This is a genomic window from Actinoplanes rectilineatus (assembly GCF_000962825.1).
In the GTDB taxonomy this organism is placed as follows: Bacteria; Actinomycetota; Actinomycetes; order Mycobacteriales; family Micromonosporaceae; genus Actinoplanes; species Actinoplanes rectilineatus.
The window spans coordinates 1-57,671 of the sequence record NZ_JZKF01000026.1 but is presented as its reverse complement, the minus strand read 5'-3'; the positions used below and the strand labels follow the sequence as shown (position 1 = coordinate 57,671).

51 protein-coding genes (1 of these 51 running past the window's edge) are annotated in these 57,671 nt (G+C 71.8%); 29 read left to right on the top strand and 22 right to left on the bottom strand.

Translation table 11 applies throughout. The features are described 5' to 3' along the window. On the bottom strand, window positions 1-1,312 hold the start of the coding sequence (locus tag WH85_RS47155) for a type I polyketide synthase (RefSeq protein WP_052720578.1). 6,293 nt of this gene lie to the left of the window's left edge; 1,312 of the gene's 7,605 nt are visible here — the first part of the coding sequence; its start codon is at window positions 1,310-1,312; its stop codon lies off the left edge, out of view. A gap of 11 nt (window positions 1,313-1,323) precedes the next feature. Next, on the bottom strand, window positions 1,324-5,541 hold the full coding sequence (locus WH85_RS20775) for a non-ribosomal peptide synthetase (RefSeq protein WP_045743586.1): 4,218 nt from the start codon (window positions 5,539-5,541) through the stop codon (window positions 1,324-1,326). A 438-nt stretch (window positions 5,542-5,979) separates the two neighbouring features. Between WH85_RS20775 and WH85_RS20770 the strand changes: the two genes are divergently transcribed. The 4 genes from WH85_RS20770 to WH85_RS20755 are packed head-to-tail and all read left to right on the top strand — an operon-like array spanning window position 5,980 to window position 11,049. After that, window positions 5,980-8,244 (top strand): peptidase domain-containing ABC transporter, encoded by a 2,265-nt coding sequence (locus tag WH85_RS20770; protein ID WP_052720577.1) that lies wholly within the window; start codon window positions 5,980-5,982, stop codon window positions 8,242-8,244. Continuing rightward, window positions 8,232-9,479, top strand: coding sequence for a condensation domain-containing protein (locus tag WH85_RS20765; protein ID WP_045743585.1), 1,248 nt, complete (start codon window positions 8,232-8,234; stop codon window positions 9,477-9,479). The genes WH85_RS20770 and WH85_RS20765 overlap by 13 nt, the downstream gene beginning before the upstream one ends. Further along, window positions 9,479-9,694, top strand: a complete 216-nt coding sequence (locus WH85_RS20760; protein ID WP_045743584.1) for an acyl carrier protein — start codon at window positions 9,479-9,481, stop codon at window positions 9,692-9,694. The genes WH85_RS20765 and WH85_RS20760 overlap by 1 nt, the downstream gene beginning before the upstream one ends. Beyond that, window positions 9,691-11,049: a class I adenylate-forming enzyme family protein gene (locus WH85_RS20755; protein WP_045743583.1), complete on the top strand. Its 1,359-nt coding sequence runs from the start codon at window positions 9,691-9,693 to the stop codon at window positions 11,047-11,049. The genes WH85_RS20760 and WH85_RS20755 overlap by 4 nt, the downstream gene beginning before the upstream one ends. Before the next feature lie 43 nt (window positions 11,050-11,092). On the opposite strand, the gene WH85_RS20750 is transcribed toward WH85_RS20755, so the two are convergent. The 4 genes from WH85_RS20750 to WH85_RS20735 form a co-directional block, all read right to left on the bottom strand. Beyond that, the gene (locus WH85_RS20750; protein WP_083449135.1) at window positions 11,093-11,416 is read right to left on the bottom strand and encodes a helix-turn-helix domain-containing protein; all 324 of its coding nucleotides are present in this window, start codon (window positions 11,414-11,416) and stop codon (window positions 11,093-11,095) included. A gap of 300 nt (window positions 11,417-11,716) precedes the next feature. Further along, window positions 11,717-13,813: an iron ABC transporter permease gene (locus WH85_RS20745; RefSeq protein ID WP_045743582.1), complete on the bottom strand. Its 2,097-nt coding sequence runs from the start codon at window positions 13,811-13,813 to the stop codon at window positions 11,717-11,719. A 2-nt stretch (window positions 13,814-13,815) separates the two neighbouring features. Next, on the bottom strand, window positions 13,816-14,820 hold the full coding sequence (locus tag WH85_RS20740) for an ABC transporter substrate-binding protein (RefSeq protein WP_045743581.1): 1,005 nt from the start codon (window positions 14,818-14,820) through the stop codon (window positions 13,816-13,818). Window positions 14,821-14,850: 30 nt separating this feature from the next. After that, window positions 14,851-15,705, bottom strand: coding sequence for an ABC transporter ATP-binding protein (locus WH85_RS20735; RefSeq protein WP_045743580.1), 855 nt, complete (start codon window positions 15,703-15,705; stop codon window positions 14,851-14,853). Window positions 15,706-15,981: 276 nt separating this feature from the next. Between WH85_RS20735 and WH85_RS50590 the strand changes: the two genes are divergently transcribed. The 8 genes from WH85_RS50590 (at window position 15,982) to WH85_RS20700 (ending at window position 26,817) form a co-directional block, all read left to right on the top strand. Next, window positions 15,982-16,512 carry a hypothetical protein gene (locus tag WH85_RS50590; protein ID WP_169792471.1) on the top strand — a complete coding sequence of 177 codons (531 nt, stop codon included), beginning with the start codon at window positions 15,982-15,984 and terminating at the stop codon, window positions 16,510-16,512. A 369-nt stretch (window positions 16,513-16,881) separates the two neighbouring features. After that, window positions 16,882-17,178, top strand: a complete 297-nt coding sequence (locus WH85_RS20725; protein ID WP_045743579.1) for a hypothetical protein — start codon at window positions 16,882-16,884, stop codon at window positions 17,176-17,178. A gap of 324 nt (window positions 17,179-17,502) precedes the next feature. Beyond that, window positions 17,503-18,672 carry an MFS transporter gene (locus WH85_RS20720; RefSeq protein WP_211275406.1) on the top strand — a complete coding sequence of 390 codons (1,170 nt, stop codon included), beginning with the start codon at window positions 17,503-17,505 and terminating at the stop codon, window positions 18,670-18,672. Between the two features lie 114 nt (window positions 18,673-18,786). Next, entirely contained in the window at window positions 18,787-20,019 is a 1,233-nt protein-coding gene (gene fabV, locus WH85_RS20715) for an enoyl-[acyl-carrier-protein] reductase FabV (RefSeq protein WP_083449134.1), read from the top strand. Next, entirely contained in the window at window positions 20,004-20,150 is a 147-nt protein-coding gene (locus tag WH85_RS50585; protein WP_157411119.1) for a hypothetical protein, read from the top strand. The genes fabV and WH85_RS50585 overlap by 16 nt, the downstream gene beginning before the upstream one ends. A 638-nt stretch (window positions 20,151-20,788) precedes the next feature. Then, on the top strand, window positions 20,789-21,319 hold the full coding sequence (locus WH85_RS20710; RefSeq protein ID WP_045743640.1) for a transglycosylase SLT domain-containing protein: 531 nt from the start codon (window positions 20,789-20,791) through the stop codon (window positions 21,317-21,319). A 56-nt stretch (window positions 21,320-21,375) separates the two neighbouring features. Continuing rightward, on the top strand, window positions 21,376-22,122 hold the full coding sequence (locus WH85_RS20705) for a L,D-transpeptidase family protein (protein WP_245674028.1): 747 nt from the start codon (window positions 21,376-21,378) through the stop codon (window positions 22,120-22,122). Window positions 22,123-22,167: 45 nt separating this feature from the next. After that, window positions 22,168-26,817: a diguanylate cyclase gene (locus WH85_RS20700; RefSeq protein ID WP_169792472.1), complete on the top strand. Its 4,650-nt coding sequence runs from the start codon at window positions 22,168-22,170 to the stop codon at window positions 26,815-26,817. A 120-nt stretch (window positions 26,818-26,937) separates the two neighbouring features. Here WH85_RS20700 and WH85_RS20695 read toward each other — a convergent pair whose 3' ends face one another. Continuing rightward, window positions 26,938-27,549, bottom strand: a complete 612-nt coding sequence (locus WH85_RS20695; RefSeq protein WP_045743578.1) for a TetR/AcrR family transcriptional regulator — start codon at window positions 27,547-27,549, stop codon at window positions 26,938-26,940. Between the two features lie 66 nt (window positions 27,550-27,615). On the opposite strand from WH85_RS20695, the gene WH85_RS20690 reads away from it, so the two are divergent. Continuing rightward, complete coding sequence (locus WH85_RS20690) at window positions 27,616-29,709, top strand: 2Fe-2S iron-sulfur cluster-binding protein (RefSeq protein WP_045743577.1); 2,094 nt, start codon at window positions 27,616-27,618, stop codon at window positions 29,707-29,709. On the opposite strand, the gene WH85_RS20685 is transcribed toward WH85_RS20690, so the two are convergent. Continuing rightward, complete coding sequence (locus WH85_RS20685) at window positions 29,631-30,173, bottom strand: Pycsar system effector family protein (RefSeq protein WP_157411118.1); 543 nt, start codon at window positions 30,171-30,173, stop codon at window positions 29,631-29,633. The genes WH85_RS20690 and WH85_RS20685 overlap by 79 nt on opposite strands. A gap of 101 nt (window positions 30,174-30,274) precedes the next feature. Between WH85_RS20685 and WH85_RS20680 the strand changes: the two genes are divergently transcribed. Further along, window positions 30,275-31,102, top strand: coding sequence for an SCO6745 family protein (locus WH85_RS20680; protein WP_045743575.1), 828 nt, complete (start codon window positions 30,275-30,277; stop codon window positions 31,100-31,102). Window positions 31,103-31,107: 5 nt separating this feature from the next. Here WH85_RS20680 and WH85_RS20675 read toward each other — a convergent pair whose 3' ends face one another. Both WH85_RS20675 and WH85_RS20670 read right to left on the bottom strand, forming a co-directional pair. Continuing rightward, entirely contained in the window at window positions 31,108-31,638 is a 531-nt protein-coding gene (locus tag WH85_RS20675; RefSeq protein ID WP_045743574.1) for a hypothetical protein, read from the bottom strand. Window positions 31,639-31,663: 25 nt separating this feature from the next. Continuing rightward, the gene (locus tag WH85_RS20670) at window positions 31,664-32,353 is read right to left on the bottom strand and encodes an NADPH-dependent F420 reductase (RefSeq protein ID WP_425394657.1); all 690 of its coding nucleotides are present in this window, start codon (window positions 32,351-32,353) and stop codon (window positions 31,664-31,666) included. A gap of 35 nt (window positions 32,354-32,388) precedes the next feature. Between WH85_RS20670 and WH85_RS20665 the strand changes: the two genes are divergently transcribed. Continuing rightward, the gene (locus tag WH85_RS20665) at window positions 32,389-32,751 is read left to right on the top strand and encodes a winged helix-turn-helix transcriptional regulator (RefSeq protein WP_045743572.1); all 363 of its coding nucleotides are present in this window, start codon (window positions 32,389-32,391) and stop codon (window positions 32,749-32,751) included. 480 nt (window positions 32,752-33,231) lie between these two features. Next, on the top strand, window positions 33,232-33,540 hold the full coding sequence (locus WH85_RS20660; protein WP_045743571.1) for a cold-shock protein: 309 nt from the start codon (window positions 33,232-33,234) through the stop codon (window positions 33,538-33,540). Here the strand turns inward: WH85_RS20660 and WH85_RS20655 are convergent, their stop codons facing one another. Both WH85_RS20655 and WH85_RS47145 read right to left on the bottom strand, forming a co-directional pair. Beyond that, window positions 33,541-33,957 (bottom strand): cytidine deaminase, encoded by a 417-nt coding sequence (locus tag WH85_RS20655; protein ID WP_245674027.1) that lies wholly within the window; start codon window positions 33,955-33,957, stop codon window positions 33,541-33,543. Between the two features lie 174 nt (window positions 33,958-34,131). Next, a complete protein-coding gene (locus WH85_RS47145) occupies window positions 34,132-35,769 on the bottom strand; it encodes a serine/threonine protein kinase (protein WP_245674026.1) in 1,638 nt (545 codons plus the stop codon). A 211-nt stretch (window positions 35,770-35,980) separates the two neighbouring features. On the opposite strand from WH85_RS47145, the gene WH85_RS20645 reads away from it, so the two are divergent. After that, complete coding sequence (locus WH85_RS20645) at window positions 35,981-36,643, top strand: lytic polysaccharide monooxygenase auxiliary activity family 9 protein (RefSeq protein WP_245674025.1); 663 nt, start codon at window positions 35,981-35,983, stop codon at window positions 36,641-36,643. A 73-nt stretch (window positions 36,644-36,716) separates the two neighbouring features. Continuing rightward, the gene (locus tag WH85_RS20640; RefSeq protein WP_045743569.1) at window positions 36,717-37,238 is read left to right on the top strand and encodes a hypothetical protein; all 522 of its coding nucleotides are present in this window, start codon (window positions 36,717-36,719) and stop codon (window positions 37,236-37,238) included. Window positions 37,239-37,248: 10 nt separating this feature from the next. On the opposite strand, the gene WH85_RS20635 is transcribed toward WH85_RS20640, so the two are convergent. Next, window positions 37,249-37,710: an SRPBCC domain-containing protein gene (locus WH85_RS20635; protein ID WP_045743568.1), complete on the bottom strand. Its 462-nt coding sequence runs from the start codon at window positions 37,708-37,710 to the stop codon at window positions 37,249-37,251. A gap of 100 nt (window positions 37,711-37,810) precedes the next feature. Here WH85_RS20635 and WH85_RS20630 point away from each other — a divergent pair, with 100 nt between their 5' ends. The 4 genes from WH85_RS20630 to WH85_RS20615 all read left to right on the top strand — a co-directional run bounded on the left by WH85_RS20630 (window position 37,811) and on the right by WH85_RS20615 (window position 40,643). After that, complete coding sequence (locus WH85_RS20630) at window positions 37,811-38,191, top strand: VOC family protein (protein WP_045743567.1); 381 nt, start codon at window positions 37,811-37,813, stop codon at window positions 38,189-38,191. A 58-nt stretch (window positions 38,192-38,249) separates the two neighbouring features. Then, window positions 38,250-38,966 carry a hypothetical protein gene (locus tag WH85_RS20625; protein ID WP_045743566.1) on the top strand — a complete coding sequence of 239 codons (717 nt, stop codon included), beginning with the start codon at window positions 38,250-38,252 and terminating at the stop codon, window positions 38,964-38,966. Between the two features lie 209 nt (window positions 38,967-39,175). After that, window positions 39,176-39,604 (top strand): DNA-binding protein, encoded by a 429-nt coding sequence (locus tag WH85_RS20620; RefSeq protein WP_245674024.1) that lies wholly within the window; start codon window positions 39,176-39,178, stop codon window positions 39,602-39,604. Between the two features lie 322 nt (window positions 39,605-39,926). Next, a complete protein-coding gene (locus WH85_RS20615; RefSeq protein ID WP_045743564.1) occupies window positions 39,927-40,643 on the top strand; it encodes a tyrosine-protein phosphatase in 717 nt (238 codons plus the stop codon). A gap of 45 nt (window positions 40,644-40,688) precedes the next feature. On the opposite strand, the gene WH85_RS20610 is transcribed toward WH85_RS20615, so the two are convergent. Both WH85_RS20610 and WH85_RS20605 read right to left on the bottom strand, forming a co-directional pair. Then, a complete protein-coding gene (locus WH85_RS20610; protein ID WP_045743563.1) occupies window positions 40,689-42,152 on the bottom strand; it encodes a SulP family inorganic anion transporter in 1,464 nt (487 codons plus the stop codon). Between the two features lie 115 nt (window positions 42,153-42,267). Next, window positions 42,268-42,621, bottom strand: coding sequence for a hypothetical protein (locus tag WH85_RS20605; RefSeq protein ID WP_045743562.1), 354 nt, complete (start codon window positions 42,619-42,621; stop codon window positions 42,268-42,270). A 251-nt stretch (window positions 42,622-42,872) separates the two neighbouring features. Here WH85_RS20605 and WH85_RS20600 point away from each other — a divergent pair, with 251 nt between their 5' ends. Further along, complete coding sequence (locus WH85_RS20600) at window positions 42,873-43,247, top strand: oxidoreductase (protein ID WP_211275405.1); 375 nt, start codon at window positions 42,873-42,875, stop codon at window positions 43,245-43,247. A gap of 10 nt (window positions 43,248-43,257) precedes the next feature. Here WH85_RS20600 and WH85_RS20595 read toward each other — a convergent pair whose 3' ends face one another. After that, entirely contained in the window at window positions 43,258-44,772 is a 1,515-nt protein-coding gene (locus tag WH85_RS20595) for an FAD-dependent oxidoreductase (protein WP_045743560.1), read from the bottom strand. A gap of 79 nt (window positions 44,773-44,851) precedes the next feature. Here WH85_RS20595 and WH85_RS20590 point away from each other — a divergent pair, with 79 nt between their 5' ends. Then, window positions 44,852-45,448: a TetR/AcrR family transcriptional regulator gene (locus WH85_RS20590; RefSeq protein ID WP_157411117.1), complete on the top strand. Its 597-nt coding sequence runs from the start codon at window positions 44,852-44,854 to the stop codon at window positions 45,446-45,448. Between the two features lie 202 nt (window positions 45,449-45,650). Here WH85_RS20590 and WH85_RS20585 read toward each other — a convergent pair whose 3' ends face one another. Genes WH85_RS20585 through WH85_RS20580 form a run of 3 tightly spaced genes read right to left on the bottom strand, consistent with a single transcriptional unit; the run spans window position 45,651 to window position 47,862 of the window. Further along, complete coding sequence (locus WH85_RS20585) at window positions 45,651-46,733, bottom strand: alanine racemase (protein WP_245674023.1); 1,083 nt, start codon at window positions 46,731-46,733, stop codon at window positions 45,651-45,653. 49 nt (window positions 46,734-46,782) lie between these two features. Next, a complete protein-coding gene (locus tag WH85_RS50580) occupies window positions 46,783-46,920 on the bottom strand; it encodes a hypothetical protein (protein WP_157411116.1) in 138 nt (45 codons plus the stop codon). 57 nt (window positions 46,921-46,977) lie between these two features. Next, the gene (locus WH85_RS20580; RefSeq protein WP_045743634.1) at window positions 46,978-47,862 is read right to left on the bottom strand and encodes an oxidoreductase; all 885 of its coding nucleotides are present in this window, start codon (window positions 47,860-47,862) and stop codon (window positions 46,978-46,980) included. Window positions 47,863-47,910: 48 nt separating this feature from the next. Here WH85_RS20580 and WH85_RS48890 point away from each other — a divergent pair, with 48 nt between their 5' ends. Next, on the top strand, window positions 47,911-48,798 hold the full coding sequence (locus WH85_RS48890) for a DUF2199 domain-containing protein (RefSeq protein WP_083449132.1): 888 nt from the start codon (window positions 47,911-47,913) through the stop codon (window positions 48,796-48,798). A gap of 19 nt (window positions 48,799-48,817) precedes the next feature. After that, complete coding sequence (locus WH85_RS20570; RefSeq protein WP_045743558.1) at window positions 48,818-49,735, top strand: alpha/beta fold hydrolase; 918 nt, start codon at window positions 48,818-48,820, stop codon at window positions 49,733-49,735. Here the strand turns inward: WH85_RS20570 and WH85_RS20565 are convergent. Continuing rightward, a complete protein-coding gene (locus WH85_RS20565) occupies window positions 49,679-50,245 on the bottom strand; it encodes a GNAT family N-acetyltransferase (protein WP_045743557.1) in 567 nt (188 codons plus the stop codon). The two genes, WH85_RS20570 and WH85_RS20565, sit on opposite strands and share 57 nt — an antisense overlap. A gap of 89 nt (window positions 50,246-50,334) precedes the next feature. Between WH85_RS20565 and WH85_RS20560 the strand changes: the two genes are divergently transcribed. Continuing rightward, window positions 50,335-51,747: a family 43 glycosylhydrolase gene (locus WH85_RS20560; protein WP_045743632.1), complete on the top strand. Its 1,413-nt coding sequence runs from the start codon at window positions 50,335-50,337 to the stop codon at window positions 51,745-51,747. Window positions 51,748-51,794: 47 nt separating this feature from the next. On the opposite strand, the gene WH85_RS47140 is transcribed toward WH85_RS20560, so the two are convergent. After that, a complete protein-coding gene (locus tag WH85_RS47140) occupies window positions 51,795-53,954 on the bottom strand; it encodes an amidase domain-containing protein (protein WP_157411114.1) in 2,160 nt (719 codons plus the stop codon). A 440-nt stretch (window positions 53,955-54,394) separates the two neighbouring features. On the opposite strand from WH85_RS47140, the gene WH85_RS20550 reads away from it, so the two are divergent. After that, window positions 54,395-55,429 (top strand): hypothetical protein, encoded by a 1,035-nt coding sequence (locus tag WH85_RS20550; protein ID WP_045743556.1) that lies wholly within the window; start codon window positions 54,395-54,397, stop codon window positions 55,427-55,429. A 345-nt stretch (window positions 55,430-55,774) separates the two neighbouring features. On the opposite strand, the gene WH85_RS20545 is transcribed toward WH85_RS20550, so the two are convergent. Beyond that, window positions 55,775-56,452, bottom strand: a complete 678-nt coding sequence (locus WH85_RS20545; protein ID WP_045743630.1) for a TetR/AcrR family transcriptional regulator — start codon at window positions 56,450-56,452, stop codon at window positions 55,775-55,777. A 104-nt stretch (window positions 56,453-56,556) separates the two neighbouring features. Here WH85_RS20545 and WH85_RS20540 point away from each other — a divergent pair, with 104 nt between their 5' ends. Beyond that, window positions 56,557-57,375: an SDR family oxidoreductase gene (locus WH85_RS20540; RefSeq protein ID WP_045743555.1), complete on the top strand. Its 819-nt coding sequence runs from the start codon at window positions 56,557-56,559 to the stop codon at window positions 57,373-57,375. Window positions 57,376-57,671 lie beyond the last annotated feature (296 nt).

Here is a 57,671-nt window from a genome sequence, read left to right as displayed (position 1 = left end):
TGCGGCGGACCGCGGCGCCGGCGGTGTCCGCGAGATCCGTCCGCAGCGCGGTCATCAGCCGTCCGTCGAGGACACCGTGGCTGCCCGCGGCCCGGGCGCGCAGTCCGGGGGTGCTCCACCACAGCTCGGCCGGCCCGCATCCGGAGCCCTCCGCCACCACCTGCAGGGCGGTCGCCACCGCGTGGCCGGGGTGCCATCCGTGCCCGGTGATCGCGGCGAGCAGCTCCGGTTCCAGGGTGAGTGCCGTGCCGCGGGGGCCGCCGGCCCGGAACTCCGCGCGTTCCGGGAGACCGGCGGTGAGCGTACGCAGGCTGGTGAGCAGCCCGGCGAGGGCACGGCGTTCACCCGGTGCGACGGCGCGGCGCGCGTCGCGTACCCCCGCCGCCTCGGTCCCGGTCAGCGAGCGCAACCGGTCCCCGGTCTCCGGAAGGCGGCCCGGTGGCCGCACGGTCCCGGTCAGGGCGGTGAGCGGCCGCAGGACCACCGACACGTCCCGGTCGGCGGTGGCGACGATCAACCGGTCGCCGTCGGCCGCCCGCACCGTTCCGGGCGCGGCCACCGACGGCGTGTCCGTGACGCGCGGATCCGCCACGGCGAACAGCTGCCCGCCGGTGGTGAGGGCCATCGGGGCGGCAACCGGGTTGAGTGTCGGACCGAAGGTCAGCGACCGGACGAACCGGTCGACGGTCGCGGCGTCGCGGGTCCAGTCGACGACACCACCCCCGGCCGGGCGCTCCTGCAGGCTGGTGAACGTCCGGGCGGTCAGGTCCTGGGGCCGGGGGCGGACGGTGCCGTCCACCAGCCGGCCGGTGAGCTCGGCGAACGAGGCGACCGAGGCCTCGAAGCAGCGGGTGTTCAGCGTGAACGCGGTGTCGTCGCCCGTGACCGGCACGGGGTGCTGCACGAGCACGTCACCGGCGTCCAGCCGACCGGCCAGGTCGTGCCAGGTCACGCCGTGCGTCGCGGCGCCGGCGGCGATCGACCAGGTGGTGGTGTGATAGCCGGCGTACGCCGGGAGCAGCGAGTCGTGATAGTTGATCGCCATCGTGGTGGTGGCCGCGCGGACCTGCCGGGGGATCATCCGGAAGTTGACGATGTTGAACAGGTAGTCGTGCCGGGGCGCCCCGGTGCCCGCCCGGTAGTCGCGCCACCGGGTGACCGGCAGGCCGCGGGCCGACGCCCACTCGTGCAGTGCCGGGTCCTCGGTGAGCAGACCGGTCAGAGTGTGGCCGTGGTCCAGCAGGTGTTCGGCGCAGGCGCGGGCGAGCGGGCCGTTCCCGGCGAGGTACGCGGTGAAGGTACGGGGTTCCATGGTGGTGCCCTTCAGCTCATCGAGCGCAGGTGACGGGCGAACGCGTCGCCGAGGGCCCGGGCGTCCGGCTCGCGGTGCAGGTGGTGGCTGTAGCGCAGGGTGACCGTGAGACGGCCGTCGCGCACGTACGCGATGACCTGGAACGCCTCACCGCGTGCCTCGTCCGGGCTGAACCGGCCGTCCGGGATCTCGCCGCCGCCGTCGAGAGCGCCGAGGTAGTTGACGCTGATCCCGGGTGCGGGCAGCGCGTGCATCCGGCGGCGGGCGTCCGGCGCGGCGAGGTGCCGCAGCATGCCCCAGCCGTACCCGTGGCCCGGCACGTCCCGCAGTCGTTCGTGGACCGTGTCGAGCAGCGCCGCCCGGGTGCGGGCACGGGTCGGCAGGACCACCGGGTGGTCGATGGACAGCCAGCCGACGGTGCCGTGCAGATCCGTGCCGTGCAGATCCGTGCCGTGCTGCGGTCCGTGCCCCGGCAGCCCGTGCCGGCCGTGGTCCAGCAGCCGGACCGCGACGGCGGGCAGCGAACTCCACTCGTGGTACGCCGCGGCGAACGCGGTGAGCAGCAGTTCCCGGCTGGGCCGGACGTGCTCCGCGTTCAGGACGTACTCCAGGGTCCGGGCCGACGAGGCCAGGTTCGGCCCGCGCGGGGCGTCCGCCGGCACCGGTGGCACGTCCGGCAGGCCCAGTGACTCCCAGAACTCCACGCCGCCGGTCACCGCGGCATCCCCGGCTGCTGCGGCGACCTGACGGGCCCAGGCACTGACCGGGGCGCCCGCCGGCGTGGGGCCGTCGGTGGTCTCGCGCTGCAGCGACCGGAACGACCAGGCGTCCATCACCAGGTGGTGGGCCAGCAGCAGGACGCGGGCCGGTGCGCCGCCCGGCGGCCGGAGGATCACCGCCTTGGCGAGCGGTCCGGTGGTGATGTCGAGCGTGCGCTGCTGCCGGCGGATCTCGTCGGTGAGCGTCGTGGTGACGGCCACGGTCGCGACCTCCACCCGGGGGTGGTCGCCCATCGACTGCCGCCAGGAGCCGTGCGCAAGGTGGAAGGACAGGCGCAGCGCGTCGTGGCGTGCGGCGGCGGCGAGGAACGCGTCCGCGACGGCGTCCGGGTCGTCCACGGTGTGCAGACTCGCCAGGTTCGCCCAGTTCTGGTCGGGCCGGGGACGGGCGAAGAAGTCGTGCTGCATCGGCAGCAGCGGCACGTCCTGCCCGGCGGCGGCCGGTGCCGTCGGGGCGGCGGACGGGCTGATCACCAGGTCGGCGAGGGGGACACCGCGCAGCAGGTCGGCGGCGGACACCGTGATGCCCTCGGCGCGGGCCTGGGCCACCGCGCGGATGGCGGAGAGCGAGTCACCGCCCAATCCGGGGAAGGTGGCCCGCGGGTCGATGCCGGGCACGTTCAGCACCGCACTCCAGATCCGGGCCAGCGGGCCGGTGGCGACCGGTCCGCTGGGTTCGGCGCGGGCCACGGGCGCGGTGAGGCGCCGGCGGTCCACCTTGCCGTTGGGGGTGAGCGGCAGCGCGTCCAGCACGGTCACGGTGGCGGGCACCATCACGGCGGGCAGCCGCTCCCGGAGGAAGGGGAGCAGGTCCGCGGGGGTGCCGGTGACGAACGCGGCCAGCCGGGTGCCGGCCACGGTCACCGCCGCCGCGGTGACCTGCGGGTGTGCCGCCAGCGCCGCCTCGACCTCGCCCAGCTCGATCCGGTGGCCGCGCAGTTTCACCTGGTCGTCCGAGCGGCCGTGGAAGCGGAACAGGCCGTCGCCGCCGAGCGAGACCACGTCGCCGGTGCGGTACAGGCGGACCCCGGGAAGGTCGGCGGACCAGCCGGTGACGAAGCGTTCCGCGGTCAGCTCGGGCCGGTCCAGGTAGCCGGTGGCCAGCTGGACACCGCCGAGGCAGAGTTCGCCGCGCACCCCCGGCGGCACCAGTCGTCCCGCGCTGTCCAGCACGTACGCGGCACAGCCGGGCAGTGGCCGCCCGATCAGCGCGGCGTCGTCGACGGCCTCGATCCGGCGGGCGTTCGACCAGACGGTGGCCTCGGTCGGACCGTACACGTTGTAGATCTCGCCGCCGACGGCGTCGCGGAGATCGCGGACCAGGTCGGGGCGTACCGGTTCGCCGCCGAGCAGGAAGTGCTTGAGCCCGCGCAGGCGCTCGCGCCAGGCGGGGTCGGCGGCGATCGAGGTGGCCAGGCTCGGCGTGCACTGGAAGTGGGTGACCGGACGATCGCCGGCCGTCGTCCCGTCGACGCCCGGCGTGTGCGGGGAACCCAGCCGGACCTGGGCGCCGGCCGACAGCGGCCAGAAGAGTTCGAGCAGCGCGATGTCGAACGAGATGCTGGTGACCGCGTGGAAGACGTCCTCCGGCCCGCACCCGATCAGGGTGCCGAAGGCCCGGACCACGTTGACGGCCGCGCGGTGCGGGATCACCACCCCCTTGGGGCGGCCGGTCGACCCGGACGTGTAGATCACGTATGCCGGATCGTCCGGCCCGGTGCCGGGATCCGGGACGTCCGCCGGCCCCGTCGTGTCGAGGTCCACGGTCCACAGCGGCACGTCCGGCCAGTCCACCGGCGTGTCCGCGAGGATCACGGCCGGGCGGCAGTCCTCGACCATCAGGCGCAGCCGGTCGGCCGGGTAGGCGGGGTCCAGCGGGACGTACGCGGCCCCGGCCTTCAGCACGCCGAGCAGCGCCACCACCATCTCCGGGGAGCGGCCCATCGCCACCCCGACCAGGCGACCGCGGCCGATCCCGGCGGCGGCCAGGCGGGCGGCCAGCGCGGAGGCCGCCGTGTCCACGTCGGTCAGCGACAGCCGCCGTCCGCCGCCGATCAGGGCGACGCCGTCACCGGCCACGGCTGCCCGGTGTTCCACCAGCGCGTGCAGCAGGCCGCCGCCGGCAGCGGCCGGGACCTCGGTGCCGATGAGGCGCCGGTCGGCGGCGCTGAGCGGCGACAGCTCACCGACCGCCCGCTTCGGGTCGTCGAGGGCCCGCGCGGCCAGCACCTCGACGGCGGAGAGCAGCCGCCGCACGTCACCGGCGCCCACCGCGCGGCCGTCGCGTTCGACCTGCCCGGCCAGCCGGGGCTCGGTGGCCTCCACCGCCAGGGTCAGGTCGAACTCGGCGGGCCGCGGCGGTCCCGGGATGCGGCGGGCGGTGACACCCGGCAGGTCCAGGGCGCCCGGCGGCACGTTCTGGAAGGCCAGCAGGACGCTGAACAGCGGCGTCCCGGCCCGGTCGCGTGGCGTGGCGGACGCGGCCACCACCCGGTCCCCCTCCAGCGGGCTGTGCTCCAGCGCGTCGAAGTGGGCGTCCTCGACCGCCTCGGCCAGCTCGCCGAACGACATGTCGTCGCGGACGTCGACGGCCAGCGCCAGGGTGTTCAGGAACAGCCCGATGGTGTGTTCTGCCTCGGGCCCGCGGTCCGCCACCGGATAGCCGAGAACGACCCGCCGGGCACCGTGCAGGCGGGACAGGGCGAGTGTGACCAGGGCGGCCACCACCACGAACCGGGTGGTGTCGAGGAGCTCCGCCAGCCGGGTCACCGCCTCCGTGGCCTCGGTGCCGAGGGCGAACGGCGTGGCGGGCAGCCGGGCCGGGGCGGTGTGCGCGCCGTCGAAGGCGAACGCGGCGTCGCGGCCGGACAGCAGGGTTCCGGCCCAGTAGCGTGCGTTGGCGTCCCGGACGGCCGGGTCCGGCTCGCCGGTGTGCCGCCGGGAGGGGACCGGCGGCGGCAGCGCCCTGGTACCGCCGCCGGTAGCCGATCGGTACGCGCCGGACAGCTCCGCCAGGAGCACCCCGACGGACCATCCGTCGAACACCAGGTGGTGCACGAGGATCAGCAGGACCGCGCGGTCCGGGCCCTCGAGGCGGACGTGGGCGCGCAGCAGCGGCGGCCGTCCGAGGTCGAAGGGCGCGGCGGACACCCGTTGCATCCAGCCGTCGTGGTCCTCGCCGTCGTGTGCCTCGTCGATCGTCACCGGGCAGGGCACCGGTGGCCGTACCTCCCGGACCGGCCCGCCGGCGGTGAGCCGGAATCCGGTGCGCAGCGCCTCGTTCCGGGCGATCACCGCGTCGAGGGCGATCCGCAGCGCGGCCGGGTCCAGCGGGCCGGTCAGCCGGTGCGCCACCGAGAGCATGTACGCGCACGGGTCCTCGTGCGTCTGGCTGTGCAGCCAGACCGTCCGCTGTTCCGCGGAGAGCGGGAAGGTCCCGGTGCCCGTCATTTCCCTCTCCTTACGTGCGTGAATGTCTCGGGTGAACATGAGCGAACGTAACGAGGAAATGGCGCGGGTGGAACGGTATTGCGTGAAAGGGAAATGCTGAACCGCGCAAAACCGCAGGTGAGGGCATCGCGATTGCGGGAAACGGAAGCGTTCATTGACGCCGGTGCACCGTTCGGAATACGTTTTTGGGGCACCGGAGAACGGAGCCGCAACACAGAGGATCCGGTGCGTCAATGCGGTTCCGGCACACCACTTGAGGAGTGGAAATGAACGAGCTCGACATCACCAACCTGTCCGACGAGCAGCTCGACGACATCGTCGGCGGCGCCGGCACCGTCACCCCCGACGGCTGCCCGGCTTCCTGATCCCCGCCGATAGGTGCCCCGGGAGCCGCGTGCTCCCGGGGCACCTAGGCGCCCCGTGCGAGAGGGATACCTGATGGCCCCGAGAACCCGGTTCCGCGAACGCGCGGTCGAACACCATCGCAACACCGACGGCCTGGGCGCGGTCTTCGGGCACGAGCCCGAGGAACCGGCGGCGCCCGAGACCCGGAGACGGTTCCGGCTGCTGCGCCGCGCCGGTCCGCGGGTGCCGGTGTGCCTGCAGACCCAGATCAGCGACTGCGGCCCGGCCTGCGTCGTGATGACGCTGCGCTTGCACGGGATCGAGGTCACCCTCGACGAGATCCGCTCCCGGGTCGACCCCGGCCGCAGCGGCTCCTCGGCCCGCGCGCTGCTCGACCTGCTGCGCGGGCACGGCCTCACCGCGCGGGGCGTCCGCACCGACCTGGCGGGACTCGCCCGCCTGTCTCCGGGCGCGATCCTGTTCTGGAACTTCAACCACTTCGTGGTGCTGGAACGGATGTCCGACGGCTGGGCCGACATCGTGGACCCGGCGTTCGGGCGGCGCCGGATCACCGCTGCCACTCTCTCCGAGTCGTTCACCGGGGTCGCCCTCGAGGTCGAGGCGCCGCTGCACGGGACCCGCGCGGCGAAGGCCTCCGGCGACACCCCCGCACCCTGGTCGCGCCTGCGCGCCGTACTGCCTCCGCGCGGGGAGCTGACCGGTCTGCTCGGGCTCTCCACCCTGCTGATGAGCCTGGAACTCGCCCTGCCGCTGGGCACCGCGAGTCTGGTGCAGACGGTCCTGCCCGCCGGAGACGGGGTGACCCTGGCCGGCGCCGCGATCGCCGCCGTCGGCGTGACCGTGCTGTTCGTCGTGCTCCAGCTGACTCGGGCGTTGCTGATGGCCCGCCGTCAGGCGATCGCCGACAAGAAACTCACCTGGGGCACGGCGGCGCACCTGGTCGCCCTGCCCTACCCCTGGTTCGTCACCCGGCAGGCCGGCGACCTGGCCATGCGCGTCCGCACCAGCAGCACCCTCAACCAGGTGCTGAGCCTCACCACGATCGGATCGGCGCTGGACAGTGTGCTGATCGTCGCGTACCTGCTCGCCCTGATCGTCATCGACCCGGCGCTCGCCGCCGTCGTCGTCACACTGATCGCCGTCCAGGTCGGCGTGCTCGGCCTGACCTGGCGGCAGCAGACCGCGCTCAGCCAGGAGGTCCTGGAACGGCAGACCCGCACCCAGGACGAGCTGATGGAGTTGCTGACCAGCATCGGCACCCTGAAGGCCGCGGGCGTCGAGGGCCTGGCCGCCGAACGCTGGTCGCACACCCTGGCCCGCGAGGTGAACAAGCGCCTGCACGCGCGCCGCCGCCTGTCGGTGATGACCTCGCTCAGCCGCGGCGTCCAGTTCAGCGCGCCACTGCTCGTGCTGCTGGCCGGTGGCGCGCGGGTGCTGGCCGGGGACACCGGCCTCGGCGGGGCTCTCGCGTTCGCCACCCTGACCATCGCCCTGTTCGTGCCGCTCGGCCGGGTCTTCGACGGCGCCACCCAGCTCGCCGCGGTCCGCCCGGCGCTGGTCAAACTGGACGACGTGCTGCGGACCGGGCCGGAGCCGCGCGGCCTGCTGGCCGGCACCGGTGTCGCCGAGCCGGGCCGGATCACCGCCGAGGACCTGTCCTTCCGCTACCCGGGCGCCACCGCCGACGCGCTCACCGGCGTCGACCTGGCCGTCGAACCGGGACAGTTCGTCGCCGTGATCGGGCGGTCCGGATCCGGAAAATCCACCCTCGGCCTGCTCCTCGCCGGTCTCCAGCCGCCGACCGGTGGCCGGATCACGGTGGACGGTCACGACCTCGCCACCCTGGACGGGCCCACCTACCGGCGGCAGATCGGCTACGTCAACCAGGACGCCCAGCTGTTCAGCGGCACCATCCGGGAGAACATCGGCTTCGGCGTCGACGGATTCGGTCACCCCGATCTGGTACGCCACGCCGAACTCGCCCGGGTGCACCAGGAGATCCTCGCCCTGCCGATGGGGTACGACACCATCGTCGGGCCGCACGGGCACGGCCTGTCCGGCGGTCAGCGCCAGCGGGTCGTCCTCGCCCGGACGCTGGCCCGCGAGCCCCGGCTGATCATCTTCGACGAGGCCACCAGCGCGCTCGACCCGGCACTGGAACGCGAGATCTTCCAGGGGCTGCTACGGGCCGGCATCACCGTGGTCGTCATCGCCCACCGGCTCACCGTCCTCGACGACGCCGACCGGGTCGTCGTCATGCGCGGCGGCCGGGTCGTGGAGGCCGGCGACCCGGCGAGCCTGCATGCCGACGGTACGGAGTTCGCATGCCTGACCTGACGATCCCGTTGACGTACGAGCAGGAGTGGTACGCCCGCGGGCAGCGCACCGGCACCGGGACCGGCCACCACATCCGGATCTCGTTCCGGATCGAGGGCGACCTCGACGTGGACGCGCTGGAACACTCCGCGGCCGGTTTCGTGACCCGCCACGACGCGCTGCGGATGCGGGTCGGCGCCACCGGCCAGCACGTCGAACCCGCAGCCGTGGACCGTCCGCTCCTCGTACGGCAGCGGGTGAAGGCCCGGTCGGCGGAGCAGTTCGACGCGTACGCCGGGCTGATCGCCGCCCGCGACTTCGTGGCACCGTGGGAGCCGGGCACCCCGCCGTACACGATCCGGCTGTTCAGCCGCGACGACGGGCATCACGCGCTGCTCGCCACGTTCCCGAGCCTGGTCTTCGACGGCCGGGCCCACGACCTGTTCGCGAGTCAGCTGTGGGACGGGTACGCGGGGGTTCCCGACCTGCCGGGCTCCTCGTTCGCCGAGGCGGCCGCCCAGCAGCGGCGGCCCCTCACCGACACGCAGCGGGACCGCATCCTGCGCAGCTGGCGGACCCGTCTCACCGCCGCGGCCGCGGCGGCGCTCACCCCGGTGGACGGCCCGCTCGACCGGGCCGTGCTCGGACTGGAACTGCACGGCGACCGGGTCACCGCGCTGCGCCGCGAGTGCGACCGCTGGGGCTGCACGCTGGTGCACCGGCTGCTGGGCGCCTTCGCCACCGCCCTGACCGCGTGCACCCCGCGGGCCGACCCGGTGCTGTGGACCACCATCGACGGCCGCGCCCACACCCAGCGCGACGTCGTCGGCATGTTCACCAGCCTGGTCCCGGTGCCGGTCCGCACCACCGGCGCCACCGTGCGGGAGACCGTCGACGACGTGCGGGCCCAGCTGCTCGAGGCGCTGCGGTACTCGCGGATCACCGCGGCCCAGCGCAGCGCGGTGATGCGCGAGACCGGCGTCACCCCCGGCGCCCCGGTGGACGTCTACGTCAACATCCGGCAGTTCGCGGCCGGCCGGCACCGGGCCACCCGCGAACGGCACGGCCTGCGGGTCACCACCGACGCGTTCGCGATGCGCGGCATCACCCGGAGCAACTCGGCCGCGCTGCAACTGCGCGTCGACGAGTACCGCGACCACGTCTTCCTCACCCTCGTCAACGACGGCCGCCGGGCACCCCTGAGCCAGGCGGCGGCCGTACTCGACCATCTCGACCGTTCCCTGATCGGAGTGTGATGTCAGAATCCCGTCTCACCCAGGTGCTGCAAGCGGCCGGCGAGGTGTTCGGCGGGCCGGTCACCGCCGACGACAACTTCTTCGACCTGGGTGGTGACTCCGTCGCCGCGGTGGAGTTCGCGACCCTGCTGGAGGACGCGCGCGGCGACGAGGTCGACCCGGAACTCGTGATGGCCGCCCGGTCCCTGGCCGCGCTCGCCCGGAGCCTGCCGTGACCGGCGCCCGCCCCTACGTCTGGAGTTCCTGGGCGAGCGCCGCCGCCCAGCCGGACCGGATCGCCGTGATCGCCGGCGACGAACGGTCCACCTTCGCCGAGCTGACCACCCGGGCCGACGCGATCGCCGCCGGCCTGCAGGACCGGGGCGTCCCCGAGGGGGCCGTCCTGCTCTGCGACCTGGACACCGGACCGGACTTCTTCGCGGTGGCGCTGGCCGCGCTGCGCTACGGCTACGGCCTCTTCCCGGTCACCCGGTCCCGGCTCGCGACACCGGGCGGCGCGGCCATGGCACATCAGGCCTCGTCGGGGTACGGGATAACCGACGGCGCCCGCCGCCACCCCACCGGCGGACCGACCTGGTTCGACCACCACGAACTCGCCGCCGCGGGCGGTTCACCCGCCCCCGCAGCCCGCGCCGGTCACCTGGTCTTCAGCACGTCCGGCACCACCGGCGAACCCCAGGCCGTCGCCCGGGCCCGCCCGCGCCGACCGTACCGCGGCGTCGCCGTCCAGGAGCGTTACGGCGCCGGCCTTCATCGCGGGCCGTTCGTGATGGCCAACCCCACCTACCACCTGGGCACCCTGGGCCCGGCGCTGTACGCCCTGGACGCCGGCAGTGCCGTGGTCGTGCAACGGTCCTGGTCGCCGGGGGAGTTCGCCGAGCTGGCCGACCGGCACGCCGCGGACAGCGCGATGCTCAGCCCGGACCGGCTGCTCGACGTCGCCGAGTCGGGGATCGCCCCGCGCCGCCGCCTGGCGGTGGTCTTCCACGGTGGTGCGGCGTGCCCGCCCCGGGTGAAACGGGCCGCGCTCGACCTACTCGGCCCGGTGCTGCACGAGTACTACGGCACGTCGCACAGCACGATGACCGAGATCGGCGCCGCGGAGTGGATGCGGCGTCCCGGGTCGGTCGGGCGCCCGCTTCCGGGCGTACAGCTGACGATCGTGCGGGACGGCCGGGAGTTGCCGGCGGGTGGGATCGGCGAGGTGGTGGTCCGCCTCCGGGCCACCGACCGGGGTTCCGCGGCGGCCCCGCCGATCCGGACCGGTGATCTGGGCATGCTCGACAGCGACGGTTACCTGACCGTGCTCGGCCGGCTGGACGAGGACGGCGACGGCACCTCGGCCCTGCTGGAGCACCGGATCCGCCTGCTGCCCGGCGTCGCCGACGCGGCAGTGGTGGACGGTCGCTGCTACGTGGAACACGGCCGCCAGGACGGAACTGTGCCCGCGGACCGGATCGCCCGGCTCGGCGCCGAGCTGGGCCGTCCCGGACTGGAGATCGTTGCTGCCCGGGCCGGAACGCTGCCCCGGACCCCGAGCGGCAAGATCAGACGTTCCGCTCTGGCCTGACGGCCCGGGGCGGATGCCCCGGGCCCGGACCTGAACGGCAAGATCAGATGTTCGGCCCTGTCCTGACGGCCCGGGGTGGGTGCCCCGGCGTCCGGCTGTCGGCCGACCGGCCGGGCCGGGCCAGTGTGCCGAGCACGAACCCGAGCTGGAAACGGTTCGCCACCCCGAGACGGTCCATGACCGAACGCAGGATGTTCGTGACGGTCCGGGTGCTGACCCCGAGGCGTCCGGCCGCGCTCGCGTCGGTGTGCCCACCGCGCAGCAGCGCGATCAGTTGACGCTCCCGGTCGGTCAGGAAGGCGGCCCCGGCGGGCGTGCCCGGGCCTCCGGCCCCGGCCGGCTGGAAGATCTGCTGACTGATGGTCATCGAGCGGCTCCATGGTCAGTGCGCCGGAGCGGAGGCGGCCCGGCGGGATGATCCGACCGTATCGACCGGATCGTCACCCGGCGCTCACGTCATGGACTCACCAACGTGCCAGGCAGCAAATCCCCCGCCGCAAACCGGTCATACGGTCGTCAAAGCCGCGGCGTGCTTTCATCGGCATCGCCGCTGAATGGGACCGGTGTGCCTGGTGACGCCTCACGAGGGCGCCACGGCGCAGTGCTCCTGTCCCGCCGTCCAGACGACGTCGCGGGTGTCCGGATCGTGACGGTCCGGACACCCGGTTCAGCCGCGGGTACGGCGCAGCAGCCAGACGAAGTACGGCGCACCGATCATCGCGGTGACCAGCCCGGCGGCGATCTGGGACGGGGCGATCGCGGTCCGGCCCACCGTGTCGGCGACCACGACCAGCAGCGCGCCCAGCCCGGCGGCCACCGGCAGCGACCGGGAGTGCCGGGCGCCGACCAGGGCGCGCGCCGCGTGCGGGGCGACCAGGCCGACGAAGCCGAGCGCCCCGACCGCGCAGGCCGCCGCGGCGGTGAGGATCGCGGCCAGGCCCAGGAACGCGTACCGGGCCCGGTCGAGCGGCACGCCGAGCACCCGCGGGACGTCCTCGTCGAGCGAGACCAGGTCGAGGGTGCGGGAACCGGCCAGGGCCAGCGGCACCGCCACCAGCAGCGCGATCGTCACCGGGAGCAGCTGGGACGCCGACCGGCCGTACGTGGAACCGGAGAGCCAGGTCAGCGCCAGCGAGGTGTCCCACGGCGAGGAGATCACCACGGTCAGCGTGGTCAGGGCGGCCGCCGCGGCGCTGACGCCGACACCCACCAGGACGATCCGGTCCGAGGCGGTACCGCGGCGGGCCGCCAGCCGGGTGACCAGGGCGAACGTCAGCAGGGCGGCGAGGGTGGCGACACCCATCACCGGCCAGATACCGACGCCGGGGACCAGCAGGACCACCGCGACCGCGCCGAGGCTCGCCCCGGGGGTCACGCCGAGCAGGCCGGGTTCGGCGAGCGGGTTGCGGCAGACGGCCTGCACGATGCCCCCGGCCAGGGCCAGCGCGGCACCGCCGAGCAGCGCGGCGAGAACCCGCGGCCAGCGCTGGTCCAGGACGAACGTGACCTGCCGCCCGGCCGCCCCGCTGATCCAGTTCGCGACGTCGCCGAGCAGCACCATCCGGTCGCCGAGCAGCAGCGCGGTGACGGTGGCGGCGACCAGGGCGACGCCGAGGACGGTGCCGACCGCGGCGGTCCAGCGGGTGGACCGGACGGTCCCGCGGGTGCCGCGGGACGCGTCGCCGGCGGCCGGCCCGCCGTCGCGCAGCTTGCGGGCCAGCTGGACGAGCAGCACCGCACCGGCCAGCGAGGTGATCACCCCGGTGGGGACGGCGATGGACAGGTCCTTGGGGACGAACATCCGCAGCAGCACGTCGGCGGCGACGACCACCAGCGCGCCGACGACACCGGCGAACGGGACGACCAGGGCGTGCGGTCCCATGCCGGGGATGCGGCGGGCCACGATGCGGGCGATGACCGGACCGCACAGTCCGACGAAGCCGATCGGCCCGGCGACGGTGACGGCCGTCGCGGCCAGCATCACGGCGAGCAGGACGGACAGCACGCGGGTGTTGCGCACGTCGACGCCGAGCACGCGGGCGGTGTCGTCGCCGAGACCGAGGACGTCGAGGCGGTGCGCCAGCAGCCACATGCCGAGCAGCCCGGCGGCGACCAGCGGCGCCGCGAACTGCACCTTCGCCATGCCGGACTGGACGGTGCTGCCCGCGCCCCACGCGAAGAGACCGACGGTGTTCTGCTGGAAGAGCATCAGCAGCACCGACGTGAACGAGTTGAGGGCCAGCGCGACGGCCGAGCCGGCCAGCACGAGCCGGGCCGGGCCGGCGGCGCCACCGCGGGCCACCACCAGGACCAGGCTCGCGGCCAGCAGGCCACCGGCGAAGGCGACCAGGCCGCCCAGGGCGAACGGCAGCGTCACGCCGAAGGCCGCGACGGCGACGACCGCCACGTACGCGCCGGCGTTGACGGCCAGGGTGTCCGGTGCGGCGAGCGGGTTGCGGGCCACCGACTGCAGCAGCGCGCCGGCGACACCGACGGCGAGGCCGACCAGCAGGGCGGCGAACAGGCGGGGCACCCGGCTGGCGACCATCACGGCGACGGTCTGTTCGCCGGCGTCACTGGTGCCGGGCAGGAACGCGCGGACCAGTTCGCCGAGGCCGAGGTCGGCGGAACCCTGGGTGAGGTGAACGCCCGACAGGAGCAGGAGCAGCGCGAGAGCGGCGCCGAAGGCGACCACCGGGCCGGCCACACGGCCGGCCCGGGAGGTGCCCGTCGCGCCGGGCGGCGCGACGGAGGTGACGACCATCGTTACTTGCCGGTGAAGGCGGCGATCAGGGCGTCGGCGTACGCGTTCGCGGACGGAACGCTGCCGAACATCCAGATGCCGTCCGGGATCCGGTCGGTGTTGGAGGCCTTGCCGAACGGGGTGGTCTTCCACACCGCGTTGCCGGTCAGCGCCGCCTCGAATTCCTTGCCACCCTCGGACTGGTTGGCGACGTACACGAACTTGCTGTCCGCGTTCGTGATCTTGGTCAGGCCCTCGATGTCGGTCTGCGCCAGGCCGTAGTCCTTGTCGCCGCCCTCGGTCCACTGGTTCGTAAGGCCCAGCTCCTTGGCGACCGCGCCGAAGAACGAGCCGGGCGTGTACATGCGCAGCGCGACGGTGCCGTCCTGCAGCCACCCGTCCGCCATGGTGAACGGCGCGCCGGTCTTGCCCGCGGTGGCGAGCGCAGCCTTGCCCTCGGTGATCTTCGCGTCGAAGTCGGCGAGCAGCTTCTCACCCTGCGTGGTGGTACCGGTGGCCTGCGCCAGCAGCGTCACCGTCTTGCGCATGTAGCCGATCGGGTCGGCGCCGTCCGAGCCCTTGATCGCGATGACCGGGACCTGGTCGGCGATCTGCTTGATGACGTTCTCCGGCAGGTCGACCGTGGTGACGACCAGGTCCGGGGTGAGCGCCATGATCGCGTCCAGGCTGGGCTCACCGCGGGTGCCCAGGTCGGCGGTGGCCGCGTCGAGCGGGGCCTGCGTGTCGTAGGTGTTGTAACCCTTGACGTCGGCGGCACCGACCGGCTTCACCCCGAGCGCGAGCAGCGTCTCGGTGGGGCCCCACTCCAGGGAGACGACCTTGGTGGCCGGGGCGTCGAGGTGCACCGCGCCGCGCTCGTCGGTCAGGTCGACCGGGCCGGCCGAGACGGCCGTGCTGGCCTCGGTCTCGGCGGTCTCCTCGGTGGTGCCACAGGCGCTCAGCGCGACCGCGGTGACGGCGGCGGTGACCGCACCCACCAGGGCGCGGCGGGACAGGTTGGTCCTCATGAATATCCTTCGGGGGGTGTTCGACAGAAATCAGGTGGTCGGCAGGAAACGGTCGCTGTGCCGGCCCACCGGGCGGGTGTGCACCCGCCCCGAGCCGTCGACGGTGACGTCGATGCGCAGGCCGTAGACGTCGGTGAGGAGCTCGGCGGTGAGCACCTCGGCGGGGGTGCCGGCCGCCCGGACGCGCCCGGCGTGCAGCAGCACGATGTGGTCGGCGACCGCGGCCGCCTGGTCCAGGTCGTGCAGCACGACACCGACCGCGACGTCGTGCTCGTCGGCCAGGTCACGGATGGTGTCCAGGGTCTCCACCTGGTACCGCAGGTCGAGATAGGTGGTCGGCTCGTCGAGCAGCACCACCCGGGTGTCCTGGGCGAGGCAGGTCGCCAGCCACACCCGCTGCAGTTCGCCGCCGGACAACTCGTCGACGGGCCGGTCCGCCATCGCGTGCACACCGGTCAGGCGCATCGCCCGCTCGACGTGCTCGTGCCCGTCCGGGTCACCGCCGCCGAACCGCCCCCGGTAGGGGTGCCGGCCGTACGCGACGACCTCCCGGACACGGACCCCACCGGGCGTGGGCCGCGACTGGGTGAGCAGCGTGACCTGCCGCGCGAAATCCTTCGGCCGCAGCGCGAGGGCGTCGATGCCGTCGTGGTCGCTGTCGCTGTCACGGTCGCTCAGCGTGACCGAACCGGCGGTCGGCGTGTGCAGCCGCGCCAGCGTACGCAGCAGTGTGGACTTGCCGGACCCGTTGGGACCGACGAGGGCGACCACGGCGCCGGGCCGCAGCGCGAGGTGCGCGCCGTGCACGACGGTGCGCCCGTCGTAGGCCAGGGTGAGGTCGTCGCCGGTGAGCGCGTCTCTCCGGAATGCGTCTCTCTCAGACACGGCCCGGCCACTGCATGTTGTCCATGCAGGTAAGGCTAACCTAATGATCTAGAGCGCGATCACCGCCCCGCCCATGGTTCACAGCCGCCGCACAGGCCGTTCCCCGCACTCTCCTTTGTGGGGTACGCGCAAAAGGCCCCATCACTGTGCGGCAGGCGCTGCCGTTCTGGGGTATGCGCGTGGAATGTCCAGCCTGAACAGGGTGGATGTGGTGATCTACGCTGCCGGAATGATGAGCTTGGTCGTTCGGTGAACCGCCGGATCAGTTCCCGTAGCGTGGTTCTGACGGCAACATTCCTGGCGCTGGCGTCGGGCGGGGTCGCGGCCTGTGACGCATCCGATTCGGAGGAGTGGGAGTCGTCCGGGGATTCGTCGACATATGTCTACGAGAGTTCCGCCGAGTCCGATTCATCGGACTATTCGGAATCCTTCGACGGCGACGGTTATGTAGACGACGATATGGGTGAGTTAGGCGGTTCGGATGAGTCGGACGAGTTCGGCGAGTCGGGCGACGAGATCTTCTACTGCGCCGACGAGGACGGTGAGATCGTCGACGAGGACCTCTGCGACGACCCCGATCCCGTCACCCCGGTCTTCCTGTGGCACTCGACCGGTTACGCCCGCGGGATGTCACCGGGCATGTCCCTCGACGGCGGCGACAGTTTCCCCGCGACCGACAGGTCCAGCCGCCGCGCCTTCAGCCTGCCCGCCACCGGCCACGTCGCCAACGGCGCCGTCAAGACCAACGTGGTGGGCCGCAGCAGCGGCGGCTCGTCCGTAGTCAAGGGCACCTCGTCCGGCGGCTGAGACGGCTGGCGTGCCGGGTGCGAGACGCGTTCCGCGTTCGGGGGTGTGAAGCCCGTCCGCGTGGTGACTTCAGGCGTGCTGGGCACCCGTATTCACCACACCCGTTGTGGGCGTCGTGAATTTGGCCGTGCTGGGTGCCCGAAGTCACCACGCGGCCAGCAGCGCCGACGTGACGAGGGTTGTCGATGTGGTCAGTGCTACACCGGTTCTCATCGCGCCTCCTCGCAAATGGTGTTCGGTATCGGTCCCGTCTTCCGCCCTGTCCGCCCCGGCCCGGTGGATCCACGAACGCCCCACGCACTTCACCGGCACTTCTCCCGCATACCGCTCGCCGAGTCCGATAACCGACTCCATCGATAGGATCAGTGGGTGACTGACTCCGCGGTGACCGACTATCACGCGTCCTTCCGCCGGCAGGGACTCGACCGCCTCGACACCGTCGAGGGACGCCTCGAGTTCGCGATGACCACCCGCCTGGTCACGCCGCAACTGCCGGACACCGGGCGGGTGCTGGACAACGACGGTGGCCAGTGGGGGCGGTGGCGGCGGATCGCGGTTGCCCTCAGACCGTTCTGCCGGATGGGGTCGAGGCCATCACATCTGGTTGGCGGATACACCCGTGGTGGGTGTGGCCACACCCACCACGGGTGTATCCAAAAAAGTTGACTATGACTCGACTCGAGAGCAGTCGCGCAGGCGGCGGACGGGCGGACCGCAAGTCGCACGGCCCGATTGGTCGAGCTGCCGTGGGCCTGCATGTGCCCCGTTGATAGGGGAGCGGCTAGCCTCATCGCCCGGCGGAACGTGACATCCACATGGTCAACCGTGTCGTCCTCAAGGAGTCAGCATGTTTACCGGGCTCAGTGCCTACCTGAGGGCGGTCGCACCGGGACTGCCGGGGCTGCCGGGACCTGGGCTGCCGGGAGTGCGGGCGGTCGGTGTGGTTGAGGGGCCGCGCGTGCGGGATGCGGCCTGGTGACCGTCGGGGCGGTGCGCGAGCGGCGGGGTGGGCTTGCCCGGTATGTCGTGGCGGCCACGCTGGCCCGCAGCGCCGACGGGGGAGCGGTGGTGGCGATCGTGCTGCTGGCCACCGCCGGGGGCGCGCCCGGGTGGGTGGCCGGGCTGCTCGGGGCGGCGATCACCGCGCCGCACCTGGCCGGGCCGTTCCTGGCCCGGCGGCTGGACACGGCGCGGGACGGGCGGACCGTGATCGCTGTCGCCTGTCTGGTGCACGGGGTGACACTGGCGGCGGCGGTCCTCGTCTATCCGGTGGTGTGGGCGGCAGCCGTGCTGCTGATCGTTTCCGGACTGGCCGGTCCGCTGCTCACCGGTGGGATCAGCAGCCGGCTGCCGGCCATCGCCGGGCCGGAGCGGCACCGGCAGCGGCGGGCGCAAGGGTGGGACGTCGCCACCTACGGCATCAGCGGCACCGTCGGGCCGACGATCGTCGCCGCCGTGTCGGCGTGGGCGAGCCCTACCGTGGCGGCGCTGATCCTGGCCGGCGCCACCGTGCTGGCGGCCGCGCTGGTCCGGGTGCTGCCCTACGCGCCGCCCGCCGCGGAGGCCGACGAGGTGCCTCGCCCGGTGCGCACGCTCGGCATCATGCTGGCGATCGGGCCGTTGCGCCGGACCCTGTACCTGACCGTCACCGTGGCCCTCGCCGTGGCCGCCCTGCCGATCACCGCGGTCGCGTCCACCGGCCGTCTGGGGGTCGATCCCGCGGCGGCCGGTCTTCTGACCGCGGGGTACGGCCTGGGCGGCCTGCTCGCCTCGGCGGCCATCATGGTCCGCCCGCTGCCCGGCGACGCCGACCGGGCGATGACCGTGCTGGCCACCACGGTGGCGTCGGCGATGATCCTGGTGGCGGTGACCGAGCGGTTCTGGTGGGCTCTCGCCGCGTACACGATGGCGGGGATCTGCAATTCGTTCTTCTTCGCGGCGACACTGGCGGCCCGCAGCGAGTACGCCCCGGCGGCCGCCCGTGGTCAGGTCTTCGTCTGGATCGGCGCCCTGAAGATCGCCGCGAACTCGGCCGGCACCGCCCTGGCCGGCGCGATCGTCGCGGCGGCGCTGTACCTGCCGCTCACCCTGGCCGCCGCGTCGATCCTGCTCGCGGTCGCCGCCTCCGGGCTGGAGCAGCGTCGGCGCCGGTCCCGATAGTTCCGCGTACGTGTCCGGCTCGGGGACCGAGTGGTCCGAGGGGAATAACGGGACGAATGCTCCGAAACGTACCCTTAAATGGAATTTTGATGATGGTGAGGTGGAGGGCTTCCCGTGGTCGTGCGTGTGGTGGATCCGGCGGGGCGTGGGTTTCTGCTTCTCGACGCGCACCCGGCCGGGTGTTTCGCCGTGGTCGAGCAGATGCGTGCCGAGGCGGTGACCGGCGCGGACATGAAGGCGAACGAACGGGCGAACGGGCAGGCGAACGGACGGGTGGACGGGCCGGTGGCGCTGGTGATCGGATCCAGCGCCGGGTACGGCCTGGCGGCGACGATCGCCGGCCTGGCACGGCACGGGATCCGCGGTGTCGGTGTCGGGTTCGAGCGTCCCGCGGCGCGGCGATCCGCGACGGCCGGGTGGTACCGGACGATCGCGACCGCCACGATGGTGGCCGAGACGGGCGGTGACTTCACCTTCGTCAACGGGGACGCCTTCACCGGCGCGACCAAGGATGCGGTGCTCGGCCTGCTCGAGGAACAGTTCGGCGGCCTGGACGTGCTGATCTACAGCGTGGCGGCGCCGCGGCGCACCGATCCGGGCACCGGCGAGGTCCACCAGTCGGTGATCAAACCGATCGGGGCCGCGCACACCATCCGCAACCTGGAGTTCGACAGCGACGGCAGGCCCGGCCTGCTGCAGGTGACCGCGGAACCGGCGAGCGCGTCGGAGACCACCGCGACGGTACGCGTGATGGGCGGCGACGACTGGGCGCTGTGGATCGATGCGCTGGCCGGGCGGGGCCTCGTCAACCAGGGTTTCCGGACGGTCGCGCTGTCCTACATCGGCTCGTCGCTGACCGACGCCGTCTACCGGGACGGGACGATCGGCGCGGCGAAGGCGCACGTCGACGCGACCGCCGCCGCGCTGACCACCAGGCTGGCGCCCTGGGCGGGGCGGGCGTTCACGTCGGTCAACGGCGCCGCGGTGACCCAGGCGTCGATGGCGATCCCGGGGCTGGCCCTCTATCTGGCCCTGGTCCGGGCGGAACTCGGTGACCGGATGCGGACACCCGTGCAGCAGTCGGTCCATCTGTGGGAGCAGTTGACCGGTGACCGCCCGTTCGACCTCGACGAGCAGGGCCGGATCCGACTGGACCGGTGGGAGCTGGACCCGGACGTGCAGGCCGCGGTGGTCCGGCGGTGGAAGGCGGCGACCCCGGAGACGATCGGCGAGGTCGCCGACCTGGAGTGGTTCCGCACCCGGTTCCGGGCCCTGTACGGCTTCGACGTGCCGGGTGTCGACTACTCCGTGCCGGTCGAGGTGGATCTGCCGTGGCCGGCGGGGTGACGATCGTCGGCGCCGACCCGGACAGTTCGGTGTACGGCCGGGCGCCGTCGTGGCGAATCCGGGTGGCGATCCTGACCGAAGGCCGCATCACGGGCACGGTTCTTCGGCGGTCACTGGCCCCGGAACGTTGAGAGGACGTTGTACCGCCCGCGCCAGCCGTCGTCCATGGCTGATCCGAGACGGCCGCATCAGCAGTCGGCGACGGCTCGTTCCGTCCCGCCGTCGTCCGCGGCTGGTGCGGCGCCGTGGCGTGACCGTGCCCGACGGCTCGGGGTGCCTTGCCGTCGTTCAGGGTTGTTGTCGGCTCCTGTAGGGACCGTGTGCGACGGCTCGGGGTGCCCAGCCGTCGTCCGCGGTCGTTTGTGGTCCACGGTTGGACCGCTACTGACGGCTGGGCTGGCTGAGCCGTCGCTGACGGCTGCCCCGTAGGCGGGAATCGGCCGCCAGCGACGGCTCGAGGTACCCAGCCGTCGTTGGCGGTCACGGCTGTCGTCGGCGGCCCCGGCCATCGTTTGTGGTGCCCGGCTGTCGTTAGCCGGCCGGGTGACGGCTGGAGTGTGGGTCCGGGTGCGCGGCCGGGTGCGGGCTGGGCTGAGCGTGCGGGCTGGAACTGGGTGGGGCTGACCCCGCGGTGCCCAGCAGGCGGTCAGGAGGCATCGAAGCCGGTCGGCCGATGATCACCGGGGCAAGATCCTGCTACCGTCCTGGATCGACGGTTGTGGACAGGATGGTGGCCGTCGGTTTCCGCTGCGAAAGGGCATTCCCCACTGTGCGCCTGTTGTTCGTCATCGCTGCCGCCGTGCTCGCCGGTTTCGTGCTCAGTCCCCTTCTGCGGGCCGACGCCTCCTGCGTACCCACTCCGGCGGCATCCACACCCGACACCGCGCTGAAGGACTGGAGCAAGGCCCAGGTGGCCAATGCGAAGGTCATCGTCAGTATCGGCGAGGAGCGTGGCGTACCCGAGAAGGGCCTCGTCATCGCGGTGGCGACCGCGCTGCAGGAGTCGAGTCTGCGGAACCTGCGCGGCGGCGACCGGGACTCGATCGGCCTGTTCCAGCAGCGGCCCAGCCAGGGATGGGGCACGCCGAAACAGCTGTCCGACCCGGCGTACCAGACGAAGAAGTTCTACGACAAACTCGCCAAGGTCAAGGGCTGGGAGAAGATGCGGCTGACCGAGGCCGCCCAGGCGGTGCAGATCTCCGCCTATCCGGAGGCGTACGCGAAGCACACTAAGGCGGCCACCGGGCTCGTCGACGCGCTGCAGTCCGCCCCGCCGCTGTGCACGGTCGAGGGCCGATGACGATGCGCCTGTCCCGGAAAGAGAAACCCGCCCGCCGGCCGGGCGATAAGAAGGCTGTGCGCAGATCGGCGGCGGTGGTGGCGATGGTGCTGGCCGGGCTGATGGTGCCGTCGTCGCCCGCTGAGGCGGCACTGCCCGACGGCCTGACCCACCTGGGCAAATCCAAGCAGGTCATCGTGGTCAGCGGTAAGAGCTGGACGTCGACCCACGCCACCGTGCGGGCCTATCAGCGCGGTTCCGACGGGAAATGGCGGCTCGCCTTTCCGGCGATGGCAGCACGCATCGGGTACGGCGGATGGGTGTGGGCGTCGAAACGGGTGCAGGACACCGGGAAGACGCCGGCCGGAACGTTCACCATCACCGAGGCCTTCGGGGTGCGCGCCGATCCGGGCACCGCGTTGCCGTACCGGAAGGTGGACGGCAACGACTACTGGGTCGGCGACAACAAGGACGCGAAGACCTACAACCTGTTCCAGCCGTCGGCGTCGGCGAAACGGACCTGGCGTAAGTCGCAGGCCGAGCGGCTCGCCGCCTATCCGAAACAGTACGCGCACGTCGCGGTCATCGATTTCAACCGGGCGAGCGGCGTCACCTGGAACGCCGAGCGCGGTCAATACGTCGCGTCGACGAAGGCGAACACGAAACGCGGCTCGGCCATCTTCCTGCACGCCAGCGGCAAGGGCTCGACGGCCGGATGCGTGTCGGTCAGCCGGGCGAACATGGTCCGGTTGCTGACGTGGCTCAAACCGGCCAGGAAACCGCGCATCGTGATGGCGCCCGCGTCCGCGCTCGAGAAAGCCTGATCGTTCGTCGGCACCGGGCGGCGGCCCGGGCCTAGGGTGAGTGCTGTGCGGAAGGCGTTCACCGGGGCGGACGCTGAGATCCGGCTGCATCAGGAAGCGCTCGTGCTGCGCCGGCTCGCCGGCCTGCCCGGGGTGCCGGTGCTGCTCGGCGTCGACGCCGAAGCCCGGCAGCTGGAGCTCGCCGACCACGGTGAGCGGGACCTCGGCTGCCCGGTCGAGGATCCGGCCGAACTGGTCGCGGTCGCCACGGCGGTGGCGTCGGTGCTCGCCGGGCTGCACGAGCGCGGCGTGCTGCACCGCAACATCACCCCCGCGGCGGTTCGCCGGGACGCGTCCGGCACGCCGCGTCTGGACGGGTTCGAGCTGGCCACCACGTACCCGCTGGAACGGCCCCGGTTCACCCACCACAGCGAGATCAGCGGGACACTCGCGTACCTGTCGCCGGAGCAGACCGGGCGGACCGGGCGCCCCGTCGACCAGCGGTCCGACCTGTATTCGCTGGGCGCCACCCTGTACGAACTGGCGGCCGGCCGCCCGCCGTTCACCACCGGCGATCCGCTGCAACTGCTGCACGACCATCTCACGCGTACCCCGGAACCGCTCACCGGCCCCGCGCCGCACGTGCCGCCGCTGTTCGCGGCGATGGTGGCGCGTCTGCTGGCCAAGGACCCGGACCGCCGCTACCAGAGTGCCGACGGCCTGCTCCACGATCTGCGCCGGCTGGCGGCGGAGTTCCCGGCCGCCGATTTCGCGCTGGGGGAGCGGGACTTCCCGTGGGAGCTGACCGCCCCGTCCCGGGTGATCGGCCGGGACGCCGAGATCACGACGCTGGAGGCGGCCCTCACCGCGGCGCTGCGCGGCACCGGCAACGTCATCCTGGTCAGCGGGCCGTCCGGGGCCGGTAAGAGCGCCCTGATCGATCAGCTCCGCCCGCTGGTCGCCACCGCCGGCGGGTGGTTCGTCGCCGGCAAGTTCGACCAGTTCCGGCGTGGCCCGGACGCGGACGGGGTCCGGCAGGTGTTCCGGGCTCTGGGGCAGATGCTGCTCGCCGAACCGCCCGCGGAGCTGTGCCGGATCCGCGCTCTGCTCACGGCCGGGCTGGCCGCCGGGGCCGGGATCATCGCCGCGGTCGTCCCGGAACTCGCTACCGCCCTGGACATCGAACCCGAGACCGACATGGGTGACCCGGTGCACGCCCTGGACCGGCTGCGCCTGACCGGCATCGAGATCGTGCGGATCGTCGCCGCGGCCCGGCCCCTGGTCATGGTGGTGGACGACCTGCAGTGGTCGCACGGGCCGGCGATCGACTTCGTGGACGGTGTGATCGACGCCGGGGCGATCCCGGGTTTCCTGTTCGTCGGGTCGCACCGCGACGACCCGCTGCCCGCGATCCACCCGTTGGCCACGGCCCTGGCCCGCTGGCCGCGTGCGGTCAACGCCCCGACCCGGCTGCCGCTGGCGAACCTGCCGGATGCGGAGACGTCCGCGCTGATACGGGAGATGCTGCGGCTGCCGGTGGACCGGGTCGGCGAGCTGCTGGCCACGGTGGCCGAACGCGGCGGCGGCAACCCGTTCGAGACGATCGAACTGATCAACGCGTTGCGCCGGGGCGGGGCGCTGCGTCCCGCCGAGGACGGCTGGGCCTACGACGACCGGCGGGGCCGGTCGATCAGTGCGGGCGCCGACGTCATCGCCGACCAGTTGGAGGCGCTGCCCGGACCGGCCCGGCACCTGGTCGAGGTGCTCTGCTGCCTGGGCGGGGACGTCGCCGCCGACTCGCTGAGCGCCGCGGCCGGGTTTCCCGCGGTGGCGCTGCTCGGCCCGGGGCTGCAGGAGGCGATCGAATCCGGTCTGGTGGTCATCGACCGGACCCTGGAGACGTACGCCTTCCGGCATGACCGGATCCGCCAGGTCGTCAACGACGGCATGCCGGCCGGCCGCCGCGGAGACCACCATCTCGCCATCGCCCGCGCCCTGGAGTCCCAGTCCGGGCATCAGCTCATCGTCGCCGAGCAGTACCTTCTGGCTCTCGACCGGCTCGGCTCCCCGGACGAACGCGCCCATGTCGCCGCGCTGCTGTGCGCGGCGGCCGCGGACGCCCGGCGGTCGGTCAACTACCGGCTCGCCGAGCAGATGCTGATCGCGGTGCCCGGCCTGACCACCGACCCGGACCTGGTGCTGCGGACGACCCTGGAACGGCAGGCGGTGCTGCTGGCGACCGGCCGGTTCGAGCAGGCCGCGGACCTCTACCACAGCGCCGACCTGAGCCGTGCCGCGCTGCCGGTGAGGCTGGCCGCCGCGGAACTGCACCTGATCGCGTTGACCTGCCAGAACCGGCTGGACGAGGCGCTGCGGGTCGGCCGGGACACGCTCGCCGCCTGCGGCATGCCGGTGCCCGCCGACCCGGTACGCGCCGACGAGGCGGCCCGGGCCGTGCGGGAGCTGACCGGGTGGGCGGCCACCGGTTCCGCGGAGCAGGACGCCGCCCACCCGCGCGCCGCCGACGCCCTCGCCGACGCCGTCGACCGGGTCGTCAACCGGTTCCTGCAGGCCGCCTACCTGGCGGACGACCCGTTGTATCCCTGGCTGATCCGGGTCGCGGCACACCGGTGGACCACCGACGGCCCGTCGACCCCGCTGACCGGGCCGCTCGCCAACGGGTACCTGGTGCTGGCACGCTGGAACCAGGACTACGTCACCGGTCACCGGATCCTGCGCCGGATGATGCGGTTCGCCGAGCTGGCCGGCGTCGAACCGGACGCCACCTTCGCCCGGTTCCTGCACAGTGTCAGCGCCGCGGCCTTCTTCGAACCACTGCGGGCGGTGATCGCCCTCGGCCATGAGATGCACGAGCGTCTCATCCGGGTGGGCGGTTCCTACGACGCGGCGTTCACGTTCGCCGCCACCACCCCGCTGATGCTCGACTGTGCCGCCGACCTCGACGACGCCCGGGCCGAGGCGGAACGGGGGATGGCCTTCGCCGCCGCGACCCACAACCGCACCGGTGCCCAGAACCTGGAGATCCATCGTCAGTTCGTCGCGGTGCTGTCCGGGACCCGGGACGCCATCGACGCGGAGCGCCTGTACGCCGGGACCGGAACCGCGGTGTTCGGCGATCACGTCTACCACGCGCTGGCCGCCCTGCTGCTCGGTGACCGCGCCACCCTGGTCCGGCAGGCGGACCGGGCCGCCGCGCTGATCCCGGCGTTCAGCGGCCTCCCGACGGTCGTCACCGCGCACCTCGTGCACGCCCTGGCGCTCGGCGACACCGGGCGGGCCGGCACTACCGCGTTCGCGGAGCATCTGGCGTGGTTCGAGCAGCGGGCCGCCGAGACACCGGGCAACTTCGCGCACCTCGCGTCGTGGCTGCGCGCGGAACGGGCCCGCGGCATCGGGGACCTCCCGGAGGTGGTCCGCGCCTTCGACCGGGCGCAACGTGACGCCGACGGGGTGCAGCGGCCGTGGCACCAGGCGCTGATCGCCGAACGGTACGGCCGGTACCTGGTCGAGCAGCAGGCCGTACACCTGGGAAAGCAGACCCTGGGTGACGCTTGCCGCCGCTATGCCGCGTGGGGTGCGCACCGCAAGGCCGCCGACCTGCGGGCCGAGTTCCGGCTGCCGGACGAGGACGCCCCGGCCGGTCCCGGGCGGGTGACGGCGCAGTCGGTGGACCTGCTGGCCGTGCTGCGGTCCAGTCAGGCGATCAGTTCGGAGACCCGCCTCGACCGGCTCGTCCCCCAGCTCAGCCAGGTGCTGTGCGCGCTGACCGGGGCGACCGCCGCCCACCTGGTGATCCACGACCCGGACCGGGCCGAGGCGTGGACGGTGGCGACCGCGGGCGGGGACCTGCTGCCGCTCGCCGACCCGGCCGCCGGGGCGCTGCTGCCGGTGACGGTCGCCCGTTACGCCGCCCGGACCCGGGAGCCGCTGATCGTCGTGGACGCCACCGCCGACGACCGGTTCGCCCACGATCCGTTCCTGCGGCCGCTCGAACAGTGCTCGCTGCTGGCGGTGCCGGTCCTCAACGGGGGCCTGCCGACCGCGGTGCTGATCCTGGAGAACACCGACAGCCGGGGCGCGTTCGCCACTCACCGGCTCGACACGGTGAGCCTGCTGACCGGCCAGCTCAGCGTGTCGGTCAACAACGCGCTGCTGTACGCCGCCCTGGAACGCAAGGTCGCCGACCGGACCCGGGAACTCGCCGACGCCAACGCCCAGCTCGCCCGGCAGGCCGGCACCGACGCCCTGACCGGACTGCCGAACCGGCGCCGCCTCGACGACGCCCACGACACGGTCGCCGTCGCCATGATCGACATCGACTGGTTCAAGCCGTACAACGACCATTACGGCCACCAGGCCGGCGACGAATGCCTGCGCCGGGTCGCGTCCGCCATCGGCGCGGCCGTGCGCCAGACCGACGTGGTGATCCGCTACGGCGGCGAGGAGTTCGCGGTCCTGCTCGCCGACGCCGACGAACACATCGCCCTGCAGGTCGCCGAACGCATCCGCGCCGCCGTCCACGCCCTCGGCGAACCACACGCCGCCGCCCCTCGCGGCCACGTCACGGTCAGCATCGGCGTGGCCACCGCCCCCGCCGGTCCCGGCACTCCGGTCGAGGCGCTGCTGCGGGCCGCCGACTCCCGCCTTTACCAGGCAAAACGCGAGGGTCGCGACCGCGTGTCCGGTGCGGCGTGATTTTCTGGTACGCGCGGAAGTGCCGTCCCTGATACGGCGGGGCCGGCGTCGTCCGTTCGCAGCTCGCCGCCGAGACGGGCGATGCCGGCGGCCGGCCCCGTGCGAGTCGATCCCAGCCGGTCACCCCGCGGTCTGGTCAGACGCTGTCAGGTAGCGCGTGAGCATGGTGACGAGCTCGTCCTCCAGCCGGCGCGGGTCGAGTTGCCGGGTGGCGAGCAGTTTGTGCGGCAGCATCTCGACCGTGTTGACGATCATCAGGGCGGCGGTGTCCAGGTCGTCGACGCGGATCTGCGGGTGGCCGGCGAGCAGCGCGCGGACCTGGGCGACGCGTTCCTGCTCGTACGCGAGGACCTTGCCGATGAAGTCCGCGTCGATCGGGGCCTCCTCGATCATCATGCGGAGCAGCCGTGGGTCGTGCTGGTGGTTGTCGATGGTGCGGCGGGCGAACAGGCGCAGCGCCTCCGGCAGGGGCAGACCGTCCAGGTTCAGGGCGGCCGCGGCGTCGCGTTCGATGTGGTCGACGAGGAGCGCGGCGAGGATCGACTCCTTGTTGGGGAAGTACTGGTACACCGAGCCGATCGAGACGCGGGCCCGTTCGGCGATGCGGTTGGTGGTGCCGGCGGCGTACCCGTGCTCGGTGAAAATGTGAGCAGCGGCGGTCAGGATGCGGTCGCGGGTGAGTTCCGCGCGTACCTGCCGGGGCTTGCGACGTGGGCTGTTGTCGCGGGGCACAGGGGTCCTCCTCGAGGGCCGCAAAAGCGAGTAGCCGAAAGGTGAGCAACAGCTCAGAATAGTGTCATGAGCTGGGAAAATGCCAACACCGTGCAGACCGTGGAGCGGCTGGAGGCCACCATCGGGCGGCCCGCCGCGATCGTCATGAGGAAGCAGCTCGACCGGCTCGACGACGGCTGCGTGCAGGTGCTGGAGTTCTCCCCGATCGCCGGTCTCGGCTATCTCGATGGTGACGGCAACCGCCGGTCGACGTACGTCGGTGGGGCAGCCGGGTTCGCCCGGGTCCAGTCACCGGAGCGGATCTCCTTCGAAGTGGCGGGGGACGGACCGGTGGTGGGTGCGGGCGTGTCGATGCTGTTCCTGCTGCCCGGGGTCGGGGAGACGCTGCGGCTCAACGGGGTGGCGGCCGGATTCCGCGACGGGCGGCTGACGGTCGACGTCCGGGAGACGTACATCCACTGTGCCCGGGCGGTGCTGCGGTCCCGGCTGTGGCAGCCTGCCGTCGACCGGGAATTCCGGGACGTGCCGGAGATGGGCGGCCCGCTCGGTGACCGGCTGGTCCGGGAGTTCCTGCAGGTCAGCCCGTTCCTGGTGCTGAGCACCGGTGACGACACCAGCCCGCGCGGCGACCAGCCCGGCTTCGTGCGGGTGCTCGACGGGCACACCCTGATCATCCCGGACCGCCGCGGCAACCAGCGGGCCGACACCTTCCACAACCTGCTCGACGACGACCGGATCTCCTTCGCCGCGTTGCGCCCGGGCAGCGCCGACGTCCTGCACGTGCACGGCACCGCCACGATCACCGTCGATCCGGAACTGCTGGACACGATGCGACTGCGGGACGTCGCACCGCAGGCGGCGCTGCTTTTTCGCGTACACGATGCGTCGCTGCGCAAGAACGCGGCCGTGACCGGGTCGCGGTTGTGGCGGGCCGCGCAGCGAGCTGATCCGTCGCGGACACCGAACATGGTGACGATCGGCGCCCGGCATGCCACCGGCGGCGCCGACCGGATCGCCGGGATCCCCGCAGGCGTGCTGTTGCGGCCGGTCACCGCGTTGTCCGGGGTGTTGCGCCGGGTGATGGACCTCTCCTACCGCAAGGCGCTGGCCGACGAGGGCTATGCGGCATCGGACAAGCCGGTGAGCGGGACACGGCGGATGCGGGTCGTGCGGGTGCGCCGGGAGACACCGGACGCGGTCACCGTCGTGCTGCGCGACACCGCGTCACGCCGGCCGATCGACTTCCGGCCCGGACAGTTCTTCACCCTGGTCACCGAGGTGGACGGTCGTCCGGTCCGGCGCGCCTACTCGGCGTCGTCGGCGCCCGGCTCACGAAACCTGGAGGTCACCGTCAAACGGGTTCCCGGCGGGCTGTTCTCCACCCACGCGAGCCAGAGCATCCGCCCCGGAGATCACTTCGAGGTCAAGGGACCATCGGGTACGTTCCACAGCGGTCCCGACGCCACCGATCTCGTCATGATCGCCGCGGGCAGCGGGGTCACCCCGATGATGAGCATGATCCGCGGCGGCGCGCCCGGGCGGATGGCCCTTCTCTACGGCAACCGGGACGAGGGCGGCACACTGTTCGCCGCGGAACTGGCCCGCCTGACCCGCAAGCGCCGCGGTCGCCTGTCGGTGACGCACCGGCTGACCCGGCCCGCACCCGGCTGGACCGGCGACCGGGGACGCCTCGACGGGCCGGCCATCACCGCCTGGCTGGACGCGATCGCCCCCGCCGAGTCGGCGCAATACCTCGTGTGCGGCCCGGACGGGGTGCTCGAGGCGGCGCGGGCCGTGCTCACCGCGCGGGGCGTGCCGGCGCAGCGGATCCATGTGGAGAGTTACGCCAGCGCGCTCGACGGGGACGTCCCGGCGACCGGACCACACCCGATGACCGTCGAACAGGACGGCGAACCGGTCACCACGGTCGTCGTCGACCCCGGAACGACCCTGCTCGACGCGGGCCTGGCCGCCGGGGTGACGATGCCCTACTCGTGCACGGTCGGCAACTGCGGCGAGTGCCTGGTGAAGTTGCGTTCCGGCACGGTGGTGACGAGCGAGCCGAACTGTCTGACGCCCCGTCAGCGGGAGGCCGGGCTGGTGCCGTCCTGCGTCACCCGTCCCACCTCGCCGGTCACCGTCGACGTCACCGAGTGGTGAAGGCGATCCAGGCCGTCGGGGATCTGGGCGACGGTCAACATGCCCACGGCCACCAGCATGAGCTGGACGGCGGTCACGATCAGGCGGTGCTTGCGCCACACCCGGCGGGCCAGCAGCCACTGGAGTTCGGCCTCACGTCGCTGCCGCGCCTCCGGCGACTCGTGGGTCGTCATGGCCAGCACCTCGTCGACGTCCTCGGCGTCCTTCAGCCGCGACCACGACGTGCCGCCCAGTCCGCTGCCCGGTCCGATGTTCGACCGCAGCGCCCAGATCAGGATGCCGATCGCGACGTAGGTCAACGCGACCGCGGCGGTGCCGAGGAGGACGGCCCAGTCGTGTGCGGGGAAGTTCGCCATCGTCAAGCCGACCAGCCCGACCCCGACACCCGTCAGGATCATCGCCTTGTTGTCGCCGCGGGCGTCGGACGCCCGCATGTCCGAGTCGCTGTCTGACCCCTTCTTCATGATCACAACGCTAGGCGCCTATGCCGGTGCCGGGGTGATTCCTCACCCGGCCGGGGGAGTGTCGCGGCTGCCCACCGCCGTGCCGGGCGATGATGGCGGCCATGCCCACCACCGCGCGCCGGATGTACGAGCTGCTCGAACCGATCTGCCTGGTCACCTTCTTCGCCGACGAGTGCAATGCGGAACTGGCCGCCCTCGGCCACCGCACCTACTGGGACGGCTACTTCGCCAGCCGGGCCGCCCCGCTGGGCCGGGTGCCGGCCGAGGTGGTGCACGCGGCGTTCTACAGCTTCGCCGACGGGGAGGCCGCCCGGCACATCCCGAGCGCCTGGGAGACGATCCCGCCCGAGGAGTCCGTCGCGGCGCGGCAACGGGGCAGCGCGAACTCGCTGCGCCGGATCCTCGGCGCCGAACTCGCCGGCTCACCAGGCCTGTCCCGGGCCGCCGACCTGACCACCCGGGCCGCGACCGGCGCGCCCACCGCGGGCCGGATGATGTACGCGGGCATGCGCACCCTCCCGATCCCCGCCGACCCGGTGGCCCGCCTGTGGCACGCGGCGACCATGCTGCGCGAACACCGCGCCGACGGGCACATCGCGGCGCTCGTCGGCGCGCGGATCGGCGGCACCGAGGCACACGTGCTCAGCGCGCTGGCCATGGGCATCCACCCGCCGGAGACGTTCGGGCGCATCCACCACCTGCCGAAGAAGCGCCTGGCCGCGGTGCTGGACGGCCTGCGCACCCGCGGTCTCGTCGACGCGGACGGCCGGTTCACCGACGCCGGCCGCGCCACCCGGCAGGCGATCGAGGCGTCCACCGACGAGCTGGCCGAGGCGCCCTACGAGACCCTCACCCCCGCCGAGCTCGACGAACTGATCACCCTCCTGCAGCCGATCACCGCGAAGCTGGTCGCCGCCGGATCCCGCTGAGCGGCTCACAGGGCCGGCAGCGGCTCCCCGGGACGGGGCGACCGGCGCTCGATCAACCAGAACAGGTAGATCCGGAGATCCTCCCGCAGCGACCCGTCGAGATAGGAGGCGAAGTCGGCCAGCCCGTCCGCGGCCTCCCGCTCGTCCGCACGCTCACCGTCGGTCCACTGCCGGCGCAATCCCTCGACGTGCTCGACGGCCCGGTCGCGGTCCTGCCACCACGCGCGGACGGTCTCCGGCGTCCACCGGTCGTCGCCGTCGCAGCCGTACCCGCCAAAGGGATCATCCCCGGCTGCGGCGACGACCGCAGCCACCTCGGCCGTCGTTCGTGGCTGCCGGAACACGAACTCGGTGAAGTGTTCGCCGCCGTAGAGAACGTGGCCGGGCGCGTACAGCCGGCCGGTCCAGCCGTTGTCGGTCTCGCCGGTCCAGAACGGCCCGGGAACGTTGAGCCACAGGAGATCCTCCCAACGGCCCCGGAAGTCTTCACGCTGTTCGGGCGTCAGGGCGCCCGTCGGATCCCAGTACAACGACACGCCTAATCATCACCGGCCTGCGCTGTCAGGCCTCGGCGGGGGAGGGGAACGCCGCCCGCGGCTGGGCGCCGCTGAACCACAGGCCGATCGCCACCGCCGACGCCGCCTCCAGGTAACCGGCCCGGGCCAGCCCGCCGCACGCGGCCGGGGTGCAGCCCAGCGACGTGATCAGCGATTCGGTCACGGCCGCGGCCCCGGCATGGTCGGTGCAGTAGGGGACGGCCAGCGGCACACCCTCGAACACCAGCGGCCGCAAGGTCCAGATGCTGGCATGACAGAGATGGAAAGCCTTCACGGTGTACGCCTCCGTCGCGCTCGCCGCCACCGCGGCGGCCCCGCCCGCACCGAGCATGAGGCCGTCGGGTGTGTGCTCGAGCGGATTGGTGCAGTCGATCAGGGTGCGCCCGGCCACCTCCCCGGCGAGACCGTGCACCAGCGCCGGCGCCTCGCCTGCGGGCACCGCGAGCAGGATCGCCTCACCGTGAACGGCGGCGTCCCGGAGACTCCCGTGCCCGGTGGCGCCGATCCGTTCGGCGGTCCGCGCCGCCCGCCGCTCGTCCCGGCCACCGATCACCACGTCGTGGCCGGCCGCGACCCAGGCGCCGCCCAGGTTGGCGGCCATCGTCCCCGTACCCCAAATGCCGATCTTCATGTTTTGTGTCCCCTTGATGCTGCAACGGTTGTGCGGGGAAACGGTAGGCAGGCCGATACGCACCGAACGGTGTGCGTGGGGTCGGGCAGGATGGTCCGATGAGATCCGGATTCACGGCCGACTGCCAGGCCCGGGTGGCGTTCGAGGTGCTGGCCAACCGCTGGGACAGCGTCGTCGTGCTGACGATCGACGCACACGGCCCGGCCCGCCCGGCGACGCTGCTCACCCGGATCGGCGGCATCAGCCCGAAGTCCCTCAACGACGCGCTGCGCCGCCTGGAACGCAACGGGCTGGTGGAGCGGCGCGCCTACCGGGAGGCGCCGCCGCGGGTCGACTATGCGCTGACGGAGGCCGGCGCGGCCCTGCTGGAACCGATGCAGGCGATGGGCGACTGGGCCACCCGCTACGCCGACGTGGTCACCGACGCGCAGGCCCGCTTCGCGGAGCCCAGCCGTCCCTGAGCACTTGCTCGCCCGCCCCCGCTCGCCCGCCCGCGCCTCGTTGGCGATCTTGGTGCGACGGCCACCTCATGCGGTGGTCTCCGCACCAAAATCGCCGAGTCGCCGAGTCGCCGAGTCGCGGTCAGGATGCGAAGCCCGTCCGCGTGGTGATTACGGGCGCGCTGGACGCCCCAATTCACCACACCCGTGGCGGTGTGGTGATTACGGGCGCGCTGGACGCCCCAATTCACCACACCCCTGGTGGTGTGGTGATTACGGGCGCGCTGGACGCCCCAAATCACCACGCTGTTGTGGGTGTGGTGAGTTCGGGTGTGCTGGACGCCCCAAATCACCACGCTGTTGTGGGTGTGGTGAGTTCGGGTGTGCTGGGCGCCCGAAGTCACCACGCTGGCCCCGACGACTGAACGTGTCCAGTGGCAAGCGGCTGGCGTCGGCTGATGGACCCGGTCTGCCGCGGCGGGGTGAGGGATGATGTCGGGGATGGCGGTTCGGGGGACGGTGCGGTTGTGGGACGCGGACGAGGGCTGGGGAGTCGTCGACTCGCCGGAGACGCCGGGCGGCTGCTGGGCGGGTTTCAGCGCGGTGGCGGTCGCCGGGTACGCCGCCCTCGACGCCGGTGACCAGGTGATGCTGGAGTGGGAGGCGGCGCGCCAGGACGGTTGGGCGTTCCGCGCGACCCGGCTGTGGCGGCACGGAACGGAACCCGTCGAGCGGACCCGGTCTGCGGGTGGCGGCGCCTACCGCAGCACGCTCACGCTGACGTTCGACCCGCCCGACGACCCGGACTGATCAGTGGCTGTCCTGGTAGGCGCGTAGCGTACGCGGCCCGAACGCGTCCGGCAGGACCTCGTCGATGGTCTTGATGCCGGTCAGGGTCTCCAGGAGCATGCCTTCGGCCGAGTGTTCGTAGAGCAGCTGACGGCACCGCCCGCACGGCATCAGCGTGTTGCCGTCGCCGTCCACGCAGACGAACGCGGTCAGGCTGCCGCCGCCGGTCATGATGAGGTCGGTGACCAGGGAGCATTCGGCGCACAGGCCGAGACCGTACGACGCGTTCTCGACGTTCGCGCCGGTGACCACCCGTCCGTCGTCGACCAGGGCGGCCACCCCGACCGGGAACTTCGAATACGGCGCGTAGGCCTTGGCCATCGCCTCGCGGGCGCGAGTGCGCAGCATCTGCCAGTCTTCAGGGGAAATGTCGGTCACCGTGGATCTCCTTCGTTGTGCCCCATCACTGTACGTGGCCCCACGGCACGCCTGGTGGACGCCGCCGATCACGGGTGGAGTCTCCGGTCGACGGTCAGCCCGCGATCGGCATGTCGATGGCACGATGCCGCACGGGAACAGATACCTGGCGGCGTGACGTCGCTGTGGACGCCGTCACCACTCGGACTTCTTCACCAGGGCCCACTCGTGGTCGTCGCCGGAGGTGCAGGTGGTCAGGGTCAGGCGGGCGCCCTGGCCGCCGTCCCCCACGCCGGACACGTCCAGGCACAGGCCGGAGGAGGCGTTGACCAGGCGGTAGTAGTCCCAGCCCCGGGACGTCAGCTGCTTCTCCAGGCGGTAGTCCTGGTTGTCGTCGGCGAAGCACTGCACCTCGCTGACGTCGGTGCCGGCGTCGACCGCCTCCGCGCCCGGCACGTCCAGGCACATGTCGTCGTCGGTGTTGCGGATCCAGTAGAGCTGGTTGCCGTCTTCGTCCTCGCCGTTCGGGACGAAGAGGAACTCCTGGTTGTCTTCGGTCAGCTTCTTGCAGAGGTCCTGCAGCACGGGACCGTTCGGTTGGCCGGGGCCCTCGCCGGGGATGTCGACGCACAGGCCGGTGGCCATGTTGTGCACGAAGTACGGCCCGTAGTCCGCGGTGCCCTCGGCGACGTCGACCGCGTTGATCGGCGGCTGGTCGCGTTCCTCCACCGTGGGCGTCGGGGAGGGTGTCGTCGGCGAGGCGACGGGTTCTGCGGAGGAGGATGACGACGAGGTGGCGGCGATGACCCCGCCGACCGCCGCGGCCGCCAGCACCACGGCGGCCACCGCGCCGAGCACCAGGCGCCGCCGCTGGGGACGGGGTGACGCCGGGTCACCCAGGAGCCGCGTCGGATGCTCCAGGGAGGAGAAAGCCGAGGTGAAAGAGGAGCCGGAGGTGGAAGAGGGGCCGGACGCGGGCGCTGCCGCCGCCGGACGGCCGTTGAGCAGCCGCGCCAGTAACTGCTCCGCCGTCGGCCGCCGTCGCGGGTCGGTGGCCAGCGCCTCCTCGACCAGTTGCCGCAGCGGACCGTCCGGCATGCCGTCCAGCCGCGGCTTGCCGTTGATGATCTGTGCCATGGTGGCCATCGGGGTGCCGCCGTCGAACGGCGGGTTCCCGGTCCCGGCGAAGGCGATCACGCAGCCCCAGGCGAAGATGTCGGCCGCCGGTGTCAGGGGAGTGGCGGGCTCGTCGAACCGTTCCGGCGCCATGTAGCTGACCGTGCCCATGTAGACGCCGGTGCGGGTGAGCCGGCTCTGGGTGTCCTCCAGCGCTCGCGCGATGCCGAAGTCGATCACCTTGGGGCTGCCCGGCGCGAGCAGGACGTTTCCCGGTTTCAGGTCGCGGTGGATGACTCCGGCGCCGTGGATCGCGGCCAGTGCGGTGGCCACCCCGATCGCGACGCCGTGCAGGTTGGACGGGGACAGCGGGCCCTTCGAGCGGACCTCGTGGCCCAGTGTCGGCCCGTCCACGTATTCGACGACGAGGTAGGGGCGGTAGGCGTCCGGGTCGGCGTCGAGGACTTCGGCGGTGCAGAACGGCGGCACCTGCCGGGCTCGGGCCACCTCGTCGCGGAACCGGCTGCGGAACTCGGGGTCGTCGGCGACCGCGGCGTGTACGACCTTGACGGCGACGAGCCGGCCGTTGGTGCCGCGTGCGAGGTAGACGACGCCCATCCCGCCGGCTCCGAGTCGGCCGACCACCTCGTAGTCGCCGAGGAAGCGGGGGTCGTCCGGTTGCAGCGGGCCGTGTCCGGGCCTGCCTTGCTCGATCACATTCAGCTCCATGGCCGCGGGGGACGCCCAGAGTACCGAAAGAGATCAAAATCCCCTTATCGGGTACGAGGTGAAGCACGCCCGTGGCGCGGAGGGGCCGTCGCGACTTTAGGCATAGATCTGGGTTGATATTCGGACAGTGGGGTGGAATCCTACCTGGGAGCGCTCCCAATCCCCGTATCCCCCGAAACCCCCTCTGGGAGGTCGAACCGTGCGTCCTCACACGTCTCGTCGCTCAGCTCTTCCGCGTACCCTCAAAATCCTGGTCCTGCTCGTGGCGCTCGTGGTGGGCACCCTGCAGTCGGCGGGCGCCGCGCAGGCCCACGGCACCATCGTCAACCCGGCCAGCCGCGCCTATCAGTGCTGGCAGGACTGGGGCACCCACCACACCGACCCGCTCATGCAGACGCAGGACCCGACGTGCTACCAGGCGTTCCAGGCCAACCCCGACACCATGTGGAACTGGATGAGCGCCCTGCGCGACGGCCTCGGTGGACAGTTCCAGGCACAGACCCCGGACGGGACCCTGTGCAGCAACAACCTGTCCCGCAACGCCAGCCTCAACAAGGCCGGCAACTGGAAGTCCACCACGGTGACCAGCAACTTCACCGTCAACCTGTACGACCAGGCCAGCCACGGCGCCGACTACTTCAAGGTCTACGTCAGCAAGCAGGGGTTCGACCCGACCACCCAGACCCTCGGCTGGGGCAACCTCGACTTCATCACGCAGACCGGCAAGTACGCGCCGGCCAACAACATCTCGTTCCCGATCACCACCTCCGGCTACACCGGCCACCACGTCCTGTTCGTCATCTGGCAGGCCTCGCACCTGGACCAGGCCTACATGTGGTGCAGCGACGTGACCTTCGCCTGACCGGCGTCACCGGTCCGGGACGTCCCACCGGCGTCCCGGACCGGATGTTCTCTCCTCGGGCAGGGGTGATGTCATGCGGTGGCGTTATCTGTGGGCGGCACTGGTCCTGCTGGTCGTCGCGGCGGGCACGGTCGTCCTGACCCGGGCCGGCGGCACACCCGACCTGGACGAGCTGTTGACCGCCCGGATGCGGGACACGCTCGAACAGTCGAGTCCCGACCAGCATCAGCACGCCGGTTACCAGGCCGGATCCGCGCCGGTGATCTGCGGCGTCCGCGTCTACGGCTACGAGCCGTCCGGGGCGGCCGGCGTCGCCGAGGTTCGCACGGTCTACGGCTTCCACCTCTGCGGCGTCGCCGAGCCGAACAGCCCGTGGGACATCGCGGTCAAACTGGCCGGCCCGGTCATCCTCGACATGTCCACCGACCCCACCGGGATCCAGGTGGTCGAGGCGACCGAGCAGATCCGGTACGCCGACCGGCTCCGGCAGATGTTCCCGCCGAAGTACGCCGAGGTGGCCCGGACCGAGGCGCTGACCGAGACGGAGATGGCCGACCTGCGCCGCCGCTACGACACCGCGGCCGGCCTGTCCTGAATCCCGTTCTTCAGTCCTCGAGATGCGCGGCGAGGTTCGCCAGCGAGGAGTTCATGCCGGCGGCGTGATCGGCGGCGGAGACGCCGGCCGGAACGTCGTCGGCCCGGATGTCCACCCGGGTGCCGTCCGGCACCGCGGTGACCTCCCACGTCATCGTCATGGTGCCGGCCTGGTCCGGGTCGTCCGAGACGAAGTCGACCGCCTGCACCACCCGCACACCGTCGACGACGTCCACGAACCGGGCCTCGACGACGTCCGAGTCCGCGGTGGTCTTGCCCGGCGCGGCCGAGGCGTCGGCGTAGGTGAGCACCAGCCGGTACGACCCGCCGGGCCGCAGGTCGAACCGCTCGAACCGGCCGCTCATCCCCTCCGGCGGCAGCCACCTGGTCAGCGCCGCGGGGTCGACGAGGGCCGCATAGACCCGGTCGAGCGGTGCCACGATCGTCCGGGAAGCCGTATCCGTCCGAGCCATGCCGCGATCCTAATGCGCCACGCTGCCCTGAGGCGCCCTTGCTCGGGTACGCGCTGCGCTGGTCCCGCTGCGACGGGTGATCGCGGCGTATCGTGGCGGCGTGGCAGCGCGTATCACCGAACTCGTCCTGGACGCCCGCGATCCGGAGCTGCTGGCCCGGTTCTGGTGCGAGGTGCTGGGCTATGTGGAACTCGGCCGGGACGGCGACGACATCGAGATCGGCCCGCCCGGTGCCGGGTTCGGCGGGCCGCAGCCGACGATCGTGCTCAGCCGCACGGACGAGCCCAGGACCGGCAAGCTGCGCCTGCACTTCGACGTGAACGCCACCGACCGCGATCAGGCCGAGGAGCTGGACCGGTTGCTCGCGGCCGGCGCCCGCCCCGCCGACGTCGGGCAGACCGGCGACGAGACGTGGCACGTGCTCGCCGACCCGGAGGGCAACGAGTTCTGCCTGTTGCGGCGGCGCGTACCCGAGATATAACAAGATCGTCTATGGTCTGGTCCCGGCCGGCGGAGCCGTGGAGAGGGGCCGGACGACAGTGGCGGAAAGCGAGCGGTTCGCGCGCGCGGTGGCGGTGGTCCTCGGTGCGGTGGTGTTCGGGATCATCGGCGCGACCGCGGGTTCGTGGATCGGCAGCCTCAACCCGGGGCCCCTGCCGGACAACGTGGAGGCACTGCGGATGGCCGCGGACATCGTGCCGGGTGTCGTCCCGGCCGGTGAGCTCGACCGGCGCGACTACGTCTACGGTTCGCGGCTGGGCGACGAGGAGTCCGGCCAGGGGTACGTCGAGATCCTGTACGCCTCCGAGGACGACGAGGCCACCCTCGACGAAGCCCGCGACTGCAGCCTGGACGGGCTCGCCCGGGACAGCGCGGAACGGCACGGCTGGGCGGGTTTCGCCGAGATCACCGGGTACACCTGTGCGAGCTGGCGCGCGCAGAAGGACGACCTGGTCGTGGTCTACGTCAACTACGGGCTCGGGCCGGAGCTGACGTTCTACCGCGCCACCATCGGGCCGACCGCCGGAGCGCTGATCGGCGCCCTGTTCGGCGCGTTGGCCGGAGCGGCGGCCGGACACGCCTGGCGCCGCCACCCGGTGCCGCTGATCGTCGTCCTCACCCCACCGGCGCTCGTCCTCGTTCCCTTCACGGTCCTCATCCTGGCGGCTCTCCTCTCCGGCGACCCCGAGGAGCCGTTCCCGCCGTTCTGGACCCTGGGGCCCACGTTGGCCAGAGCGTTCTTCTTCTATTGGTGACCGGCCGTTCTGGTGGTGACCTGACATGCCGGTCTTCGACGCCCGACGGGTCGTCGCGAAGGTGCAAAGACACGTCCTGTTGATCGGGATCGGTCTGCTCATCCTCATCGAAGGGGCCCGACCGCTTTGCCGTGCTTCACATCAAGGTCAGCGATTCTTTTTTCAACAGATAGTTGAAAACGTGGCGTTGATAAGTCATGCTTCAACGCGTGTCCGACCTCTTTGCTCGACCTGACTCTGCGGCGCAGCGCGCGTCGCGCACCTACCGATCCCTGACGCATCTGATCGACCGGCACGCCGACAGTCCCGCCCGCCGATCACGGCAGGCGCATCCCACCATGCCCGCTCCACATGAGGTGATTCGACTCGTAGCGGGACTTGCCAGCGGCTCGATCATCCCGGAGCCGGGTGAGCAGGATGTAGATCACGACGACGTCGTCGCGGCGCTGACCCTGCTGCCCAGCGTCCGGGCCGACCTTGACTCCACCGAGCTGGCCCTGCTGAGGATTGCCCGGAGCAGAGGCATGACGTGGCAGGACATCGCCTTCGGCCTGGGACTCAATACACCGCAGGCGGCCAAGCAGAGGTACGAACGCCTGGAGACACGTTCCGAAGACACCGGACGTACCGAAACGTGATCCTGCCCGCGGTCTCCAGCACCCACCGATAAGGAGAGTGCGCGACGACGGACTATCCCGAGGCTGCCGTCGCACGTCGTGCGCTGTTGGCTGCCGCCGCTGGACACCTTTCGCCATCAGGGTCTGCCTGCGTGGTGACTTCAGCCCGCCCATCCCGCCCGTATTCACCACGCCCCCACGGGTGTGTTGATTTGGGGCGTGCAGCGCGCCCGTATTCACCACACCCCGCATGGGTGTGTGGACTTCGGGCGTCCAGCGCGCCCCAAATCAACACACGGATGGGGTTCGCACCCTGACCACGAAACGTGTCTAGGGTCGGTGCATGAACGTCGATCGACATCTCGACTGGGCGGGCTGCTACAACGCCCGTGACCTGGGCGGACTCCCCACCTCGGACGGCCGGGCCACGCGGTGGGGCGCGGTGGTGCGCACGGACAGCCTGGATCGGCTGACGCCGCAGGGATGGCTTCAGCTGTACGCGCACGGCATCCGCACCGTGGTCGACCTGCGGGAGGACGACGAGCGTGCCGAGGCGGTGTCCCGTCCGGAAGGGATCACCGTGGTCCCGGTGCCGCTGGATGACAACGACGACACGGCGTTCTGGTACCGCTGGATCGACGAGGACATCGACGGCACGCCGCTCATCTACCGGCCGTTCCTGGAGCACAAGGCGCAGCGGTGTGTGGCCGCGGTCCGCGCCGTGGCCCGGGCCGGCCCCGGCGGCGTGGTGATCCACTGCGGGATCGGCCGGGACCGGACCGGGTTGGTCGCCCTGCTCCTGCTGGCGCTGGCCGGGGTGGAGCCGGGTGCGATCGTCGAGGACTATGCGGCGAGCGGGGAACGGCTGCGGGCCTATTTCGCGCATCCGACGGTGGCTGATCCGGTGGCGGACCGGCTGGCCGAGCGGGGCACCACGATCGCGGCGGTCCTGCACGACCTGCTCGCCGGACTCGACGCGCAGGTCGTGCTGGTCGCGGCCGGCCTGTCACCGGAGGACGTGACCGCCGTGCGGACTCGACTGATCCAGGAGGCCGGCTGACCACGGCGGCGTGCTTTTACGCGTACGAGAGAAGGAGAGTGACCGTCAGGCCGGAGAAGGTGTGCCCGGTGGTTGTTCGCAGCGGTTGCCGTGCTGTTCCAACCAGCCGGTGACCGCGCTGCGGCAGGCGTGGTCGAGGCGGCTCGCGGTCAGATCCAGCAGGACGGGCCGGTCCGCCGGGACCGCCTCCAGCGCGTCGAGCAGCACCGGGAGCCGCAGGAACGTGGCGGTTCCGGCGACACGCACCCGGACCGGGCCGCTGCCGGTGTCGTGGGTGACGACCGACAGCATCGAAGACTGCCACGCCGTTTTGGTGATCGCCAGGAGCAGGCCGGCGAGGACACCTTCGAAGAGGCTGAACAGCACGACCGTGCCGGCGGTGGACATCAGGATCACCGCTTCGCCGCGGTGCTCGCGCCACAGGCCGGGCAGGAAACCGACCGGCATGAGTTTTCCGCCGGAGTGGACCAGGACCGCCGCCAGCGCAGCCACCGGGAGCTGGGCGAGGACGGCCGGCAGCAGTGCGGCGAACAGCAGCAGCCAGGCGCCGTGCATCACGCGGGATGCTCGGGTACGCGCCCCGGCCTGCACGTTGGCGGCACTACGGACGATCACCGCGGCCATCGGCAGCGCGCCGAGCAGACCGCACACCGCGTTCCCGGCGCCCTGGGCGATGAGTTCCCGGTCGTAGTCGGTACGCGGACCGTTGTGCAACCGGTCGACGGCCGCGGCGCTGAACAGGCTCTCCGCCGAGGCGATCAGGGTGAACGCGACCACCGTCCCGGCGAATCCGGTGGTGCCGAGCACGGCGATCGAGCCGCTGCCGAGGGGCTGGACGGCGTCCAGCAGGCCGCGGATCTCGATGCGGGCGACGGGCAGGTCGCCGATCCTGGTGGCCAGGGTCGCGGCGGCGACCGCTGCCAGCGGGCCGGGGACCGACCTGATCCGCGACGGCAGGTGCCGCCAGGCGAGAAGCAGCAGGAGCGTTCCGGCGCCGACCGCGAACGTGGCCGGGGCGGTGGGCGACGCGGCGATCCGGGCCGGGAGCACGGCCAACCCCCGGATCTTGTCCCAGCCGCTGGTGGGCGCGGTCAGACCGGCCATCGCGTACGCCTGACCGGCGATGATGATCAGGCCGATGCCGGTGAGCGTGCCCTCGACGACGGCCACCGACGTCGCCCGGAACCAGCGGCCCAGACGGGCGACGCCGAGGGCGGCCTGCACCAGACCGGTGGCCAGCACGATCGTGCCGAGAGCGGGCAGCCCGTAGGTGCCGACGGCCTCGGCGACCAGCACGGCCAGTCCGGCGGTCGGGCCGGAGACCTGCAGGGTGCTGCCCGGCAGGACGCCGACGACGAGACCGCCGACGATTCCGGTGACCAGGCCGAGTTCGGCGGGGACGCCGGAGGCCACGGCGACGCCGACACACAGCGGCAGCGCGACCAGGAAGACGACGAGGGAGGCGGTGAGGTCGGCACGGGGTGGTGCGGGGAGACCGAAAATGCGCATGGTGGATTCCTTCGATGCCCGGGAACGAGACTGACGGTGGCGGGACGGCACGCATCGCCATGACCCGCGGCCCGTGGCGGCGGCGTCAGCGATCAGCGGTCGTGCCGGGAACCTGTCAGCACCGGAACACCTGAAGGACGACGTGTAATGCGGGCTGCCGGCCGGTCGTCGCCGGCCGGGTGGTGCCGCGGTGCCCGCGGGGCGTGGGGGCCGAGACCTCGCAGACGACCTCGGACTCCACGTCGCTGACCGCTGCCGGAGCCTGGCGGTCGGGCAGGTTCACCCGTTCGGTCGCGGGCTCGTGCATCTCCGGCGCGGGCGGCTGCGGTTGGTAGCCGACCCGGCCGGTACACACCGTGGAGACCCGTCCGGCCGTGGCCCGGGGCTGCCCGTGGTGCGGCATGGACATGTGCAGGAGCAGCAGGAGGAAGGCCAGCAGAGCGACGGGGATCGCCGCGAGCCGTCGCATCCTCCACCTCCCCTGACATAAGCCCTTTATTGCGCATAAGGCTAGTGGGGAGAGGCGGCCCGGGTTCCGTCATCCACAATCCGGAAATCTCCTGTTCACACCGTCGCTCACGGACGTGTGACGGGAGATGCTGCCGCGAGGATCGCGGCCATCGGGACTTGAAGCTGACACTGGTGTCAACTCCTATGGTGGCGGCATGAATTCCGTCGCCGGCCTGTTCGAGCCCGCCGTCGCCGGTGGTGCCGCGGGAGATGACCGGCGCGGACATCCGGGCCACGGTCGCCGAGTTCGCCACCACCGCCCGGCGTGCCGTCGACGCGGGCTTCGCCGGGGTCGAGGTGCACAGCGCCAACGGCCACCTGCTGCACCAGTTCCTGCCCGCCGACCACATCCCGGCGGACGGGGGCCTGGCCGCGGCCGGGCGGTTGCTCACCGAGGGCGCCGACCTGACCGCCCTGGGCCGACCGTTCCTGGCCAACCCCGACCTGGTCGAGCGTCTGCGCACCGGCGCGCCGGTCAACCAGGTCCGCAACCGCCACCTGATGTACGTCGGCGGCGAGACCGGCTACACCGACTACCCGGCGCTGCCTTCGGGACCTTCAGCGCCTTCGGCGGTCTCGGCGTGAGGGTGCAGGCTCAGGAGACGAGGGAGCCGAGGTGCTTGCGCAGCCACTCCGATCGGGTGGCGGGGATCCGGGCGGCGAGGTAGCCGTCCGGGCGGACCAGGACGATCGTGCCCGGTGCGGCGCGGAACCGTTCGGCCGCCTGTCCCTGAGCGTCCTGGATCGCCCCGGAGCCGATGCGATGGACGTGGACGTCAGCGGGCAGCCCGGTGAGCAGCTCGGCGTCGGCACTGTCGTCGGAGAACAGCAGCACCGTCCAATGCGGGCCGCGGAAGAGGTCGAAGGTGCTGCCGGCGAACCCGGCGCCGCGCAGCCCGGTGGCGTACGGAGCACGCTCGGCCCGGATGCCGTCGAGGGACAGAGGGCTGTCCGGGTAGGCGATGGACAGCCCACTCGTGTCGGCGCCCATCCCTTCGAAGCCCTTGTTCACCCCGTCGACGCCGTGGACGGCGTTGGTCTCGAACTTGCGGATCTTCGCGGTGCTGGAGGCGAGCACGGCGGCGGCGACCGGGCGGCGCTCCTGCTCGTAGCTGTCCAGCAGGGATTCACCGGCCCCGGCCAGGACGGCGTCCAGTTTCCAGGCGAGGTTGAAGGCGTCCTGGACTCCGGTGTTCATGCCCTGACCGCCGGCCGGGGTGTGGGCGTGGGCGGCGTCACCGGCCAGCAGGACCCGGCCGGCGCGGTACCGGGCGGCCAGGCGTACGTTCGCGCGATAGAGCGACAGCCAGGTCGCCTCGGTGAGGACCACCCGTCCGGCGCCGAGGTGTTCGTCGAGCAGGCGCTGATACAGCTGCAGAGACGGCTCCTCCGGAGCGTCGTCGCCGGGCGTGATCATCGACTGCCATTGCCACAGATCCGTGGTCGGCAGCGGGGTCAGGCCGAGCGCGCCGCTCGCGGTGGGCAGGATGTACTGGCGGCCGTGATCGAGACCTTCCAGGCGGACATCACCCAGGTACCAGAGTTCCTCCACGGTGAAACCCTCGAAGGGGACCTGGAGTGCGCGCCGGATCGTGCTGCGGCCGCCGTCCGCGCCGACCACCCAGCGGGCGCGGATGGTCTCCGGGCCGCGTGGACTCTCGACGGCGACCGTCACGTGGTCGTCGCCCTGCTCCAGGCCGACCGCCCGGGTGCCGAACTCCACCGGTACGCCGTCGAGGGCGAGCCGATCGCGCAGCGGTCCCTCGACGTCGAACTCGGCGATCCAGAGCGTCTCCCGGTACGGGGTCGCCGTGGGGTCGGGAGCGGGGACGGTGATCGGCCCGCGGTCGGTGACCGTCCCGTCGGCGGTGATCATGCGGACCGGAATCCGGATCGCGCCCCGGGTCAGGATCTCGTCCGCGACGCCGAGGTCGTCGAAGATCTCCAGGCTGCGTGGCTGCAGCCCCTTGCCCCGCGAGGTGATGCTCGGGGCGTCGAAGCGCTCGATCACCCGGACGCCGACACCCCGGCGCGCCAGGTCGCAGGCGAGCGTGAGCCCTGTCGGCCCGGCGCCGACGACCAGAACGTCCGTCACGGCAACGGTGGACATGGTGGTACCTCCTTGTTCGTCTCTCTCGAGAAACAAAACTACACCGTGCAGTGTGAAAAGTCGACGTTAGGATGCGCTGGTGCCTGATCAACCGCTGCGGCCGAGCTCAGTACGCAAACGGGCCGCGATCCTCGACGCGGCGCGCGAGCGATTTCTGGCCGACGGATACGACCGAACCTCGGTGGACGCCGTGGCAGCCGCGGCCGGCGTGTCCAAACGAACGGTCTACGACCACTTCACGGACAAGGACGGGCTGTGCCGAGCCGTGTTCCAGACCGCCGCGACCACGCTCCTGGACACGGTGCGCCGAGCCGCCGGTGAGGAGCTACGCGTGGACCGCGATCTGCGGGAGGGGGCGCTGGCCTTCGCCCGCCGCATCGCCACCGGCACCTTCCGGTCCTCCGATTACGCCGTGGTCCGGACACTGATGGACCACGGCGATCTGACCGGGGTCAGTCCCGACCTGGCCGGCGAGCCCGAGCGGATCCTCGCGTCCCAGCTCAGCGTCCTGGCCGAGGCTGGGCTCGTCCGGCAGGGAAAGGCACAACGCACCGCCGAACACTTCGGGGCCCTGACGTTCATGCTCGCGCTCAACCAGCCCCACCTGGAGGAGAGCGCGATGGACGAGATCTTCGTCGACGGCGTGGACGCCTTCGTCCGCGCCTACGGTCAGTAACGCGCTAGACGTCTTTCGTGGTCAGCGTGCGAAGCCATCCGTGTGTTGACTTCTGGCGTCCAGAGCGCCCGAAGTCAACACACGCATGGGGGCGTGGTGATTACGGGCGGGCTGGACGCCTCAAGTCAATACACCCGTGGTGGGTGTGGTGTTTTCGGGCGTTCAGTGCGCCCGAAGTCACCACACGGACCCTGATGGACGGTCAGGTGTTGGCGCCGCGGGCGGTCACCGGCCAGCGGTCCACCACCTCGCCGCCGGTGACGACGATCAGTTCGTCGGCGAGGTTGACGGTGGCGCAGACGTGGTTGGGGACGACCCGGAGGCGCTCGCCCAAGCTCGGGACGTCGTGGCCGTCGGGCAGCACGACCGTGGCGTGATGCTCGGACAGGGCGGTGATCCGGGCCTCCGGACAGTCGAGCAGGCGGCCGCCGCCGGTCGCCCACGCCTGCTGGTCGGCGCCGAGGACCTTGCTGCCGGCGTCCACGATGAACCGCTGCCCGGAGCGGCTCACCACGGTCGCCGTCACGGTCAGCGCCACCTGGTCCCAGCCGCAGGTGCCCAACTCGACCTGCTGGGCGTCGCCGAACACGTACACGCCGGGGCGCATCTCGGTCAGGGTGCCGCCGGCCAGGCCCGCGGTGGGAGTGGAGCCGCCGCTGCGTACCGAGGCGTCCAGGCCGTGCGCGGTCAGGGCGGCGGCGGCCTCGGACAGCGCCGCGGACTCGTCCGCCACGGCGAGTGACTGGCGGCCCGGACCGTAGGCGTGACCGGGGAACGTGAACACACCGCGTACCGTCAAGCCTGCCTTGTCCGCGGCGACCGCGACCGCGCCGGCGGCCTCCGGGGCGACGCCGCTGCGATGGTGGCCACTGTCCACCTCGACCAGCACCTCCAGCCCCGGCACCGCGCGGCCCAGGGCTTCCGCGCTCTCCGCCGAGTCCACGCCGACCCGCAGGTTCACCTGTCCGGTCAGGGCGCGGAGCCGGGCGGTCTGCTCCGGCGAGGGCCAGATGGGGTACGCGATGAAGACGTCCCCGGCGTCCCGGAACACCTCGGCCTCACTCACCGTCGCCACGGTCAGCCCGGTCGCCCCCAGCGCCAACTGACGGCGGGCGATCTCCGGCGACTTGTGGGTCTTGGCGTGCGGACGCAGTGCCAGGCCGCGGGCGGCGGCGCGCTCGGCCATGCTCCGCAGGTTGGCGTCGAGCACGTCGGCGTCGACGGTCACGTAGGGCGTCAGCATGGGGACCTCCAGCTCGGCGTACGGCAGAACACCGATCTTCACAGACCGAGCGGATGACGCGGGGTGAGGCCGGGGGCGAGCAGGCCGATCGCTAAAGCCGGCCGCCGAGCAGGAACAGCTCGTCGATCCCGGCCGCCTCGGCGATCCGCGCCATCGTCAACGACTGGTAGTCACCCATGAGCGGTATGACCGCCCGCACCACGCGCTCGCGATTCCCGTCCGCAGCCATCCCGTCACGCTACGACGGCGACGCAAGGCGAACGCGCTACCGAAGGGCGTTCCGGTTCTACGCCGCGGCGTCGAGCAGCGACATCTCCTCCTCGGACAGGCGCAGAGCGCCGGCGGCCACGTTCTGGGCCAGGTGCTCCGGGTCGCCGGTGCCGGGGATGGCCAGCACGTGCGGACCCCGGTGCAATGTCCAGGCGATGCGTACCTGCGCCGGAGTCGCGCCGTGCGCGCGGGCTACGGCGAGGACAGCGGCGTCGGTGTCGTGGGCCCCCGCCTCGCGTCCGGCGGCGGCGATGGCGAAGAACGGCACGAAGGCGATGCCCTGCTCGCCGCAGGAACGGACCAGATCGTCCTGCGCGGCCCGATGGTGGCCGAGGCCGTACGAGTTCTGCACGCAGACCACCGGCGCGAGCGCCTGGGCCTGCGCGAGATGGCGGGCCTCGACGTTGGAGACGCCCAGGTGCCGGATCAGGCCGGCGTCCCGCAGCTCGGCCAACGCCCCGACATGGTCGGTGATCGAGTCGAGCCCCTTCTGCCGCAGGTTGACGACGTCGAGGTGGTCGCGGCCGAGCTGGCGCAGGTTCTCCTCGACCTGGCCGCGCAGTTGTTCGGGCCGGGCCAGCGGCAGCCAATTACCGGACGGGTCCCGGCCGGGGCCGACCTTCGTGGTGATGACCAGGTCGTCCGGGTAGGGCGCCAGAGCCCGGTTGATCAACTCGTTGGCAGAGCGCCGCGCGGAGAAGTAGAAGGCTGCGGTATCGATGTGGTTCACGCCGAGTTCCACCGCGCGGCGCAACACCGCGACCGCCCGGTCCCGGTCGCTCGGGCTGCCGTCGGCGTTCGCGGTCAGTCGCATCGCCCCGAAGCCGAGCCTGTTGACCGTCAGGTCCCCCAGCTGCCAGGTTCCCGACTGTGGTGCGGTGACGACGTCAGTGAAGGTCATCATCGGACCCTCTCACGTGCCCGGGCGTACCCGTGAGAGGGTTTCCGGATGGTTGATCATGTGCCGGGATGTTCGTGCTGCGGGGAGCCTCTGGATGCGACCGACCTCGACGTGCGGTCCGGGGTGCCGGACGCGTTCCTCGCGCTGACGCCGGAGCGGCGGGACCAGGCCTGGGGCGGCAACGACCTCAAGCGGCTCCCGGAGATCGGCGGGTTCGTGCGGTGCCTGATGCCGGTGCGGCTGGCCGGTGGGGGCAGCGTGACGTACTCGGTGTGGCTGAAGGTCGACGACGATCAGCTGCGGCACGCCAACGCGGTGTGGACGAAGCCCGAGTACACCGCGCTGCGGCTGACCGGTGAGGTCGCCAACGCGATCAAGCCGTGGCCGGAACTGATCGGGGAGTCGGCCACCGCTGAGGTTCGCGGGGAGACGGAGCTGCCCTACCTGGCCGGCGTCGACGGGAGTCTGCTGGCGCGGGTGCTCGGCGAGGAGTGGGACCGGGACCTGGTGCTCAGCCGGATCGCGCATCCGCTGCCGATGAGCGTGCGGCAGCCGGTGACCGCCGAGTGGTCGCTCGAGCGTACGGCCGGTCTCGGTCCGCGTGACGACGACGGTGTCACGGTGTTCGCCGGTCCGGGACGGACGGTGCGGGTCGAGGTGTTCGCCATGCCGGCGGGGGAGACGGCCGCGTCTGCCGTCGCGGCGCTGAGCGCGGGTCTCGCCGAGCGCTGCGCGGGCCGCCTGACCGAGAACGACGGTGACCTTCTGCGTGCGGCCTTCTGGCTGACGACGGCACACCACGAGTTCTACGGGTACGCCGCGACGGCCACCGGGGTCCTCTGCGTGACCTGCCTCCACGACGACGAGGACGACCTGGCCTGGGCCCGGCAAGTGTGGCGGTCCGCGACCCACGTGGGGGCGGCGCGCATCGCTTAGAATCGATGAGGAGGCCCTGATGCCCGTCGGTGAGTTCCGCAACGACCAGGCCCGCGACCGATTCCACGCCGTCCACCAGGAGCTGATGGACCGGCTCTGGCCGCCCGAGTCGGTCCCCTCCGACGTGGACACCGGTTTCGGCACCACCCGCGTGCACCGGCTGGGCGGGGGTGCCGGCGACGGTGTGCCGTTCGTGCTGCTCCCGGGCTCGGGCGGGCCGTCGCTGATGTGGCACGCCTACGTGCGGCGGCTCGCCGCGTCCCGCCCGGTGATCGCCGTCGACCCGGTCGGCGAGCCGGGGCCGTCCGTGCAGACCCGCGCGATCGACAGTGGCGCGGACTGGTCGCGGTGGCTCGGCGAGGTGCTGTCCGGGCTGGGCGTCCGGCAGGCCCACCTGGTCGGGACCTCCTACGGCGGCTGGGTCGCCCTCTGTCACTCGCTGCACGCGCCGGAGTCCGTCGCGAGTCTGTCGCTGTTCGACCCGGGCGGGTTCGGGGAGGTCAGCCGCGGGTTCATCGTCTGGATGATCGCGGGCGGGCTGACCACGTTCACGCCCCGGCCGGTGCGGCACGCGCTGGCTCGTACCCTGCGGAACGTGACCCTGCGCGACGACGACGCGGTGCGGCTGGTCAAGGCGACGTTCGGGTTCCGGCGCCGGCACATCCTGCCGACGCCGCTCACCGACGGCGACCTGGCCCGGATCACCGCGCCGACGCTGCTGGTGGTCGGCGGGCACAGTCAGCTCTACGATGCCCGGCAGGTCGCCGCGCGGGTCACCGCCCACATGCCGCACGCGGTCGCCGAGATCGTCCCCGGTGCCGCTCACGACCTGGTGATGTGGGAGCCCGGCGAGCGCGCCGACCGGGTCGTGCGGTTCGCGTCAGGGGCGGTTCGCCCCGGGCCAGGGGCCGGGGGTGGCGGCGGGCTCGTCGACTGAGGTCACGTCGGTGCGATACAGCTCCATACCCCGCGCCTGATAGTTGGCCAGCGCGGCCGGGCCGTCCCAGCTACAGGTGTGCACCCACACCCGGCCGACCGGGGGCCGGTCCGGCCAGCGGCCGGGCAGCCGCCACGCCTCGGTCAGGGTGGTGGTGAGCAGGTGGCCGCCGATCCGCTGCCCGGCGAACTGGGGGAGCAGACCGAAATAGGCGATCTCGACCTCGCCGGGGGTGCGGCCGTCCAGTTCGGCATACCCGGCGGGAGTGCCCCGGACCGACACCATCCAGGTCTCCACGCCGGGCGCCGTCACCCAGTCCTGCCACTGCTGCCAGTCCCAGCCCAGACGGTCGGTCCAGTGCCAGCCGCCGCCGACCGCGGTGTAGAGGTAGCGGTTGAGTTCGACGCTGGGCACCTCGGCGCGCCGGATCTCCACCGGGACCTCCGGCTGTCGCGCGGGGTGGATCCGGGACGGGTCGGTCTGTTCCAGGTACCAGGTCGTGAGCTCCACCCCCCGATCATCGCTGATCGACAAACTTCTCTTGACAGAAATCCCGCGGAAATGACCATGATGAAGATCCATCGATGGCGGGAGACTTCATGATTCAGTTCCGTGCCCGGTTCGGATCGACGGGTTCGGCGGCCGTCGCCGTCGCCGTCGCCTCGGTGATGCTGGTCCCGGGTTTGGTCGCCGGCGCGTTGTCGTCGGCGGCGGGTCTGCGCACGGCGGCGGTGGCCCCGGCCGTCATCAGGCCGGTCATCGATCAGAACTTCGCGGACCCGGACGTCATGAAGGTCGGCGGCACCTACTACGCGTACGCGACCAACAGCGACGGCCGGAACATCAAGTGGGCGACCTCCACCGACCTGGTCACCTGGCAGGTGCGGGAGAGCGACGCGCTGCCCGCCCTGGGCGCCTGGGTGGATCCGGACTGGTCGTTCCCGCCCGGCGGGTCCGGCGACCACGGCGTCTGGGCGCCGGAGGTGTTCGCGACCGGGCCGCGCAGTTTCGTCATGTGGTACACCGCGCACGACCGGGCCTCCGGCAAGCAGTGCATCGGTGCGGCCACCGCCACCGCGCCGGGCGGGCCGTTCCAACCACAGGACACCTCCCTCGTCTGTACGCCGGAGATCGGTGGCGCGATCGACGCGTCCTCGTACGCCGAGAACGGCCGCCGTTACCTGCTGTGGAAGAACGACGGCAACTGCTGCTCCCAGGACACCTGGCTGCACCTGCAGCAGGTCAGCGCGGACGGGTTGCGCCGCACCGGGCCGGTGACTCAGCTGATCAAGCAGAGCAAGCCGTTCGAGGGCACCCTCGTGGAGGCGCCGACACTGTGGAAGCACGCCGGCACGTACGTGCTGTTCTACTCGGCGAACTTCTTCGGCAACGGCAGCTACGTGAGCGGCTACGCCACCTCGGCCAGTCTGCGCGGACCGTACACGAAAGCGGAGAAGCCCCTGATGACCACCGATGCCTTCGCCGGTGACGTGCGCGGTCCCGGCGGCCAGGACATCGTGACCGGACCGGACGGCCGGGACCGGATCGTGTTCCACGGCTGGAACGCGGACTTCACCTACCGGGCGGTGTATTCGCAGCGGCTCGACTGGCAGGGCAGCCGGCCGATCGTGGCCGGGGCGAAGATCCGTTACGAGGCCGAGGACGCCGCTTTCACCCGTGCCAACGCGCGCTACGCGGCGGGCGGGGCGAGCAACGGCGTCGTCGTCGGCGGCATCGATTTCGCCGACAGCCGGATCACGTTCACCGTGCATGTGCCGCGGGCCGGCACCTACCGGCTCTTCAGCCGGTACGCGAACGGTTCGGACGCCGGTGCGGCCGGCCACACCCTGACCGTGAACGGGGTCGACGCCGGCACCGTGGACTATCCCGTGACGGGCTGGGACAACTGGCAGATCAGCGAGCGGTCGATCACGCTCAAGGCAGGGGACAATCTCGTCGCGTACGCGAAGGGGACGAATTTCGCCGAGCTGGACGCGATCGACGTCGCCTGACCCCGACGCGGGCCCGGCCGTTGCGGCCGGGCCCGCCGTCCGGTTCCCTACGTGCGGTAGGCGTAGAACCAGCCGTTCGGATAAGCCTTCAGGAACGAGCTGAGCGGCTTGTCCAAGGTGTTGTTGGTGTGATAGCTGAGATAGATCTCTTTCTTGGTCACCTTGGTGACGATGGTGGTGTGGTCGATCCGGCCGTCCCGGTTGAAGTCGACCTGCAGGACGTCGGCCAGGCTCAGCTGCCACACGTTGGTCAGGGCCTTGGTGCGGCGGGGCGCGAAGCGGGACCAGCGCTCGGCCGAGGTCCAGGTGTACGTCTGGTTGGCCCAGTTGTACCACCAGTTCTTGTCACTGCGGTACCAGCCGGTGTCGTTCTTCCAGCCGCCGGCCCGCAGCGCCTGGGACACGAAGTTGGTGCAGTCGCCGCCCTTCTTGGTGAAATCGCGGTAGTCCTTGTTGCGGTTCTTCGCGTATTTCCGGGCGTACTTGACGATGCAGCTGTAACACAGGCCCTTCGGGATGGCCTGGGCCGAGAAGGTCCCCTCGGCCGTGGTGTCGTCGACCTTCTCCACCGTGCCCACCGGGTCGCTGCCGGCGACCGTGGCCTGCACCGCATCCGGGTAGATCATTCCGTCCGCCGCGTTGTAGCTCTCCGACGGGTCGCTGTCGTAGAGCGCCTCGTCGTCGGTCGCCGCGGTCGCCTCCTCGACGGACGGCGGGATCACCGTGCTGATCCGGCCGGCCGGTTCGGTGACCGGCGGCAGGTGCGCGCCGTATGTCAGGGACTCGTCCGCGAGCTTGTACGCCGAGCCGTCCCGGACGAAGACGAAGACCCGGTTCGCCTGGTACTCGTTGGCGGGTTCGTCGCTGCCCGCGGCCGGGGTCAGGGCCGCCGACTCGACCGTCCAGTAGTACGCCTCGTTGCCGCTGCCGCTGAGCTGCACCATGCCCTCGTCCACGGTGACGGTGGAGGACACGTACGACAGGCCGTCGGCGGCGAGCGCCGCCCGGGCCTGGGCCAGCTCGCCCGCGCCGGTCGCCTCCTGCGCGGCCATGCCGGTCCACAGCGGGACCGTGCCGGACGGGTTCTCGCCGGTGATGGCCGCGGCCCGGTTCTTCAGGAAGGTCAGGGCCAGCGGTTCCAGAGTGGCCATCGCGGTCGTCTCGGCCGCGGTCATCGCCCGGTCGGGCTGCTCGGCCACGTCCTCCGCGCCGCGGCCCACACCGAACTGGTGGTAGCCGAGCGCCGAGGTCAGGTTGCCCGCGGCGTCGAACGCCCGCACGTAGAGACGGTTCATGCCACCCCGGCCCGGGGTGAGCGTGACGGTGGCGGTGCCGTCGGCGGCCGCGGCCACCTTGGACGTGGGTGACGTGTTGTTGAGCGCGTACAGGTACGCCGTGGCGGTCTGCCCGGGCGGCGGCGACAGCGTGAACGTGCCCGCCGTGCCGGCCGCCCCCGACCAGGTGTCCCGCGGGTAGGTCGCCGACGTCGCGGTCGCGGCCGCGGTGACACCGGTGTCGACGGTGAACCGGCACAGGCCGCTCCACGGGCTCCACAGCGTCGCCCCGTCGGTGGCGCGGGCCCGCCAGGAATATCCGGTGCCGTTCGCCAGCGCGCCGGCCGGGACGGTCACCGAGCCGGTGCCGCCGGACGCCACCGTGGCGCTGATCCCGCCGCCGACCAGGGTGGCGCCGTCGGCGGTCCACCACTCGAACTCGGCCCGGGCCGGATCGCCCTGCGGGTCGGTGACCACCGCGGAGAACGACGGCCGGGTGGTGGCGAGCACCGGTCCGGAGCCGGACGTGACGCAGGTGGTCGCCGGGACACTGGACCGGGCGCCGACCGCGGGCTGCCCGGTGAAGACGCACTCCTTGACCGGGGTGCTCGTGTCAGCATCCGAGGAGAGATTCACCGACGTCAGGTGCGTCTCGTAGATCCAGCCGTAGTCGGTGGTGCCGTCGACCCGGGCGTACCACCATTTGTTGTCGTACGAATTCATCGTGTAGCACCAGAAGTAGAGGCGGGTTCCCGCCTTCACCCCGTCCGTGGAGGTCTTGGCGCAGTCACCGTACGGGCCGGTCTTCAGCGGGTACGTGTCGAGCATCAGAGCGCTGCCGTTGCCGTTGGTCGTGGTGGCGAACTCGGCGCAGTCCGGCGGGACCGCCCCGGCCGCGCCGGGCGACACGACACTCAGGCCGATCGTCGCCATCAAGGCCACCAGAACGGCCGAAAGCCATCGTCGAGTGTGGTGGGTTGCTTTCCCCATGCGATTCCCCATGATTTGCCGTCGCTCCCGGTTCGGGCGTCCGGTCGGCAAGATCGTAAGGCATGAATGGCAAATTAGCGAATTCGTAAATGGTTAAGTAAAGCCTTATCGAATGCACATCACAATTCTTTCTGTTATGCCAGGGGTGTTCGACCCTCAATTCCCGGCGCGCTCGTGGAGGACACTGTGGACGAGGGTGCGGGCCGGGCGCTGCGCCTGATGTGGGCCGCGTACGCGTGCGGTCAGGCCGGCTCGGGGATCGGCGCGGGGGCGCTGCCGCTCGTCGTCGTCCTGCTGGCCGGTGTCGTCATTCTGCCTGGACCACCCGATGGCCGCCGTCCTGACATCTTCCGGGTGGTTGCGAGGTGGGGCACTCTGGAGGGATGGGGCAGTCCATCAGGTACGAGCGGAAGCTGAAGGAAGCGGTGCGCACCTCCTGGCTCGCTGTGCTGGGTGTGGTCGTCGGAGGGTTCTTGATCTCCTGGGCGTTGATGCAGGGCCGCGTGCCGTGGGCCGCCGGCATCGCCCTGGCCATCGCGGTGATCGTGGTGTATCCGCTGGGGATCCTCCTCTTCCTGGTCCTGCCGATCTCGGAGACGTCACTGCGGGCACAGATCGCCGACGCCGGGTCCGCGGAGGCGGGTCCGCTGTACGTGAAGCTCGCCGCTCGGCGGGCGGCCGATGGTGACCACGACGAGCAGATCTGGCTGCTGCGCCGGGCGGTGGACTGCGGCGACCGGGACGGCTACCGGATGCTGCTGGCGACGCTCACCGAGCACGGCGAACCGTCCGACGTGACGGATCTGCGGTGCCGCGTCGTGAGCCGGGGCGGTGGTCTGCGCCCGGACGACCCGCTCGGCACGCCCTGGCCGGGCATCGACGGGGAGGCGCTGCTGGCCGTCGCCGACCGGGAGCGGCATGTGCTCACCGAGCCCTCCGCCGCCCTGCGCAGCCTCGATGTTCTGCTGACGGCGGCGGGCCGCCCCGATCCGGAGGTGTGGCGTGCTCTGGTCGGGGCCAGGGCGAAGGGCTTCCACCTGCGGTTGGCGCGGCATCTGGCCGGGAGCGGCCGGTTCGCCGAGGCCGTCGCTCTGATCCGGGACGGGGACCCCGGCACCCGGCCGGCCTTCCCGGAGGCCGAGGAGTTCTTGCTGGAGCACGGCCTGGTGGCCGAACTGGAGGAGGATGCCCGGCTGCGGTGGACGAAGGGCAAGGACGCCCACGCCCTGGCCGCGCTGCGCCGACTGCTCGCCGGCCAGGACCGGCACGGCGAGCTCGCCCGGTTGCCCAGCGAGGTGGTGGTGGCGAGCCCCGCAAACGCGCAACCGCAGGGCAGGTGGACCGGTGTGAGCGCGTCCGCGATGCCGTCCGCCACGCCGCCGGGTGGTTACAGCAGCTACCCCGGCGGCGGCTGCTGACCTGCGGGCCGGAGTAAGTCGTCGAGGGCCTCGGTGAAACGGGCCGTGTAGCGCCCGCAGTCGTCGAGGACCACGCCGGTGAGCCGCATACAGTGCCGGGGTGAATCAGGCGACGATCGCGATAGTTCACCGCGATCGGCGCGGCGCTCGGACTGCTGACGGCCGCACTGGCGACCTCGGCCCTCCCTGCGTCCGCCGCGATCGAGACCAGGATCGACATCGGCCGCACTATCTACCAGGACGACTTCATCAAGAGTTCGGGAAGCCCGGCCGTCCTCGACGTCCCGGTGACCCTGTGCGGCATTCCCCGCCTTCGCCGCCGCTGAGTCCGCCGCCGCTCACCGGTCAGCCGTGGCGGACTCCATTGATCAGCAGGGTCAGGCCCCGCTCGTAGTAGTCCTGCTCGTCCGGGACCTCCAGGAAGAAGTCGGCGGTCTCGGTCAGGTGCGGATAGTCCTGCGACGGCAGGGACTTCAGCTTCGCGCGCTTGTCGGCGAGCAGCTTCGCGCGCAGGGCCGGGTCGGGCACCGCGACGTCGCCGGGCTGGTTGGTCACCAGGCCGATCAGGGTGGTGAGGATCAGGATGCTCAGCTGGGCCGCCGCCACCGGGGGGTGGCCGTCGGCGCGGAGCAGACCGAGGACGCGTTCGCCCAGGTCGAGGCCGGCGGGCGTCCGCATGAGCCGGATCGGCATGATCTCGGCGAGCGCCGGGTGGGCGCGTAGGACGCGCAGCACCGCCGTCATCACCGCCCGCAGCTCGGGGCCGTCGCCCGGAGCGGAACCGTCGCCCCGGCTGGGGCCGTCGCTCAGGTCGATCTCGCCGAGGACCCGTTCGACGAGGGCGTCGAGCAGGGCGTCCTTGTCCTTGAAATGCCAGTAGAGGGCCATCGGCGTGACACCGAACGCGGTGGCGACCCGGCGCAGGGTGACCGCGTCGAGGCCGTCGGTGTCGGCGATGGCGAGGGCGGCGGCCAGCACGTCGGTGCGGTCGAGGCGTTCGGAGGCCGGTGGTCGGGGTGCCATGCGGTTCACTATATCTCGTATAGCTGGGCCGTTGACGATCGTTCCCGGCTCCGACTACGGTCGCTATACGCCGTAAATTTACGGCATATAGTTAAGGGGTCGACATGACACGGACCGTTCTCGTCACCGGCAGCTCGTCCGGCTTCGGCCGCGCCACGGTGCGCACGTTCCTCGCCCAGGGGTGGAACGTCGTCGCGACACTGCGCGACCCGGCCGCCTGGGACGGTGAGGCATCCGACCGACTGCTGGTGCGGGCTTTGGACGTACGCGATGAATCCTCGATCGATACGGCGGTGACCGCCGCGACCCAGCGTTTCGGGCACCTGGACGCGGTGGTCAACAACGCCGGGATGGGACTGTTCTCGGTTTTCGAGACGACCCCGCAGAGCGTCATCGACGACCTTTTCCAGACCAATGTGTACGGGCCGATGCGCGTCATCCGTGCCGTGCTGCCCGTGTTCCAGGCCCAGGGTGGTGGCCGGATCGTGAACGTGACCTCCAGCAGTGCGACCGTTCCGACCCCGTTGCAGGCGGCCTATGGCGCGTCGAAGGCGGCGCTGACGGTGTTCTCCGAGGGGCTCGAATACGAGTTGGCCGATCAGAACATCCAGGTCCGGACGGTCGAGCCGGGATTCGTGCCGACGACCGGATTCTTCACGCAGACCAGTGCGCGGTTCGCGAGCATCCCGGCGCCGGAGGCGTACCTGCCGTACATCCAGAAGCAGATCGCCGCCTTCGACGTCCAGCCGCCGGCCGGATATCTCGCCACCGAGGACGACGTGGCCGCGACCGTGTTCACCGCGGCCACCGACGAGAGCGGCCTGACCCGTTTCCGGGTCGGCGGCGACACCCTGGACGGCGCCGCCGCCCGCCGGCAGTCCGACGCCGACTACGACGCGTGGCGAACCGCCCAGTTCGCCTGAACACGTTTCGTGGTCAGGGTGCGAAGCCCGTCCGCGTGGTGATTTCGGGCGCGCTGGACGCCCGTAATCACCACACCGGTGGGGGTGTGGTGAATACGGGCGGGCTGAACGCCCCAAGTCACCACGCCCGTGGTGGGGTGTGGTGTTTTCGGGCGGGATGGGTGGCTGTCACCACGCAGACCCCGATGACGAAACGTGGCTAGTGTCCTGCGCCGGAAATTCGGTCACAAAATCTGGCGATTGATTCGAGGATCTCCTCGGCGGTCTTGGTCCAGATGAACGGGCGCGGGTTGGCG

Excerpts from the sequence above, each read along its gene's own strand:
- WH85_RS20615 (WP_045743564.1), top strand. The coding sequence starts at position 39,927 with ATGAACGTCGATCGACATCTCGACTGGGCGGGCTGCTACAACGCCCGT.
- WH85_RS20770 (WP_052720577.1), top strand. The coding sequence starts at position 5,980 with ATGGCCCCGAGAACCCGGTTCCGCGAACGCGCGGTCGAACACCATCGC.
- WH85_RS20665 (WP_045743572.1), top strand. The coding sequence starts at position 32,389 with ATGAGATCCGGATTCACGGCCGACTGCCAGGCCCGGGTGGCGTTCGAG.
- WH85_RS20775 (WP_045743586.1), bottom strand. The coding sequence starts at position 5,541 with ATGACGGGCACCGGGACCTTCCCGCTCTCCGCGGAACAGCGGACGGTC.
- WH85_RS47140 (WP_157411114.1), bottom strand. The coding sequence starts at position 53,954 with ATGGCGACGATCGGCCTGAGTGTCGTGTCGCCCGGCGCGGCCGGGGCG.
- WH85_RS20750 (WP_083449135.1), bottom strand. The coding sequence starts at position 11,416 with ATGACCATCAGTCAGCAGATCTTCCAGCCGGCCGGGGCCGGAGGCCCG.
- WH85_RS20760 (WP_045743584.1), top strand. The coding sequence starts at position 9,479 with ATGTCAGAATCCCGTCTCACCCAGGTGCTGCAAGCGGCCGGCGAGGTG.
- WH85_RS20560 (WP_045743632.1), top strand. The coding sequence starts at position 50,335 with ATGATTCAGTTCCGTGCCCGGTTCGGATCGACGGGTTCGGCGGCCGTC.
- WH85_RS20540 (WP_045743555.1), top strand. The coding sequence starts at position 56,557 with ATGACACGGACCGTTCTCGTCACCGGCAGCTCGTCCGGCTTCGGCCGC.
- WH85_RS20635 (WP_045743568.1), bottom strand. The coding sequence starts at position 37,710 with ATGGCTCGGACGGATACGGCTTCCCGGACGATCGTGGCACCGCTCGAC.
- WH85_RS20550 (WP_045743556.1), top strand. The coding sequence starts at position 54,395 with ATGGGGCAGTCCATCAGGTACGAGCGGAAGCTGAAGGAAGCGGTGCGC.
- WH85_RS20685 (WP_157411118.1), bottom strand. The coding sequence starts at position 30,173 with ATGAAGAAGGGGTCAGACAGCGACTCGGACATGCGGGCGTCCGACGCC.
- WH85_RS20765 (WP_045743585.1), top strand. The coding sequence starts at position 8,232 with ATGCCTGACCTGACGATCCCGTTGACGTACGAGCAGGAGTGGTACGCC.
- WH85_RS20545 (WP_045743630.1), bottom strand. The coding sequence starts at position 56,452 with ATGGCACCCCGACCACCGGCCTCCGAACGCCTCGACCGCACCGACGTG.
- WH85_RS48890 (WP_083449132.1), top strand. The coding sequence starts at position 47,911 with ATGGTTGATCATGTGCCGGGATGTTCGTGCTGCGGGGAGCCTCTGGAT.
- WH85_RS20690 (WP_045743577.1), top strand. The coding sequence starts at position 27,616 with ATGAGCTGGGAAAATGCCAACACCGTGCAGACCGTGGAGCGGCTGGAG.
- WH85_RS20610 (WP_045743563.1), bottom strand. The coding sequence starts at position 42,152 with ATGCGCATTTTCGGTCTCCCCGCACCACCCCGTGCCGACCTCACCGCC.
- WH85_RS20600 (WP_211275405.1), top strand. The coding sequence starts at position 42,873 with ATGACCGGCGCGGACATCCGGGCCACGGTCGCCGAGTTCGCCACCACC.
- WH85_RS20570 (WP_045743558.1), top strand. The coding sequence starts at position 48,818 with ATGCCCGTCGGTGAGTTCCGCAACGACCAGGCCCGCGACCGATTCCAC.
- WH85_RS20740 (WP_045743581.1), bottom strand. The coding sequence starts at position 14,820 with ATGAGGACCAACCTGTCCCGCCGCGCCCTGGTGGGTGCGGTCACCGCC.
- WH85_RS20640 (WP_045743569.1), top strand. The coding sequence starts at position 36,717 with ATGCGGTGGCGTTATCTGTGGGCGGCACTGGTCCTGCTGGTCGTCGCG.
- WH85_RS20680 (WP_045743575.1), top strand. The coding sequence starts at position 30,275 with ATGCCCACCACCGCGCGCCGGATGTACGAGCTGCTCGAACCGATCTGC.
- WH85_RS20660 (WP_045743571.1), top strand. The coding sequence starts at position 33,232 with ATGGCGGTTCGGGGGACGGTGCGGTTGTGGGACGCGGACGAGGGCTGG.
- WH85_RS20605 (WP_045743562.1), bottom strand. The coding sequence starts at position 42,621 with ATGCGACGGCTCGCGGCGATCCCCGTCGCTCTGCTGGCCTTCCTCCTG.
- WH85_RS20745 (WP_045743582.1), bottom strand. The coding sequence starts at position 13,813 with ATGGTCGTCACCTCCGTCGCGCCGCCCGGCGCGACGGGCACCTCCCGG.
- WH85_RS20580 (WP_045743634.1), bottom strand. The coding sequence starts at position 47,862 with ATGACCTTCACTGACGTCGTCACCGCACCACAGTCGGGAACCTGGCAG.
- WH85_RS50580 (WP_157411116.1), bottom strand. The coding sequence starts at position 46,920 with ATGGCTGCGGACGGGAATCGCGAGCGCGTGGTGCGGGCGGTCATACCG.
- WH85_RS20595 (WP_045743560.1), bottom strand. The coding sequence starts at position 44,772 with ATGTCCACCGTTGCCGTGACGGACGTTCTGGTCGTCGGCGCCGGGCCG.